Origin of the sequence: Carnobacterium sp. 1290_CSPC, assembly GCF_001053265.1 — a bacterium.
GTDB lineage: Bacteria > Bacillota > Bacilli > Lactobacillales > Aerococcaceae > Aerococcus > Aerococcus urinaeequi.
This window is the reverse complement of record NZ_JVVG01000002.1, coordinates 1-53,884: the sequence shown is the minus strand read 5'-3', so window position 1 is coordinate 53,884 and position 53,884 is coordinate 1. Positions and strand designations below refer to the sequence as shown.

General features: G+C 40.9%; 54 protein-coding genes and 2 riboswitches. Of the genes, 14 read left to right on the top strand and 40 right to left on the bottom strand.

Going from position 1 to position 53,884, the window contains the following annotated elements:
- Nucleotides 1–1,148 (top strand): IS256 family transposase (locus AC973_RS00270; RefSeq protein WP_048725696.1); only part of this gene is annotated, 1,148 nt, incomplete at its 5' end.
- Nucleotides 1,149–1,505: 357 nt separating this feature from the next.
- Here AC973_RS00270 and AC973_RS00265 read toward each other — a convergent pair.
- Nucleotides 1,506–1,970 (bottom strand): glutathione peroxidase, encoded by a 465-nt coding sequence (locus AC973_RS00265; protein ID WP_048725692.1) that lies wholly within the window; start codon nt 1,968–1,970, stop codon nt 1,506–1,508.
- A 598-nt stretch (nt 1,971–2,568) separates the two neighbouring features.
- On the opposite strand from AC973_RS00265, the gene AC973_RS00260 reads away from it, so the two are divergent.
- Nucleotides 2,569–3,291 (top strand): GntR family transcriptional regulator, encoded by a 723-nt coding sequence (locus tag AC973_RS00260; protein ID WP_048725688.1) that lies wholly within the window; start codon nt 2,569–2,571, stop codon nt 3,289–3,291.
- Here the strand turns inward: AC973_RS00260 and AC973_RS00255 are convergent.
- The 9 genes from AC973_RS00255 to AC973_RS00215 form a co-directional block, all read right to left on the bottom strand.
- Nucleotides 3,288–3,482 (bottom strand): hypothetical protein, encoded by a 195-nt coding sequence (locus AC973_RS00255; RefSeq protein WP_048725685.1) that lies wholly within the window; start codon nt 3,480–3,482, stop codon nt 3,288–3,290. The genes AC973_RS00260 and AC973_RS00255 overlap by 4 nt on opposite strands.
- 489 nt (nt 3,483–3,971) lie before the next feature.
- On the bottom strand, nt 3,972–4,610 hold the full coding sequence (gene hisIE, locus AC973_RS00250) for a bifunctional phosphoribosyl-AMP cyclohydrolase/phosphoribosyl-ATP diphosphatase HisIE (protein WP_048725679.1): 639 nt from the start codon (nt 4,608–4,610) through the stop codon (nt 3,972–3,974).
- A 3-nt stretch (nt 4,611–4,613) separates the two neighbouring features.
- On the bottom strand, nt 4,614–5,360 hold the full coding sequence (gene hisF / locus AC973_RS00245; RefSeq protein WP_048725676.1) for an imidazole glycerol phosphate synthase subunit HisF: 747 nt from the start codon (nt 5,358–5,360) through the stop codon (nt 4,614–4,616).
- 3 nt (nt 5,361–5,363) lie between these two features.
- Entirely contained in the window at nt 5,364–6,062 is a 699-nt protein-coding gene (locus AC973_RS00240; protein ID WP_048725673.1) for a HisA/HisF-related TIM barrel protein, read from the bottom strand.
- Between the two features lie 163 nt (nt 6,063–6,225).
- The gene (hisB, locus tag AC973_RS00235; protein WP_048725669.1) at nt 6,226–6,804 is read right to left on the bottom strand and encodes an imidazoleglycerol-phosphate dehydratase HisB; all 579 of its coding nucleotides are present in this window, start codon (nt 6,802–6,804) and stop codon (nt 6,226–6,228) included.
- Nucleotides 6,794–7,834: a pyridoxal phosphate-dependent aminotransferase gene (locus AC973_RS00230; protein WP_048725665.1), complete on the bottom strand. Its 1,041-nt coding sequence runs from the start codon at nt 7,832–7,834 to the stop codon at nt 6,794–6,796. The genes hisB and AC973_RS00230 overlap by 11 nt, the downstream gene beginning before the upstream one ends.
- 3 nt (nt 7,835–7,837) lie before the next feature.
- A complete protein-coding gene (hisD, locus tag AC973_RS00225) occupies nt 7,838–9,088 on the bottom strand; it encodes a histidinol dehydrogenase (RefSeq protein ID WP_048725662.1) in 1,251 nt (416 codons plus the stop codon).
- Nucleotides 9,089–9,697: an ATP phosphoribosyltransferase gene (gene hisG / locus AC973_RS00220; RefSeq protein WP_048725658.1), complete on the bottom strand. Its 609-nt coding sequence runs from the start codon at nt 9,695–9,697 to the stop codon at nt 9,089–9,091.
- Nucleotides 9,694–10,500, bottom strand: coding sequence for an ATP phosphoribosyltransferase regulatory subunit (locus tag AC973_RS00215; RefSeq protein ID WP_016896651.1), 807 nt, complete (start codon nt 10,498–10,500; stop codon nt 9,694–9,696). Before AC973_RS00215 ends, hisG begins: the two co-directional genes overlap by 4 nt.
- A gap of 849 nt (nt 10,501–11,349) precedes the next feature.
- Here AC973_RS00215 and AC973_RS00210 point away from each other — a divergent pair.
- The 4 genes from AC973_RS00210 to AC973_RS00195 are packed head-to-tail and all read left to right on the top strand — an operon-like array spanning nt 11,350 to nt 14,431.
- Nucleotides 11,350–11,727: a GntR family transcriptional regulator gene (locus tag AC973_RS00210; RefSeq protein ID WP_048725651.1), complete on the top strand. Its 378-nt coding sequence runs from the start codon at nt 11,350–11,352 to the stop codon at nt 11,725–11,727.
- Nucleotides 11,720–12,406, top strand: a complete 687-nt coding sequence (locus tag AC973_RS00205; protein ID WP_048725648.1) for an ATP-binding cassette domain-containing protein — start codon at nt 11,720–11,722, stop codon at nt 12,404–12,406. The genes AC973_RS00210 and AC973_RS00205 overlap by 8 nt, the downstream gene beginning before the upstream one ends.
- Nucleotides 12,406–13,221, top strand: coding sequence for a hypothetical protein (locus AC973_RS00200; RefSeq protein WP_048725644.1), 816 nt, complete (start codon nt 12,406–12,408; stop codon nt 13,219–13,221). The genes AC973_RS00205 and AC973_RS00200 overlap by 1 nt, the downstream gene beginning before the upstream one ends.
- 13 nt (nt 13,222–13,234) lie before the next feature.
- The gene (locus AC973_RS00195) at nt 13,235–14,431 is read left to right on the top strand and encodes a hypothetical protein (protein WP_149315270.1); all 1,197 of its coding nucleotides are present in this window, start codon (nt 13,235–13,237) and stop codon (nt 14,429–14,431) included.
- Nucleotides 14,432–14,507: 76 nt separating this feature from the next.
- On the opposite strand, the gene AC973_RS00190 is transcribed toward AC973_RS00195, so the two are convergent.
- From AC973_RS00190 to AC973_RS00140, 11 genes are all read right to left on the bottom strand, one after another.
- Complete coding sequence (locus AC973_RS00190) at nt 14,508–15,455, bottom strand: ABC transporter ATP-binding protein (protein ID WP_048725639.1); 948 nt, start codon at nt 15,453–15,455, stop codon at nt 14,508–14,510.
- 11 nt (nt 15,456–15,466) lie between these two features.
- Nucleotides 15,467–16,651 carry an ABC transporter ATP-binding protein gene (locus AC973_RS00185; protein WP_048725636.1) on the bottom strand — a complete coding sequence of 395 codons (1,185 nt, stop codon included), beginning with the start codon at nt 16,649–16,651 and terminating at the stop codon, nt 15,467–15,469.
- A gap of 23 nt (nt 16,652–16,674) precedes the next feature.
- Nucleotides 16,675–18,303: an ABC transporter substrate-binding protein gene (locus AC973_RS00180; RefSeq protein WP_048725633.1), complete on the bottom strand. Its 1,629-nt coding sequence runs from the start codon at nt 18,301–18,303 to the stop codon at nt 16,675–16,677.
- A gap of 21 nt (nt 18,304–18,324) precedes the next feature.
- On the bottom strand, nt 18,325–19,269 hold the full coding sequence (locus AC973_RS00175; protein WP_048725631.1) for an ABC transporter permease: 945 nt from the start codon (nt 19,267–19,269) through the stop codon (nt 18,325–18,327).
- Between the two features lie 211 nt (nt 19,270–19,480).
- The gene (locus tag AC973_RS00170; RefSeq protein WP_048725628.1) at nt 19,481–20,431 is read right to left on the bottom strand and encodes an ABC transporter permease; all 951 of its coding nucleotides are present in this window, start codon (nt 20,429–20,431) and stop codon (nt 19,481–19,483) included.
- Nucleotides 20,424–21,710, bottom strand: coding sequence for a M20 metallopeptidase family protein (locus tag AC973_RS00165; protein WP_048725624.1), 1,287 nt, complete (start codon nt 21,708–21,710; stop codon nt 20,424–20,426). Before AC973_RS00165 ends, AC973_RS00170 begins: the two co-directional genes overlap by 8 nt.
- On the bottom strand, nt 21,682–22,908 hold the full coding sequence (locus AC973_RS00160; RefSeq protein WP_048725621.1) for a M20 metallopeptidase family protein: 1,227 nt from the start codon (nt 22,906–22,908) through the stop codon (nt 21,682–21,684). The genes AC973_RS00165 and AC973_RS00160 overlap by 29 nt, the downstream gene beginning before the upstream one ends.
- Before the next feature lie 442 nt (nt 22,909–23,350).
- Nucleotides 23,351–24,508, bottom strand: coding sequence for an N-acetylglucosamine-6-phosphate deacetylase (gene nagA, locus AC973_RS00155; protein WP_048725619.1), 1,158 nt, complete (start codon nt 24,506–24,508; stop codon nt 23,351–23,353).
- Between the two features lie 261 nt (nt 24,509–24,769).
- The gene (locus AC973_RS00150) at nt 24,770–25,948 is read right to left on the bottom strand and encodes an ABC transporter substrate-binding protein (RefSeq protein ID WP_048725616.1); all 1,179 of its coding nucleotides are present in this window, start codon (nt 25,946–25,948) and stop codon (nt 24,770–24,772) included.
- A gap of 338 nt (nt 25,949–26,286) precedes the next feature.
- Nucleotides 26,287–27,384, bottom strand: coding sequence for an SLC13 family permease (locus AC973_RS00145; RefSeq protein WP_065419831.1), 1,098 nt, complete (start codon nt 27,382–27,384; stop codon nt 26,287–26,289).
- Between the two features lie 151 nt (nt 27,385–27,535).
- A complete protein-coding gene (locus AC973_RS00140) occupies nt 27,536–28,672 on the bottom strand; it encodes a glycerate kinase (protein WP_048725612.1) in 1,137 nt (378 codons plus the stop codon).
- Between the two features lie 472 nt (nt 28,673–29,144).
- Between AC973_RS00140 and relB the strand changes: the two genes are divergently transcribed.
- The gene (gene relB, locus AC973_RS09915; RefSeq protein ID WP_353616941.1) at nt 29,145–29,321 is read left to right on the top strand and encodes a type II toxin-antitoxin system RelB family antitoxin; all 177 of its coding nucleotides are present in this window, start codon (nt 29,145–29,147) and stop codon (nt 29,319–29,321) included.
- Nucleotides 29,322–29,414: 93 nt separating this feature from the next.
- On the opposite strand, the gene thiD is transcribed toward relB, so the two are convergent.
- Genes thiD through AC973_RS00125 form a run of 3 tightly spaced genes read right to left on the bottom strand, consistent with a single transcriptional unit; the run spans nt 29,415 to nt 31,705 of the window.
- Nucleotides 29,415–30,239 carry a bifunctional hydroxymethylpyrimidine kinase/phosphomethylpyrimidine kinase gene (thiD, locus tag AC973_RS00135; RefSeq protein ID WP_048725608.1) on the bottom strand — a complete coding sequence of 275 codons (825 nt, stop codon included), beginning with the start codon at nt 30,237–30,239 and terminating at the stop codon, nt 29,415–29,417.
- Nucleotides 30,240–30,866 carry a thiamine phosphate synthase gene (gene thiE, locus AC973_RS00130; RefSeq protein WP_048725604.1) on the bottom strand — a complete coding sequence of 209 codons (627 nt, stop codon included), beginning with the start codon at nt 30,864–30,866 and terminating at the stop codon, nt 30,240–30,242.
- A complete protein-coding gene (locus AC973_RS00125) occupies nt 30,866–31,705 on the bottom strand; it encodes a hydroxyethylthiazole kinase (protein ID WP_048725601.1) in 840 nt (279 codons plus the stop codon). Before AC973_RS00125 ends, thiE begins: the two co-directional genes overlap by 1 nt.
- A 181-nt stretch (nt 31,706–31,886) precedes the next feature.
- A riboswitch (TPP riboswitch) is annotated at nt 31,887–31,977 on the bottom strand.
- Between the two features lie 232 nt (nt 31,978–32,209).
- Here AC973_RS00125 and AC973_RS00120 point away from each other — a divergent pair.
- Together AC973_RS00120 and AC973_RS00115 are read left to right on the top strand one after the other, a co-directional pair.
- Nucleotides 32,210–32,707, top strand: a complete 498-nt coding sequence (locus tag AC973_RS00120) for a GNAT family N-acetyltransferase (protein WP_048725597.1) — start codon at nt 32,210–32,212, stop codon at nt 32,705–32,707.
- Between the two features lie 74 nt (nt 32,708–32,781).
- Complete coding sequence (locus AC973_RS00115; protein WP_225968889.1) at nt 32,782–33,069, top strand: YkvA family protein; 288 nt, start codon at nt 32,782–32,784, stop codon at nt 33,067–33,069.
- 284 nt (nt 33,070–33,353) lie between these two features.
- On the opposite strand, the gene AC973_RS00110 is transcribed toward AC973_RS00115, so the two are convergent.
- On the bottom strand, nt 33,354–33,923 hold the full coding sequence (locus AC973_RS00110; protein WP_048725590.1) for an NADPH-dependent F420 reductase: 570 nt from the start codon (nt 33,921–33,923) through the stop codon (nt 33,354–33,356).
- Nucleotides 33,924–34,080: 157 nt separating this feature from the next.
- Entirely contained in the window at nt 34,081–34,434 is a 354-nt protein-coding gene (locus tag AC973_RS00105; RefSeq protein ID WP_048725587.1) for a winged helix-turn-helix transcriptional regulator, read from the bottom strand.
- Between the two features lie 229 nt (nt 34,435–34,663).
- Between AC973_RS00105 and AC973_RS09450 the strand changes: the two genes are divergently transcribed.
- Both AC973_RS09450 and AC973_RS00095 read left to right on the top strand, forming a co-directional pair.
- Complete coding sequence (locus tag AC973_RS09450) at nt 34,664–36,025, top strand: DNA/RNA non-specific endonuclease (RefSeq protein ID WP_053083807.1); 1,362 nt, start codon at nt 34,664–34,666, stop codon at nt 36,023–36,025.
- 111 nt (nt 36,026–36,136) lie between these two features.
- Nucleotides 36,137–36,658, top strand: coding sequence for an alpha/beta hydrolase (locus AC973_RS00095; RefSeq protein WP_225968888.1), 522 nt, complete (start codon nt 36,137–36,139; stop codon nt 36,656–36,658).
- Nucleotides 36,659–36,780: 122 nt separating this feature from the next.
- On the opposite strand, the gene AC973_RS00090 is transcribed toward AC973_RS00095, so the two are convergent.
- Complete coding sequence (locus tag AC973_RS00090) at nt 36,781–37,365, bottom strand: TetR/AcrR family transcriptional regulator (RefSeq protein ID WP_048725585.1); 585 nt, start codon at nt 37,363–37,365, stop codon at nt 36,781–36,783.
- 179 nt (nt 37,366–37,544) lie between these two features.
- Here AC973_RS00090 and AC973_RS00085 point away from each other — a divergent pair, with 179 nt between their 5' ends.
- Both AC973_RS00085 and AC973_RS00080 read left to right on the top strand, forming a co-directional pair.
- Nucleotides 37,545–38,246 carry an ABC transporter ATP-binding protein gene (locus AC973_RS00085; protein ID WP_048725582.1) on the top strand — a complete coding sequence of 234 codons (702 nt, stop codon included), beginning with the start codon at nt 37,545–37,547 and terminating at the stop codon, nt 38,244–38,246.
- 13 nt (nt 38,247–38,259) lie between these two features.
- Nucleotides 38,260–42,213: an FtsX-like permease family protein gene (locus tag AC973_RS00080; protein ID WP_048725578.1), complete on the top strand. Its 3,954-nt coding sequence runs from the start codon at nt 38,260–38,262 to the stop codon at nt 42,211–42,213.
- Nucleotides 42,214–42,371: 158 nt separating this feature from the next.
- On the opposite strand, the gene AC973_RS00075 is transcribed toward AC973_RS00080, so the two are convergent.
- The 10 genes from AC973_RS00075 to AC973_RS00030 form a co-directional block, all read right to left on the bottom strand.
- Nucleotides 42,372–43,214, bottom strand: coding sequence for a glycosyltransferase family 8 protein (locus AC973_RS00075; protein WP_082148198.1), 843 nt, complete (start codon nt 43,212–43,214; stop codon nt 42,372–42,374).
- Between the two features lie 137 nt (nt 43,215–43,351).
- On the bottom strand, nt 43,352–44,731 hold the full coding sequence (locus AC973_RS00070) for a M24 family metallopeptidase (RefSeq protein WP_048725573.1): 1,380 nt from the start codon (nt 44,729–44,731) through the stop codon (nt 43,352–43,354).
- Between the two features lie 145 nt (nt 44,732–44,876).
- Nucleotides 44,877–45,350 (bottom strand): 6,7-dimethyl-8-ribityllumazine synthase, encoded by a 474-nt coding sequence (ribE, locus tag AC973_RS00065; protein ID WP_048725568.1) that lies wholly within the window; start codon nt 45,348–45,350, stop codon nt 44,877–44,879.
- A gap of 18 nt (nt 45,351–45,368) precedes the next feature.
- Nucleotides 45,369–46,565: a bifunctional 3,4-dihydroxy-2-butanone-4-phosphate synthase/GTP cyclohydrolase II gene (locus AC973_RS00060; RefSeq protein ID WP_048725565.1), complete on the bottom strand. Its 1,197-nt coding sequence runs from the start codon at nt 46,563–46,565 to the stop codon at nt 45,369–45,371.
- Nucleotides 46,566–47,168, bottom strand: a complete 603-nt coding sequence (locus AC973_RS00055) for a riboflavin synthase (RefSeq protein WP_048725562.1) — start codon at nt 47,166–47,168, stop codon at nt 46,566–46,568.
- Nucleotides 47,169–48,263, bottom strand: a complete 1,095-nt coding sequence (ribD, locus tag AC973_RS00050) for a bifunctional diaminohydroxyphosphoribosylaminopyrimidine deaminase/5-amino-6-(5-phosphoribosylamino)uracil reductase RibD (RefSeq protein WP_048725558.1) — start codon at nt 48,261–48,263, stop codon at nt 47,169–47,171.
- Nucleotides 48,264–48,383: 120 nt separating this feature from the next.
- Nucleotides 48,384–48,505, bottom strand: a riboswitch (FMN riboswitch).
- A gap of 94 nt (nt 48,506–48,599) precedes the next feature.
- Nucleotides 48,600–49,238, bottom strand: a complete 639-nt coding sequence (locus AC973_RS00045) for an endonuclease III domain-containing protein (RefSeq protein ID WP_048725555.1) — start codon at nt 49,236–49,238, stop codon at nt 48,600–48,602.
- An 84-nt stretch (nt 49,239–49,322) separates the two neighbouring features.
- Nucleotides 49,323–49,850, bottom strand: a complete 528-nt coding sequence (locus tag AC973_RS00040; RefSeq protein ID WP_048725552.1) for a methylated-DNA--[protein]-cysteine S-methyltransferase — start codon at nt 49,848–49,850, stop codon at nt 49,323–49,325.
- Nucleotides 49,851–49,949: 99 nt separating this feature from the next.
- The gene (locus AC973_RS00035; protein ID WP_048725549.1) at nt 49,950–50,333 is read right to left on the bottom strand and encodes a tautomerase family protein; all 384 of its coding nucleotides are present in this window, start codon (nt 50,331–50,333) and stop codon (nt 49,950–49,952) included.
- Nucleotides 50,334–50,576: 243 nt separating this feature from the next.
- Nucleotides 50,577–51,011 carry a cupin domain-containing protein gene (locus AC973_RS00030; RefSeq protein ID WP_048725547.1) on the bottom strand — a complete coding sequence of 145 codons (435 nt, stop codon included), beginning with the start codon at nt 51,009–51,011 and terminating at the stop codon, nt 50,577–50,579.
- A gap of 421 nt (nt 51,012–51,432) precedes the next feature.
- On the opposite strand from AC973_RS00030, the gene AC973_RS00025 reads away from it, so the two are divergent.
- On the top strand, nt 51,433–51,747 hold the full coding sequence (locus tag AC973_RS00025; protein ID WP_225968887.1) for a DUF4298 domain-containing protein: 315 nt from the start codon (nt 51,433–51,435) through the stop codon (nt 51,745–51,747).
- A gap of 302 nt (nt 51,748–52,049) precedes the next feature.
- Here AC973_RS00025 and rpsI read toward each other — a convergent pair whose 3' ends face one another.
- From rpsI to AC973_RS00010, 3 genes are all read right to left on the bottom strand, one after another.
- Nucleotides 52,050–52,442 (bottom strand): 30S ribosomal protein S9, encoded by a 393-nt coding sequence (gene rpsI, locus AC973_RS00020; RefSeq protein ID WP_004262670.1) that lies wholly within the window; start codon nt 52,440–52,442, stop codon nt 52,050–52,052.
- 14 nt (nt 52,443–52,456) lie between these two features.
- Nucleotides 52,457–52,900, bottom strand: coding sequence for a 50S ribosomal protein L13 (gene rplM / locus AC973_RS00015; RefSeq protein WP_004262667.1), 444 nt, complete (start codon nt 52,898–52,900; stop codon nt 52,457–52,459).
- Between the two features lie 152 nt (nt 52,901–53,052).
- On the bottom strand, nt 53,053–53,884 hold an 832-nt coding region (locus AC973_RS00010; RefSeq protein ID WP_048725539.1), incomplete at its 5' end, for a LysR family transcriptional regulator.

The following is a 53,884-nucleotide window of genomic DNA, read 5'->3' as shown; positions in this document are numbered from 1 at the left end:
ACAACGAAGAGGTTCAAAGTATTATTGAACATTCGGTAAAAGATGAAGTTTCTAAAAAAATTTTGACCACTGTTTTCAACCAATTGATGGAAAATCAACGAACAGAATATATTCAAGCCGATGACTATGAACGTTCAGAAAGTCGTCAGAGTCAAAGAAATGGCTATTATGAGCGAGACTTTACGACTCGTGTGGGCACACTCGAATTAAAAGTGCCTAGAACACGTGATGGTGAATTTTCACCGACGGTGTTTGAGCGTTATCAGCGAAATGAAAAGGCACTGCTCGTTTCAATGCTTGAGATGTATGTTTCAGGCGTTTCGACACGTAAAGTTTCAAAGATTGTTGAAGAGCTATGTGGAAAATCGGTATCGAAATCTTTTGTTTCTAGCCTGACTGAGCAGTTAGACCCGATGGTCAACGAATGGCAGAACCGTTTACTCTCAGGTACGAGTTATCCTTATCTGATGACTGATGTTCTCTACATAAAAGTCCGTGAGGACCATCGAGTGCTTTCTAAAAGCTGCCATATTGCGATCGGGATAACAGAAGGTGGTGATCGTGAAATCATTGGCTTCATGATCCAAAATGAAGAAAGTGATGACACATGGTCCATCTTCTTTGAATACTTAAAAGAACGCGGTCTACAGGGGACAGAACTCATCATTTCTGATGCCCATAAAGGCCTAGTGTCTACAATTCGTAAGTCATTTACCAACGCAAGTTGGCAGAGATGCCAGGTCCATTTTTTAAGAAACATCTTCAGTTCCATTCCAAAAAAGAATTCAAAACCGTTTAGAGAAGCAGTAAAAGCGATGTTTAAGTTTACGGATATTGAACTCGCTCGAACAGCTAAGAATGCCTTAGTCGGTGAATATATCGACCAGTCTAAATATACAAAAGCTTGCGAAACATTGGATAATGGCTTCGAAGATGCCTTTCAATACACGGTTATCGGAAATGGTCACAATCGGCTAAAAAGCACCAACCTTCTTGAACGACTGAACCAGGAAGTCCGCAGAAGAGAAAAGATTATTCGGATTTTTCCCAACCGAACGTCTGCCAATCGATTAATCGGAGCTGTCCTTATGGACCTCCATGACGAATGGCTCAGTTCTACAATAAAATATATTAAGTTTGATCAATGAGTGACCGGTAAAACATTGTATAGTATTTTACACAGGATTATGGACTTGACTACAAGAAAGAAATGATGGCTCACTAACCTAGAATATAATGATTCATATTTACAGATAAACAAAATACCTAGTGTTTTTCTAAACTCCCAGGAGTGCTAGCCAATTAAAAGCCACTGGACCGCAAAAGGTGAGACAAAAATCGTTCAGGCTCGCAGTACTGGCGTAAATAGTTGTAGTGATGGCAGATCACGAAACCTATTTGCGAAGTGGTTTCTAAACTATATTGACTTGTTTTACCCATACATACACAAAAAGGAAGATCTACTTTTGACAGGTCTTCCTTTTTGATTTGTAGACGCTTATTCTCTACAGGTTATCTTGGATATCTGCTTCAATATCTGCGGGTTTTGTTGTTGGGGCATACCGTTTAATAAAGTTGCCTTGTCGGTCTACTAAAAATTTAGTGTAATTCCATTTTACTAGACCATTACCAGATGCTTTTTTCAGATACGAAAATAATGGTATTGTTTTAGGTCCGTTTACGGATACCTTATCGAACATAGGAAATGAGGTGCCAAATTTTAGTGCGCATGCTTCTGCAGCCCCTTTACCATCCTCAGGTTCTCGCATGAATGAATTAGAAGGGAATCCAAGTACCTTAAAGCCCTCACGTTGATATTTTTGGTGCAAGTCTTCAAGTCCTTCTAATTGAGACGCTAGTCCACATTTAGTTGCTGTATTTACAATCAACAACAAGTCCCCTTGATAATCCGCTAGGTTTTTATCTTGCCCATTAGCATCTTTTACAGTGTAATCATAGATAGTCATCATATTTCTCCTTTTTATAGTAGAAACGCTTCAAAGCCTTCTGTATCTTAGGCTAAATGATACGCCTTTTTACCTGTGAAAGCGAACAATCACGTTTATATATTGATTATTTATCATCAATGTGCAATGTGCTTTCGCTAGTTCTTGAGTTTTGCATCAATAATATTTGCTTGTACTAGTAACCACGTTACTAAAATTTATTAGCTTCTATCGTTAACTTACGTTATTAAGCCAAAGTCTGGAGCTTTCCTAGCATACCTTAGCAGTGAAAAAGGATGGTCTGACTATTCATTCTTTGGACTTCGGCCCTTATAGATTAAATAGTCAGCCAAGCCATTAGACCTTGGCTGATGAGTTTCCCACTGCTTTTGAGGAATGATAGGAAAAGTGTAATCCGAAGGCTTATATATGCAAAGTAACAAATACTAACACAAAGTTTAAGTCAATGGCTACCTGTTATCTTTTTATTATATAAATGATAAAGGAAAATTGAGAAACTTGGATTATATGGTGGTATCCATTTTTATACCCTAACTTTTTGCATATGTAAGAGCTTTCATGATATAATATATCAAATTCCTAAGAGAGAGGTTCTTTATATATGGCTAAATACGAAGAGGTAGCTGGCGCGTTGGTCCGCTACATCAATGAAAATGCATTAAATGCAGATGATAAGTTACCCAGTATCCAAGAAATGGTGGACTACTACCAAGTGAGTAAGAATACGGTATTATCTGCCTTAAATGACTTAGAGAAACAAGGGTTAATCTACCAAGTACGTGGTTCTGGCGTTTATGTCCGTGGTAATCAACGTAAGGGTTATATCAACCTATTAAACCTAGGTGGGTTTAATTCAACCTTGAGCCAATTTAAAATCGATTCTAAAGTTTTATCCCTTGAGTTAATTGCCCCAACTGATGAAGCGGTAGAAAATTTAAAAATTGACGACCCAGCAAAAACAAAGGTCTACCATGTTACGCGCATCCGCTATATCGAAGGTCGCCCCTTCTGTGTGGAAGAGTCTCATTTTGACAAGGATATTATCCCTTACTTAAGCGAAGAAATTGCATCGAATTCCATCTTCGACTATATTACAGAAGATCTGGAAATGCCAATTGGCTATGGTGACCACTTCTTGCGGGTTGGGAAATTGAAGGCTGAGCATGCTAACCATTTAAATTTAAGTGAAGGCGATCCTTGTTTAAAAACAGAGTCGATCTTCCATTTAAATAACGGGAAACCATTCGACTATTCAAAAATCACTTACCACTTTGAAGAAACACAATTCTTTATTCAAGGTGCCAGCACTCAATACCGTTATTAATTGAAATTGACCAAAGACAAAGGACGCGATTGGCTCACGTCCTTTTCTTTGTGCTTAAATGCTGTGGTTAATTGACCAGATAGGAAAATGGCTGGTGCCTTGCTGTTGGCTAACATTTGAAAAGTATGGCCGTCACCACAAGCGGGAATGATCGCTGTGGGAGCTTGTTTTAAATCTGCTAATAATGTCATTGAAAATCCTCCTAATCACTACTACAAGTCTGTTATATGGCTTACTAGTGACAATTTGATTCGTCTTATCTTTATTGCTCCTAGTTTTTACATATATTTTTAAGTTTTTAGTAAATAAAAAAAGCGCCCTTTGACTGGTTAAGTCAAAGGGCGCTTTCTGCACGGTACCACCTTTAATTTTTCTAATAGTTGGTTAGACTATTAGACTCACGTTGACGGGACATTCATCCGATCAACTGGCATTTTAACGGCAGCACCCGGTAAACACTCAACCACCCTTTAGGTGGATCGCATCTACAGCTCAAAGTCTACTTTTCAATTAGGGCTTGTCATACCTTCTCAACAATCGGTACTTTCTGTGCACAAGCGTCTAACTTACTTCTACTTCTCAACGCATCAACTTGTTTTATTTACTGACATCAGTATATTAAAATTTATGATAAGTGTCAACAACAATTTTAATACAATTCTAATATAATTCATTCTATCTTAATAATCTTCGATTTCTTTACGGACAGAATAGGTATGATATTGGCCGTGGCGGGTATTTAAGGCTGCTTCAATATCTGTTAATGACAGGCCTCTTTCAACCAATAAAACTAGCAGGTGGTAAAGTAAGTCACTGGTTTCAGATACCAATTCATCATTTCCTTGACCGGCCTGGGCATTTTTCGCGGCAATCACGACTTCCGTCATTTCCTCCCCGCATTTTTTAAGAATCTTATCCAAACCCTGTTCCATCAAGTAAGACGTATACGATCCTTCTTTAGGATTGCCCACTTTGTCGACCACCGTTTTTTCAAGGATATTCAAGTTGAAGAAATCATCCCCAAAACATGACTGGCTACCCGTATGGCAAGTTGGGCCAGTTGGGCGTACCTGTACCAATAGGGTATCTTGGTCACAGTCCACCTCAATTTTTACCACTTCTTGCAAGTTGCCTGAAGTTTCGCCCTTTTTCCAAAGACGTCCTTTAGAACGTGAATAAAACCAAGCTACGCCTTCACTTACTGTTAATTCGTAAGCTTCTTCATTCATGTAACCCAACATTAAGACTTGATTTGTCCGGTAATCTTGCAAGATAGCTGGGACAAGCCCACCGTTTTTGCCAAAATCAATTGCTGTCATTTACTAGTCAATCCCTTCTGCGATAAGTGCTGCTTTTAAATCTTCGATCGCTACTTCTCCCTTGTGGAAAATAGATGCCGCAAGTCCTGCCTCTAGGTTTGTTTGTTGGAACAAGTCAATGAAGTCTTGGATACCGCTCGCACCACCTGAAGCGATAATTGGAATCGAAACGGTCTCAGAAGCCAATTTCAAGAATGGCATATCAAAACCTGTGTAGGCACCGTCAGTATCAATTGAAGTGATTAGTAAGGCGCCAGCACCGCGTTCTTCACACTCTTTACACCATTCAAGGGCGTTAATGTCGATTTGCGTTTGACCTGCGTTAGTGTACACATAGTAGTCACCTTTCGCTTCATCATAAGCCATATCTACGGCAATCGTTACCGCATCAAAACCGAATTTGGCTACCGCTTCATTAATGAAGTCAGGATTTTTTACAGCCGCTGAGTTAATACCGACTTTGCTGGCACCTGCATCAAGAGCGTCTTGAATATCTTGAACGGAGGCAATTCCCCCACCAACAGTCAATGGAATATCAATAGCGTTGGCTACATCCGCAATCATTTGCGTACGTAATTGGTGACCGTCAGTCGTTTTCGTAATATCTAGGATGACTAATTCATCAGCACCTGCGTCTGAATATTTTTTGGCAAAATCAACGGGGTCCCCTAACTCTTTTACATCTACAAAGTGAACACCTTTGACTAATTTACCGTCGCGCGTATCTAAACATGGAATAATTTTTTTCATTTTTTACAGTCCTTCCCAAAAACTTGGATTCTGTGCAGCTTTCCCGACAATTGCTTGGTTTACGCCTTGTGCTTGGAGGGCATCTAAATCATGCCGGCTCCTCACACCGCCAGAAGCAACAACCTGATGTTTGGTGATACGTTGGATTTGACCCGTCTTCTCTACATTAGGCCCGGCTTCCATGCCATCTTTATAAATATCAGTATAGATAATTCCGGCAATATCTAAGTCGGCAATTTCATCAAGGTATTCTTGGATGTAGCGGCCGGATGCCTCTTTCCAACCATTGATATAAATCGCTTCATCTTTACAATCTAGACCAACATAGATACGGCCAGGATACTTAGCGACAGCTTCTTTTAACCAAGGCACATCCATGATGGCTCTTGTACCTAGAATGAAGTAGTCGATGCCTAATTTATCGTATAAATCGATAGTTTCTAAGTCGCGGATACCGCCACCGATTTCTAAAGGAATATCAGTTAGAGATTTTAAAACTTCAACAGTGTCACCTTCAACAGCCGCTTGTTTAGTAGCGCCAATCAAGTCTACCACATGAATTCTCGTCACCTGTGGGAATTGGCTATAGTAGGTCACCGCTTCGGCTGCTGACATTGGCATGACGACTTGTTTGTCATAGTCACCTTGTTGTAAGCGAACGCTTTTGCCATCAATCAGGTCAATGGCGGGGATAATTTCCATGGATAATTGCCTCCTTTTTTGTAAAAGTGATTTTATTTTACTTATGAAGCCAACGGCTTCTTTTTAAGCCTGTGTAGTAATCATTTATAGATCGTGTATTGAATATATATATATCAATCAATATCCAACGACATGCCACTTATTCTTGATCAAACACCCTGACTTATTGAATCAATCCTTTTGAGGATGGGACGCCGCCGTCTGTTTCTGTCAAAGCGATTTTTAGGGCGCGGGCAAATGCTTTAAAAATGCCTTCGATTTCATGGTGGGTGTTGCCGTTTTTCAATAGGTCAATATGTAGTGTCATGCGAGCGTTCATAGCTACGGCGTAGAAGAATTCTTTGACAAGTTCGGTATCAAAGGCCCCCACTTTTTCAGCTGAAAAGTTGGCGTCATAAACTAAGACTGGTCGGCCTGATAGGTCTAATACGACACGGGCTAAGGTCTCGTCCATGGGCAAAAAATATGATCCGTACCGTTCGTATGAAGGTTGGGCTTGGTAAAGGCCCCGAATAGCTTCACCCAGTAAAATCCCGATATCTTCAGTGACATGGTGGTCATCAACCCAAGTGTCCCCCTTGGCTTCAACATATAAATCAAGGCCCGAATGGAAGGTAAATAGGGTTAACATGTGGTCAAGGAAACCCACGCCAGTATTGATGGATGTTTGTTCAGACCCATCCGCCTTAGCCAAGCCCAGCTTGATTTGCGTTTCTAAGGTATTCCGCTCTTTAATCTTCAATTTGTTCCCTCCATGCTTTGATTGTTGCCTTTAACTTGGGATACTCAGCTGAATCGATTACCGAATATCGCGCCGCATTTGCCATTTTCCCATCTGCATACTTACGGCCAACGAAACCATTGTCCGCTAAATACTGGTCTAAATCTGGGACCAAATCGCCAAAGATAAACACAAAATTCGTTACGGACGGAATCACAGTGACTAGATCAGCAACCTGGTCAAAAGCTTCCTGCAATTCCTGCTTGATATCGCGTTGGTAATCCACCCACTCATCCAGTCGCTTGGTATCCTCAAACAGCTTGCTGGCAAGGTTTAGTGACACACTATTCATAGGATAAGGGTGGTTAATCTCCTTCAATTTGTCGAAACGAGGTCCCTGCCCAAAGGCGATACCAATCCGTAAACCTGCTACCCCATAAATCTTAGATAGGGTCCGAATAAATAAGACGTTGTCATTATCTGGCCGTTGATAGTCCTGGCCGAATTCAATATAAGCTTCATCGATCACAAAAGTCATATCCCGACCTGCCGTTTCATCCGCCAATCTTTGTAAAAATCCCTCAGAAAACTGCTGGCCCGTAGGATTTTGCGGGTTAGACAAGAAGAATAAAGACGGCTTAAATTCATCTAAAGCGCTGATAATTGAGTCTAAAGTAAAAGTGAAGTCCTTTTCACTCTCTACCTGGAAAAAGGGGAAGCCCAACTGGTTGGTATAATCCTGATACATAAAGAAATCAGGATCAACTGCCAAGACACCCCCGCGGCCAAACTGGATAATCAATTTCTGAATCCACTCATCTGACCCGTTACCAACAGCCACATTCTTTGGATCAAGACCGGCGTAATTTGCATACGCCGCGATGAAATTAGCTTCTTCGTCTTCAGGATACTGGTTAAAAGGGGTGGCCAAGACCGCATCCACAATATCTTGATCTGATAAGGGACGAATTGGAGAGGTGTTGCGGTTCATGATTACCGTGTCACCTTCTTGATTCACTTCAATCGTTTTTAAATAATCCTCGGTTTTCATAGCTTACCCTTCCTTTCGAATGGCAATTGACTGAGCATGGCAATCCAGACCTTCAGCCTCAGCAATCGCTTGACCAGCTGGCCCAATAGCTTCATAGCTGGCTTTTGATGTATTAATAATGGCATGTGAAGTCCGGAAATCATTGGCGGTTAAACCATGCGAGAACCGGGCAGTCCGCCCAGTTGGTAAGACATGCGATGGCCCTGCCACATAGTCACCAATAGCTTCCATGGCGTAGTAGCCTTTGAAAACAGCACCCGCGTATTTGATTTGTTCAACAATCTCATCTTGAGCTGTATGTTGAATGGACACGTGCTCTGGTGCAATGTCATTCAATACGGCGATCAATTGCTCTCTCGTATCACAGATTGCATAATGATTGTTTTTAACTGAAGCTTCAATAATGTCCGCTCTTTTTTGGCTCGGCAACAAAACTTGCATGCGGTCGGCTATTTTGCCAAGAAAATCTTCTGACTCACATAAGAGGAAAGTCCGAGCGTCTTGGTCATGTTCCGCCTGGGCGAAAATATCGTAAACAATGGCATCAACCGGAATCGTTTCGTCCACATATAAGAGGATTTCACTCGGCCCAGCAATAGCATCAATCGATACATCCCCGTTGACCAACCGTTTGGCAGTCGCCACATAGGCATTCCCTGGACCACAAATCTTGTCTACTCTAGGAATCGTTTCCGTCCCGTAAGTCATAGCAGCAACGGCTTGTGCCCCGCCAATCGCATACACATTGTCTCGGATCCCACATAAGTATAAGGCTGCGAAAGTCACTGATTCTTCCGTGAAAACAGGCGTTGTCACTACCAAGTTTTCGACCCCCGCAACAAGGGCTGGCACAACCGTCATCAAAACTGTTGACGGGTACAAGGCCTTCCCACCAGGAATATAAAATCCTGCACTATCTAAAGCGTTGTAAACATAGGAAACTTCTTCCCCTGGTCGGTCCGGATGTAAACCACCGCGCTCATAAGTCTCAATCCGGTCTTTAGCCGTTTCTAACGCCCTTTGTAAGGCTGAGTCTAAGTTGTCCCAAGACGCCTTCAACCGCTCAGCTGACACTTTGAAATCTGCCGCATTTTGGTAAACCTGCTCATCAAATTTGTTGGTATAGTCAATGACTGCCTGGTCTCCACTAGCCTGAACCGCTTGAATCATCTCTTGCACAGCCACCAACCGGTTTAGGTCTACTGTCTCTTGATTTTTTGTGCTAAATGCCGTTTGAAATGCTGCTACATCCACTTATACCACCTCAATTTCTTGCATAAACTTGTAGATTTCCTTCTCTTTCGTATAGAATGACTGCTTGTTGGCAATCAGTCGTGCTTGTACCGGCAAAATAGTTTTGTACTCCTCTAGGTCATTTTCTTTTAACGTTGTCCCTGTTTGGACAATATCCACAATCGCATCAGCTAAGCCTAGAATCGGTGCCAATTCAACCGAACCGTTTAAAAAGATTAACGATACATCTTGCTTTTGTTGGTTAAAGTACTTGCGGGTAATATTTGGAAATGATGTTGCCACCACTTTGATATCTGATTCATCCAAGTTAGTAGGCCCGGCAATCGCTAGTCGACATTGACCAAATGGCAATTCAGACACATTCAAGACATTGAACAACTTTTCGGCAATCGTGTCAGAACCTACAACACCAAGGTCCGCAACCCCCTGCTCCACATAAGTAGGGACATCTTTTCCTTTTGCGAAAATGAATTTAACCCCGCCAACCTCACGGAAGAGATCACGACCACTATCTGTCAAGGCCTCCGCATAGTCATATAAATCCTTATCTGCTAAAAATTTATTGAAAGCCTTGTAAACACGACCCTTGGATAAAGCCACAGTAATCATAGAAATCCTCCTTTAGATAAATTCAATCCAATACCAAACCAGCCGTTAGCGTACTGTCCACCTGAGAAGATAGGTTTAGAATTCCCTTGTAAAAATGCTTGGAAATAAAAGCCGTTGTAGTATTTTTGCGGCGACCGGAATGATAAATCAAGCACCATTTTTGTGTTGCGTCTTTCAAGTGTCTCTTTCAACAAATGAATCACGGCCATCTCGTCCGTATCACCAAAGTCCTTCTTCACTAGGTCAAACTGCTCTGAAACTGGTTTAGCCATTAACTGGTAGAAATAATGGTCTTTACCAATGGTGTTACCTAGAGCCGACAAGTTCTTTTCAATTACATAGCCCTTAATTTCAGGACCAAAAGCAAATTTTTCAATGTATTTATCTAAAATTTCTTCGTTGTTTACAACAATCATATTGAAAGACGCTTGGCTCATCTGTTCAACGAAATCTAAATGCAGTTCAATGGTATTAGCCATTTGACTAGCACTTGGTTCCACTAATTCAACACCTGCTTGGTAAGTTGATTGGTGGTCTCTCACCATTGGACCATAGTATGCGAAGTTATCTTGTTTAAGATCGTAAGTCTTCATGTAATTTAAAATGGACCGAGTCCAGTCACTACGAATGGCATATAATTGCCCTTCCTTTTCAAATACAATGTTGCTTGGGTATTCGGCTTTGCCGTCCCCATCGAATGGTTCCACCATATTCAAATCAATTAATTGGAAACCAGCATTCGATACTGTTTCAAGATAATCTCTCGCTAATGAAATTCGTTGTAATACGTAAGATGTTGCCATGTTGTCCCTCCTTCAAAATATAAAATGTTATAAAAAAAACGCCCTCAATCCATCACTGGATCAAGGACGCCGAAACGTGTTCCCACCTTAATTCGTTATAAGTTCACACTTATAACCTCATTGACTAGTCTTTATCCGCTAGTCTGGCTATAACGGTGCCACCGGACTAAGTATCATTTAAGCAAAGGCGTGTCTTCATAGGGGACATTGTCTGTTCACAGCAACCACAGACTTTCTGGAAATGTTGATCCTATCTCTTAATCTTTACTGTCTCTCACTTGATTATACTCATAATAAAATGTCCAAATTAAAAAGTCAAGTGGTTTCTAATAATATTCTAATTTTAGAGCGAATAATTCTAAACCCTACGGCTTGCCTTTAAAATTTAGCCGTAGCCTCTAATAAAGATGAAGTGACTTTTTTATAATTTGCATTGAATAATTCTTTTTAATTTGCTGATTTTGGTTAAGTGTAAGTATTATTCTAGTAAAAATTAACAATGCTTATCAACCATTTCCTTAAGTATGTTTTCTTTTCCCCGTGGACAGATGTCGTCGATGCTTTGTCAAAAAACTACTGCAATAGAACGTACGAGAATAATCTGTGTTAGTTGAATTTTTATACACGACTGCTCTCTTAAGTAGCGAATTGATTTGTATAGCAACAACCCTCCCTCAATATACATACGCTTGTCAACCTATCCTCTTTTTGCCAATAAAAATCATTAAATAATTTTTATAGAACCCTGCTATTGACACTTGAAGTGTATTAACCATATAATACAGATAAGAAAAGTGTATTAATTGAATAACACACTTTCGATAAAGCATTTTTGAAAGGAGGGTCTTCATGGTTGTGTTTGATAAGCAGGCGCCAATTTATGTGCAATTAGCCGACCATTATAAGGGGGAGATTGTTGCTAGCCGATTGATGGCTGGGGATAAGTTGCCCTCTCGTCGTGATATCGCCAAAACGTTCAAGATTAACCCTAATACGGTTCAGCGGGCGTTTAAATCATTAGAGGAAGAAGGGATTATTGTGTCAGAAGCCAATGTGCCAAGTCGAGTGACGGAAAACCAAATGATTATTCAACAATTAAAGCGTGATGCTTTGGAGCAGGCCATGGCGGTCTTCTATGATACGACCCAGGTCTTGAATATGGACCCGCATGAGATTACCACTTACATGACAGAATATTTCCAAAAACGAGGTGAACAAGATGATTGAGATTGAAAAGGTGAATAAATTTTACGGGGCGAAGAAAATTCTCGAGGATGTATCTTTCTCTATTAAACCAGGAGAAATTACGGCTTTAATTGGGGAGAATGGGTCTGGAAAAACGAGTTTGATGAATGGTTTGATGAAGTTAACCCCAGTCGCTTCTGGTCAGTTTTTAATTGATGGTAAACCGATCGATTTTAATGATTTTAATCGGATTTCTTACATTCCTGACACCATCATCGTGGTGAAAGAGATGACTATTCAAGAAGCTTTGGATTATATGGCCACATACTATGGTACTTATGATCCAGTCTTAGCTAAAGACTTGGTAACTTTCTTCAATTTAAATCCTGGTGAAAAGATTTCACACTTGTCTAAGGGGAATACGGCTAAGGTGAATTTACTGCTAGGTCTAACTTTAAACTCGGATTATCTCATCATGGATGAACCTTTCTCTGGGGTTGATATCTTTACTAGGGAAGAGATTGCCAATGTTTTCACCAGTAAGTTGATGGCTGGGCGTGGCGTCTTGATTTCAACCCATGAAATCAATGAGATTGAAACTTTGGTGGACCGGGTAGTCATGCTAAAAGACCGCCGGATTATTCAAGATTTCTATACGGAAGATTTACGTTTAGAAGAAGGCAAGTCGATTACCGATAAGATGTGGGAGGTGTATCGCTAATGACAAAATTACTGAATTTAATAACGGATGAATTAAAACGGGCGAAAGTGTTCTATTCCCTGCTGATTGCTTTTGTATTAGTGACTGAAGGAATCATGGTTTTTGGAAACGTCAGGACAAGCTATATGGCGATTGCATCCGGAAATACCTCGGATTACCCCTTCCCTATTACCAATTTAGCCTCTGCTTTTGATGATAGCATGGCCTTTACCATGATTATTGGGGCCACTGGTTTTGCATTACTCGCTTATTCGGTCTTTTCCTGGATTCGTGACTGGCACTTTCAAGGAAACTTTATTTACCGATTGTTAACCCTACCTGGAAACCGGGCACCGATTGCCTACGCCAAGTTAATCTCTACTTTGATCATGATGGCTGGGATTTTGATTTTACAATTGGTCGTATTCTATGTTGCAAACGCCGCTTTTTCTATCATGTTTGCTGAAATCTACACCACGACACCAGTTTTGATTCAACTTGCAACCCAAATGCAAACGAGTTTAGTCTTGTTCCCGCCTCTCCCAGGACAAACCTTCCTAACTTATGGTGGTGGCCTATGGTTCTTATTCACCTTAATGAATAGCATGATCATTTTACTTAGTGCGAAAGGTTACACTTGGACGCGGACTTTATTAACAATCGTCATTTACTGGGTAGTATCCATTGTCCTTGTCTACCTGATGGGCTTTTCAACACTCACTATGCCACTTACTGCGACAGAAGGGACTATTATCGTCTTAGTCTTCATTTATGCCGCAAATATGATCAACGGTTACATGATGTCATGGTTGATGAACCATTATGTCAGTATTTAAGAAAGGAGGTATCATGATGAAAATGCGTAAACAAAACTGGCTGACACTTATTTTCCTAGTGGTAATTGTTGGCGTGTCCTTATTCGTCTGGCTTGGGGTCGGCACCTTTAAACCTGTTAAGGTGACCAGTGTAAACCCTGGAGTTAGCGGGCAAGAAACCCAACCATCGAGCCTTTATATAACAAGTGAAGATGATCATAATTCAATTCACTGGATTCCTCTATCAAGACGAGGTGACGCGCTAAATCCTACGATCAACGCTAGTTACGGTATGTTTAGTAGCCAAGTTCAAGATGCAGTCTACAAAAAATTCTCCTTGTTCGACCGGCCAAACTTGTCCAATGCCCGATTGATTTTGGAGAATGATGACCTACAATTATGGCAGGCTGATACCCCCCTAGGCGATAACAAAGCCCAGTTAGACTTGACGCTGATTCAAAAAAATGATGAGGGCAACTGGACCTATTCCAAACCATCTTATCAGTTAGACCAAGCGGACCGGACTGGTAACAGCCTGATGTCAATCGCTGAAGATGACACGACCATTTACTTGGTATACGCTTTCCTAAAAGACTACGACCAAGCCGATTATTTAAAAACTTTTGAATTAAACAAGGAAAATGGTGAAATCACGGAATCCACTACCATGGACAATTCGGTTTATGAATTGTACTCAGACAGTGTTGATGGCCTAAACCGGAATCCTAAGTACCACTTGTTGCCAATAGCAGCAACAAATAATGAAAACAGTGAAGACTATATCTCTCCAACTACTTATGAGATTATCAATCCAACAAATGGTAACAAACAAACCATGGACACGTCATCATTAGTAAGTGCTTTAGAAGAACTATCTGGTGAAACCGACATTATGCCGGTGATTATTGAAGATAAAATCTTTGTCTTAACCAATAATTATGTGGAGAATGACTACGGTAGCTATCCTAGTCAATTAAGTATTTACGCTTACGACATGGAGATTCAAAACTTTGACCAAGTATGGCAGTCAGACCTTGCACAGAACCCTGACTACTACATTGATAATGGCTATATCTTCCAAACCCTTGCAGATGGCAAAACAGGCCAATTGCAACGAGTGGATGTTGCCACTGGTGAAACGACCACTGTAGAAGAATATACTATAGAAGAAAACAGTCCATATTCTTTCGCAAAAATCACCAGTGTTGAAGAACAACAATTCCTTCAATAAGAAAATAATGTCGTGAAAAATATTAAAAAGGTGGCCTGGAAAAATTCCAGACCACCTTTTTCGTATGCGCCTATATTTATACCAATGCCAAAGCTGGTTTCACCTGGTCTTTGTAGCCAGCTACTTCACTTGGATGACAGTAGACAAAGTGGTCAGGGGCCACTTCAACTAGGCTGCAATCCGTCCATTGATTCTCACTATAAGCTAAGCCGTCAAAGTGAAGGCGTTGACGAACTTTTTCTGACTCTGGGTCAGCTGTTGGAATCGCCGATAACAAGGACTTGGTATAGTCATGCAAGGGGTTGTTATAGATTTCATCAGCTGTACCGATTTCAACCAACCGCCCTTGGCACATGACACCAATCCGATCAGAAATATATTTGACCATAGACAAATCATGGGTAATGAATAAATAGGTTAAATCATTGGCGATTTTCAATTCCTTCAACAAGTTAACGATTTGGGCTTGAATGGACACATCAAGGGCTGAAATAGCTTCATCCGCAATAATTAACTTTGGTCTTAGGGCTAGCGCTCTAGCAATCCCAACCCGCTGACATTGACCCCCTGAAAACTCCCGTGGGTACCGATTAGCATAAAGTGGGTCTAAGCCAACTTGAGCCATTAATTCGGCCACAGCAGCTTCTTGTTCTTGTTTTGTTTTGACCAAACCATGGATCCGCATTGGCCCACCAATAATTTCTCCCACTGTCATCCGAGGATTTAAAGAGGCAAAGGGATCTTGGAAGATCATTTGGATGTCTTTTCTAAAGGCCAATAGGTCACGGCGTCCTTTAATTTGGGCAATATCTTGACCTAAAAAATTGATTTCACCATCACTCAGGTCTTCTAATTTCATCAAGAGTTTCCCTGTTGTTGACTTACCGGACCCTGATTCTCCTACCAATCCAAAGGTTTCCCCTGCCTTAATGGTAAAGGTCACGTCATTTACGGCGATTACTTCTTCCGCCCGACCTTCAGCATAGACCTTTTTCACATGGTTAACTGACACAATATCTGGCATCAAATCCCCTCCTAACTTTCATAAACTGGTACATTTTCGGCTAATTCTTCATATAAATATGGTCCGTAAGTTGAGTCGGCATTTTCAAAGGCTGCAAGTCCGTAAGCTGAACTAGTAGCCTCTTGGTCCGCTTGCGTTTTTTCAGCAGCAGCCCGATCTAAAATACTTTGGTAGACCACATAACGCGCTTGAATATCTACTGGTAGCGTCACTTTAGGTGCTCGCTCATCTAACAACCATGTTGCAGCCTGATGCGTTTCTGAGACCTTAAACATGGGTGGATCTTTTACAAAATCTATATCCAGTGCGTAAGGGTTCCGTGGGGCAAAAGGGTCACCCGCCGCCAACTTGGCCATATTGGGTGGGTTACCTGGAATGGTATACAAGTTGTCGTCTTCTGTCGACAAGGTTGGGGTCGCTTCTAGTAAGCCCCAGGTATAAGGATGTTGCGGATGGTAGAAGATTTCATTAGTAGTCCCTGTTTCAACAACTCGGCCGGCATACATGACAGCTACTCTGTCGGACACATTGGCCACGACGCCCAAATCATGGGTAATAAAGATAACTGAGGTGTCGAATTCATCTTTTAATTGGTTGATCAATTCAATAATACGGGCTTGAACAGACACATCTAGTGCTGTCGTTGGTTCATCCGCGATTAAGATTTTTGGTTTACAAGCAAGGGCCATGGCAATCATGATCCGTTGGCGCATCCCGCCTGAAAATTGGTGGGGATAATGGTAGGCCTTTGTTTCTGGGTCTTTAATTTCTACCTTTCCCATAAGGTCAATAGCTCGGCGCATGGCCGTTGCCTTATTGACTTTGGTATGAGCCATTACGGCTTCAGCAATTTGCATGCCCACTGTCATTACTGGGTTCAGCGAGGTCATTGGGTCTTGGAAAATCATGGCAATTTCAGACCCTCTAATCTTGGTTAAGTCGGACTTACTGGCTTTTAAAAGGTCTTGGCCTTTAAAAAGGATTTCGCCACCTTCAATATTGGTCACGTTCTTAGCCAACAAACCGGTAATGGCTTTGGTAGATACAGACTTGCCTGATCCAGACTCACCAACAATCGCCAGTGTCTCCCCTTTTTTCAAGGAGAAGGATACGTCGCGGATAGCTGGTAGAACACCGTTTAGGGTTTTAAAGGAAATTTTGAGGTTTTTAACTTCGAGTATCTTATCGTTGTACATGTGGATCAAATCCTTTCTGTGGCCTAGTTGAAGGTCCATTCTTGAATATCTGTTAGGGATCCAAACCAGAATGGCTGGATACCACCATTCAGGTCGGTGGTTTGAATGGTGAATTGGTAATCAGAATACAGTGGCACTAGGTAAGCTTGTTCTTGGAAACGGGCTTGGATGGCCTTGTAAGTTTCGTAACGGTCTTCAAAGCTGGTTTGTGATGCCCCTTTGTTGATTAATTGATCAAGCTCTGGGTCGTTGATGTTGACTTGATTTGATCCTGATGATGACCAATAAGAGCCTTGGTCTGGGTCAACGTTTAGGGCTAACCCCATCATAGCTAGGTCGTAGTCGCCTGCTGATACATTGGCCGCATGGGTGGTAAAGTCGGCTGATGTTTGCACGACATCTAATCCAATAGCTTCTAAGTCTTGCTCAATCAAGTTGGCGGCATTCATCCGGGTAACATTTCCTGTTGGAACGGCCAATTTAATGGTCTGACTAGTATCAAACCCTGATTCTGCTAGCAATTCTTTAGCACGATCTGGGTCATAGGCCACTGGGTCTAAGTCCGGGTCTTTATAGGCTGAAATTGAGGTATAGGTAGTTGGAATAACTTCCCCTTCCCCCTGCAATAAGCCGTCTGCCATCCGGTCACGGTCAATGGCTGCTAAAAGCGCCTGTCTAAAAGTGACGTTATCGAATTTTTCATTGTTGATATACATAAACTGAACTGAAGTCCCGTAGTTAGATTCGACATAGATGTCCTCATTCTGTTCAAGGAATTTGATATCTGAAATTGGAATCAAAGCAATCCCACCACCAGCAGTCATGTCTAATTCACCTGCTTGAAGGGCAATCACCATACCGGTTGAATCCATAATATGAACGATGGCATTTTCAATAGTTGGCTTGCCTTTATGGTAGCTTTCATTGGCCACCATCTTGACGTAAGACCCTGATTCATATTTCACGAATTTATAAGGACCAGCAAAAACAGTCGGATTTGTGGCAAATTCAGAAGAACCCAGGTTATAGATATCTTCTTTTTCTACAACATGCTTAGGGGCAATCATAATCTTAAAGCCAATGTTTTCATAAACGTAAGCTGGGTCAGTGGGTGTTTTCAAGGTAATGGTTAAGGTCTTGTCATCAATTACTTGAACACCGGAAATGGTTTCAGTCCCTTCCGCTAATTTACCAGCATCATCCACCCCTTCGATAGACTTCAGGTTGGCTGAGTTTGAGGTTTCAACATCTGGATTAGCGATGATATTGAAATTATAGGCCACATCATCCGCTGTAAAAGGGGTCCCGTCTGACCAGACGACATCATCTTTAATGGTGATGGTATAAACTAAGTTGTCTTCTGTTGTCATTGAAGCGACATTGGGTTCAAACACGCCTGCTTCAGGTTGGTCTAGTAATGATGGGTACATGAACCGTTGAATCCATTGGCCGGCAACGTCTGTGGTGTTAAAAACGTTAAAGCCGGAAATGGTGTTAGTTGTCCCAATATCCAGTGTATTGTCAGTAGTGCTTGTTTCTTGGGCTTGGATTTCAGTCGTTAGACCCACTGAACTATCATTGGATGTACCGCAGGCCGCAAGTACTAAGGTAGCCGCTGTTGCGATAACTAGCGATAATCGTTTTGCTTTCATGGTTTTTCCCTCCTCCCAGTCTTATATCTCACCTTCAACTGCGCTACGTAAGCCTTCACCAATAAAGTTGATGGATAAAACGGCTAAGAATACGGCCAATCCAACTGGTATCCACCGCCAAGATTGCATGGTTAATACCGATAGGGACTGAGCTGCAGTCAACAAATTCCCCCATGAGGCAGTAGGTGGTACAACCCCTACACCTAGGAAAGAAAGCGAAGCTTCTGTGATAATAGAAGTTGAAATCCCAAAAGTCATATTGACTAAAATTGGTGACAACATATTTGGAACGATTTGCTTAAAGACAATGTTGCTTGTTGAATAACCAGAAGCAACGGCTGCTTGAATATAATCAGCACCTTTTAGTTTCATCACTTCTGCCCGGACTATCCGACAAAGCGGTGCCCAAGCAAATAAACCAATCACAATCGTTACATTCCAAATAGATGGTCCAAGAATCCCAACTGCAACTAGGACTACTAGGAAATAAGGGAAGGACATGATCACTTCCGTTAAACGCATGATCACAAAGTCCCATACACCACCTAGGAATCCAGCTAGTAAACCTAAACTGGTCCCAATGGCTGCATAAATCAATACCGATACAATCCCTACAAACATAGAGACTTGGCCCCCGTATAGTAAACGAGAGAATACATCCCGGCCAATTTCATCTGTCCCTAACCAGTGGGTAGCAGTTGGCGCTTCTAGAAACCCACCTACTATTTCATCTGGATTATAAGGGGCAATTACCCCCGCAAATACTGTTGCGGCTAATAAAATCATAAAACAAATTAGGCCAAATACAGCCGCCTTGTTGCGGGCAAACCGCTGCCAAATAATAGTCCAGTAGCCCGTTTGCTTGATGCTTGTATCTGTTTTTTGTGTCTCACGGGCAAGCATATGTTGATCCATAAAATCTTTTGGACTCGCATAAGTCGCTTTAAATAAGTGGTCTTCAGCCATCTCTTTCCCCTCCTAAATTCCTGTTAAGGTGTAAGAGCCGACGCAAAGAGAAGAACGTTGGAAGATTAGGGCAGTGGCTGACAAAGTCAGCAACAACCTAATCTGAAACACAGTTCTCTTTGGAGGCTCGAATCCGATTTTAATCCCTTTTCAATGTACAAAGCCGACGCAAAGAAAGGAATCATCTTGGCATCTTCTCGCACTGTCATGTTTATTCGTAGCGAATCCGCGGATCTACATACGCATAAGATACATCTACCAATAAGTTACATGCCAATACAGCAAAGGCTGATATCAAGGTAATGGTCATAATGACTGGATAGTCCCGTGCATTAATAGACGCCATCATCAATGACCCAATCCCTGGCCAGCGGAATACTTGTTCAGTTACGACTGCCCCACCGATTAAACGGGGAATATCAGACCCCATAACGGTTAAAATCGGCACTAAAGCATTTGGCAAGGTATGACGCTTAATCATATCCTCTTCTTTTAACCCTTTAGCAACTGCTGTTCGCATATAGTTTTGTTCGTTAATGCCAATGACGGTTGACCGGACATAACGGGTCATGTTGGCACAGTAAGAAGCCCCCAATACTAGAGTAGGCAATACATAGTAGGAAATACCCTGCCAGAAGGTCATATCTCCTGATAAGTTTTCCCGACCCCCAATTGGTAACCAGCCCAATTCAACTGAGAAGAAATAAATCAATAGCATCCCTAAGAAGAAGTTAGGCATAGATACACCGGCAAAAGAAAAAGTCGTCAGCAAATGATCAACCCAGGTGTTTTTATGGTTAGCTGCATAAATTCCTAGTGGAATAGCCACAATATAGGCAACAATCAAGGTCCCAAACATCAACTGTAAAGTTGGTAAGAGAGCTTCGCCGATTAAACCTGTAACAGCCGTTCTCGTTCTAAAGGAGAAACCTAAGTCGCCTGTAAATAAGTTGGTCAACCACCGCCAATATTGAACTACAATTGAATCATTTAAACCCAAGTTTTCCCGAATCATTTCTATTTGTTCAGGAGTGGCATCCGGTGATTGGTATAAATCGGCAATATCACCTGGCGCCATTTGAATCATGGCGAAGGCTAAGATAGAGATAATCAACAAAACTGGCACAATTAGTAATAATCGTTTGCTGAGGTATTTAATCATGAGGCACCACCTTTAAATATTGACTTAAAGTCACCAGAAATAGTGACATAGCGTTTAGAATACAAGCTTCATTGGCGACGAATCTACTATTATGCAAAGGGTAGCTAGCTTGACCTTGCTTGTCCTTTTCCAGGAAGTCACAACCGATAGTGAAGAAGGCACCTGGTGTGTCTTCAAGGTAGTAGGCAAAGTCTTCGCCGTTCATCATTGCGCCTGTTGCGGCGGTGTTTTCGATAACATCTGTGAAAACGGCTGAGTAGTCGATGGCGGCCACTAGGTCAGTCACGATGCTTGCGGTGTTTTGAATGGCTGGGTAGCCCTCTTCATAATCCACACTAGCTGATCCACCATGCATAGCTGCTGTCATCTCAGCGATTTGAATGAATTGGTTCTTGATTGTGACCCGACCTTCTGGCGATGAGGACCGTACTGTGCCAACAAGGGTTGCTGTATCGGCAATAATATTTGGCGCGCCCATACCAGCGTCTACCCCCGCAACAGTCACCACTAACGGTTCAATGGGGTTGGACACCCGGGATACTAAAGTTTGTAGGTTGGCGATCGTTTCAGCAGCAATGACCACAGAATCGATGGCTGTATGTGGAGATGATGCGTGACCGCCACGACCTTGAATTTTGATTTCAAAGGCGTCTGAAGCAGCTGACCCATAACCCAGCGAATATCCAACAGTGCCGGCCTCTTTTGAAGGGTCAATATGGAGACCAAATACTGCATCCACACCCGCCAAGTAACCAGCATCTACAATGGCTTTAGCCCCGCCAGGTTTCTTCTCTTCAGCGTGTTGGAAGATGAAGACGACCGTGCCCGCAAATTCATCGCGGTGGGCTTGGATGACTTGAGCCACTCCTAAAAGTGTTGCGGTATGAATATCATGTCCGCAAGCATGCATGGCACCTGTATTTTCCGATGCAAAGGGTAAATCTGTTTCTTCCGTAATGGGTAAGGCGTCCATGTCTGCCCTTAAGGCAATGGTTGGACCCGGTTTAGACCCATGGACCCGAGCGACAATTCCATAACCATCCCCCACATTCCGGTCGATATCAAAGATTTTGGCTGACAACAATTCCATATAAACGAAATTGGCTGTTGCTACCTCCTCAAAAGACAATTCAGGATTTTTGTGTAGGTGGCGCCGGACTTGGACAACATCTGATTCAATAGACGCTGCATGTTTTAACCATTTGGCCAAAAGGGCTGCCGTGGCTTGGCTGACTTCACTTTCGATTCGACTAGTACTCGCTATATCTGCTTTCAACATAGGCTTCAACCTCACTTTCGATAACATAATGATTGACGATGGTTAAGATGGTTTCTAGTCCCAACATGAGACATCTTTGGTCAATTTCAAATTTTGGATGGTGATGGGGGTAATTCTCGCCGTCTGGATGGGCACCCGCTGGAATAAAATAGAAAAGTCCCGGGATTTTTTGGACGTAGTAGGCGAAATCTTCCCCACCCATACTAGCTGGCTTTTCATTGACCATGTCTTGGCCAAATCTTTCTTTAAAGATATCAACTACTGTTTGCGTTTCCGTTGGATGGTTGTAGAGGGCTGGATAGCCATCAATGAAATCTATCTTAACTGAAGCACCATGGGCTGCCGCAATATCTTCAGATAGGGAGAATAAATCTTTTTTTGCAAGGGCACGTAAGTCAGGATTATAAGTCCGAATCGTCCCATTTAAGCTAGCAACGTTGGCCATGACATTGGCCACCCCGTTCCCAGCATGGAAGTTCCCAATTGTAACAACACCAGGATCCATAGGGTTTTTATGGCGCGAGATAATGGACTGTAATTGCTGGATCAGGTAGGCTGCTGTCAAGGTTACATCCACATTTTGGTGGGGAGTAGCTGCGTGACCACCTTTCCCGTGGACCTCGATGGCGAAGGTATCTGAATTGGCGGTCGCAAACCCTTCGTGGTAAGAGATGGTGCCATCAAAGGCTTTTTCGCCTGACACATGAAGGCCGAAGATTTTATCCACATCGTCTAGGGCGCCGGATGCCATAATGGACTTGGCACCACCTGGTTTCACTTCTTCCGCATGTTGGAAAAGGAATACCAATGTCCCAGCGATCTCTTCTTTCAAATGGATCAAGTATTTCGCTGCCGTTAATAAAATTGTCGTATGGGCGTCATGACCACAAGCGTGCATCACCCCGTCAACTGCCGACTTATAAGTTAAGTCTGTCTCTTCCTGAATTTGTAGCGCGTCCATGTCGGCCCGAAAGGCAATTGTCGGACCCGGCTTGTCACCTTTAAGTCTGGTGATCACCCCTCCGCCACCAACATCTGTTTCAATATCGGTGTAGCCAAAATTTTCTAGTTCTTGGCGTATAAGCTTTCTGGTCTGGTATTCATGAAAAGATATTTCTGGATGACGGTGTAAATGTTCGAATGTTTCACTGGCATACGCTTGATAATTCAAAGCGTGATGATTGGCGTCTTGGTTCATGTTCTCCACCCCTAATTTTCTTATCTGATTATCTATACTGATATAACGCTTTGTGTTACATTTTATAACATACAAGGTTACTCATGTAACGTTTTTTAATCGATGTTTAAATTATAGATTGAAAAATAATTATATGCAAGTACATTTTTATCAGTGAAATCTCATTTTCATTCGTTTTCACGATAAAACCAAGCTTTTGAAAGGTTAAAAAATTTTACCAATTGATCTAGTCAAAAGGCGAATTTGCTCACAATTGTGACAATTTATGTCATAAAACATTACATGTCATTAAGAGTTGACTAGATAGGTTTGTAAGAATTTTGCCTTTTTACAAACAAAAAAAGCACCAAACCAGTCGACTCATGTCAACTAGCTTGGTGCTTAAAATTGGAGGTGCGCAGAAAGTCGCTCCACTGCACAAATTCATTTTTATATCTATTGGTTACGCTTGAAATACTGAAACACCATTTAGGTAAGTTTCTTTTAGGTTCATATCAGCATCAACCACAATGAAGTCCGCTGCACGGCCTGGTGCAATCACACCAACTTGGTCTTCTAAACCAACAGAGGCTGCTGGCACTTGCGACGCCATGCGCAAGGCATGCTCACTGTCAACAACGCCCCACTCAACCACATTCTTAACCGCTTGAATCAAGGTCAAGACTGACCCAGCTAAATTACCTGACTCAAGTCGCGCTTCACCTTCTTTTACAATAACCAGAAATTCGCCTAATTGGTAGTGGCCATCAGGCATACCTGCCGCTGACATGGCATCTGTAATCAAGACTGTTTTGTCCCATCCTTTGGCTTTCACCAAGGCTTTGGTTGCACCTGGATGGACATGTTTTCCATCACAAATTACTTCCGCATAGGTATCATCCGTTGCCATCGCTGCCCCAACCATTCCTGGATTGCGGTGGTGTAAACCAGACATGCCGTTATAAGTATGGATGAAAATGTTGGCACCCGCATCAACCGCTGCAGTCGCTTCTTCATAGGTCGCAGATGAGTGAGCTAGGGCTACTCGTACCCCTTCTTTCGTGATAGTTTCTGTGAAAGCTTTAGCCGTCTTCCGCTCTGGCGCTAGGGCAATTTTATTGATCAAACCTTTGGCCGCTGACTGCCAGATTTCAAATTGACCCAAGTCAGGATCACCCATATAGGCTGGGTTTTGCGCCCCCTTGTGTTCTTCCGTGAACCATGGTCCCTCGAAGAAGATACCTAAAATTTTCGCCCCCTCAGCTTCCTCGTAGTGGTCACCGATTTTTCCAGCAACAGAAGTCAACAAGTCAGCAGAAGAAGTTAAGGTTGTTGGCAAAAAGGCTGTCACACCTGTCGATGGCAAGCCTTTAGACATAGTCTGAACCGCTTCAAAATCATCATCCATCACATCTGCCCCGTGGAAACCATGGATGTGGGTATCCACTAAACCAGCCGCCACTGTACAACCCGTGTAATCTTTAACCTCACCTTTTAAGGGTTTCTCTATCGTTGCATAACCAAATTGACCATCTTTGACTTCTAAATAAGCCTTTTCTACAACTTCGTCCGCTAAGATAATCCGGTCCGCATAGATATAATATTTATTTTCTTCTAGCATATGTCCCACACTTTCTTTCTATATATAAATATATTTTCAATGTGATTTGTTGATCCATAATGTATTATACGCTACTTGATCGAATCATCCTATGACTAACAATCGATTTTCGCATACCGTGAAAATGTCTCAGAAGCTATGTGTAGAATTAACTTGAAATATTAGCTGTACTCAAAAAAGAGTCACGACATGAACATCGCGACTCTTCTACTAATATTGGCCCAACTTAGTCTTGTTATCCTTTTTTCAAAAAAGTAGGTCTTATTCAGCTGTTACGGCTTCTACTGATGAGATTTCGCCTTCTGTGTAGCCTACTACGAATGAGTTCATTACTGGGTTGTGGTCTTCATCGAATGAGATGTTTCCTGTTACCCCTTCAAAGTCTTGGGTTTCTTCTAGGGCGTTGCGGATGGCTTGTGGGTCTGTTGAACCGGCACGGTCGATGGCGTCAGCTGCTAAGCGGGCTGCGTCGTAACCACCTGCTGAGAACAAGTCTGGCTCTGTGTCAAATTCCGCACGGTATTTCTCTGCGAATTCGTTGGCTGCGTCTGAACCATATTCTCCTGTCACGAAGATGGTTGCGTAGTAGAAGTCAGTTACGTTTTCTGCACCCGCTAGGTTGATGAATTCGTCGTTACCTAATCCGTTTGGACCTAAGATAGCGGCATCGATACCCATTTCACGGGCTTGTTTCACGATGGCTCCACCTTCTGGGTAGTAACCGGCGATGAATAATACGTCTGGATCTTGGGCTTTAACGTTGTTTAGGATTGAGCTGAAGTCAGTGTCTCCTGATAAGAATGACTCTTTGATGACAACGTCACCTGAGTAGTCTTCCTCAAATTGAGAAGCTAAGTTTTGACCATAATCCGATGAGTTATCTTGTAAAACGGCAGCCGTGCTCCAACCTTTCTCGTCCGCAAAACGGCCAAGTGCTTCTGTTTGGTTAGAGATTTGGAAGGCAATTTGGAAGACATAGTCAAATACATTTCCTTGTGAATCCAATGTTAAATCATCAACCGTTGCTGAAGGGATGATCATTGGAACTTCCGCGTTTTCAGCTGGTTGAATCGCTGCTTCTGTTGACGCTGCGATATCTGACGCTAATAATACAGACAAGTTTTCTTCTGCTAACAGACGTGTGGCTTCATTGGCAGACTCTTGAACGTTAGATTTGTTATCTGTTGCGATGTAGTTGATTTGCTTACCATCGATACCACCCGATTCGTTGAGTTCATTGAAGGCTAAAGTCGCACCGTCATTGATGTAAGAACCGTAAGCAGATGCTGATCCCGTTAAACCAAAGTCCCCGCCGATGTTAATCGTATCAGAATCTTCTGATCCCGCAGAAGAAGAGCTGTTGGATGTTTGTGTCACTGAACCACAGGCAGCTAAAGTAGCTGCAGATAATAATGTTAAACCAAATTTCTTCAAATTCATATTTTCCTCCTAAATCAAACCCTACCAATAAATACCAACAATACAAACCTTTATCAAGTAGACTAAAAATTTGCTTATACCAATAAAAAAAGCCTCCCTAAATGGGAAGCTTAGGTCCCATCTAGTGTTTCAACACAAATAGGACATATGAAATTGGCTGCTGCCGAATTCCCTAAGTCCTAGAATCAATAATAATAATGACAATATGCTTATTATTTTGCGTTGTGCTTAACATAATGAGATGCCTCTTTCGTTTTCTAATATAATTTTAATTTATACTAAAAGGGTCAAGAATGCAATACTTAATTAAAGGATAATGATAAAAAAGTGAGAAAAAACTACCACGGGAAGAAAAGGAGGCCTAAAATCAGGACAAAAATCACATTTATGATGGTGAAAATCTTGAAATAAGCCCTAGAATCCATGGACATAGCGTTTCGAATAATGGTAAAACCGATTAAATTGGCTAATGAAGCGACCATGGTTCCTAAGCCCCCAATGTTAACCCCCATCAACAAGCTATGAGCCTGGTCTGTAAAGGGTGAAACCAGAATAGTGGTCGGAACATTTGAAAAGACTTGTGAAGCCAAGAGTCCTGTTAGGTAAGCCATGGCCTTGCTTGAAATATTAGCTGCCAACCAAGTTTGGACAAGTGTTAAGTCAGTAATGTTTCCGACTAATACAAAAAATGACGCAAAAGTCAGTAGCAATAAGTAATCCACTTGCAGTAAATACCGCCAGTTAGTCAGGAGGACATAGGCCACAATAAAGGCCACGGTCCAAAAAATATTAAATAAGCCAAAGATAGCAGTGACCATAAGCACCATGCCAATACTCGCTTGAATAACAATCGACCTATCTACTGCATTGCCCTCAACTTGTGTGTGTGCTGCCCTTTTCTCTACGAAGAAAGTTGCGACCATAACAAGGATAAAGCCGGCGACCATCAGGGGTAGGGTCCACCACATGAAGCTGACGAAATCGACTGGATAGGTTGAATAGATGATGAGGTTTTGTGGGTTGGAGAAGGGGAAGAAGACCCCGCCTAAGTTTGCGGCTACGACTATTAGGGCTGCCCCGAGCACCCGGCCTTTGAAGGCTGGTAGGTGACGCAGGATGTTCAAGTAAATCGGTAGTAGGGTCAGGACGGCGATGTCGTTGGACAATAGGAATGATCCAAAGAATGAGGTCAGGACCATGGATTGGACAATGACGCGGCTATTTCCGGACCAGTCGATCAATTTTATCGAAGCCCACCGTAATAAGCCTGACGTCTGGAAAAAGGCTAGGACAATCATCAAGCCGAATAAACTGACTAAGACGTCATATTTGATATAGGTCGGGTCAAATTGGCCGAAAATCACAGCGATTGTGGCCAAGCTTGCGGCAATCACAAAGAGCATATTCTGCCGTACCCAAATGTTCATTTTATGCATAAGTAAATCCCCTCAAATTTGTATTCCCATAAAAAAGCCACCAGCCAAGAAATCGGCGGTGACTCCATTAATTGCTACATTATTCTACCAAAAGAAAGTGGGATTAACTATGTAAAATTGCCTTGATTAGCAAATCCGAGAGGGCTTTTGACTATGAATAAATAGCGCGAATAACATTCTCTGTAGTAGACGCTAAATTATCTTTCGCATTGGCAATCAGTTCATCCAAGCTAGCAGCACCTTGGGCAATGCCAAAGACTGCGTCAATGCCTTCAGTATAGAGCGCATCAATTCCCTTTCCGACATGGCCTGCTAAGGCGATGACCTTTCTATCTGGATTGACCGACTTGAAGGCCTGGGCAACACCATATGGAGTTTTCCCGAATTTCGTTTGGAAGTCAATACCGCCTTCACCCGTCAAACATAAGTCACAGCCTACTGCCGCTTCCTGAAGTTTGGTATAGGCCAAAACGATTTCAATCCCCTTGTTCATCTCTGCTTGAGTAAAGGCTAGGAATCCACCACCAAGACCACCCGCTGCTCCAGCACCTGGTGTATCCGCGATTGATTTACCTAAGTCTTTTTGGATAATGTCCGCAAATGCTTGTAAATTATGGTCTAAACTAGCGACCATTTCTTGATCCGCCCCTTTTTGTGGGCCAAAAACAGCTGAAGCCCCTTCTGGACCAACTAGGGGGTTGTTGACGTCAGAAGCGATGATAAAGTGGGTAGTTTTTAAACGTTTGTCTACTTGGTCAACTTTAATGGTTGCTAAGTCAGCCAAGGCGCCACCACCGTAGCCAATTTCATTGCCGGCTTTATCTATCAGTTGGTAGCCTAGTGCTTGGGCCATTCCAGCACCCCCATCATTGGTTGCAGAACCGCCAAGGCCAATAATAATCTCTTGAATACCTTGGTCAAGACAAGCCAAAATCAATTGACCAGTTCCGTATGTTGTCGTCACCATTGGATCCTTTGTTTTCTCGGTGACGTAGCCTAAGCCAGATGCCTCAGCCATTTCAATGATGGCCGTTTTGCCATTACCTAAAAGCCCATATTTAGCCGTTACTGGATCACCTAAGGGACCAACCACTTCCGCTTCAATGACTTTCCCATCCGTTGCGTCAACTAGGGATTGGACAGTGCCTTCACCACCATCCGCCATGGGAATCTCCACAATTTCCGCATCCGGCAGAGCTCGGCGAATGCCTATCGCCATTGCCTTGCAAGCCTCCAAAGCTGTCAAGGACCCCTTGAAGGAATCCGGTGCCACTAAAATTTTATGCATATACTTGTCACTCCCGTCTTGAATGTCTTTGTTTCATTCTACCAAAAAAGCGATTACAAAACCTAGATTGAAGGTTTCCCTTAACTTGAAAGTGATAATCTTGTGTGGTATTATAACGCTAATATTAGCGGTAAAGATTTTTTGTAGGCATTCTTTAAAGGATGCCTTGATGGAAGTGCTAGATAAATTCTAAAATATTCAGCGTTTCGTGTATTGAAGAGGTGATCATTTTGCTAGGCATGTCTAAAACAAGATTTTTTATTAGTTTTTGCTTATCCCTATTTCTACTTTATGGCATGGTATCACAAAGTAGTCAAATGATGAATATCGGTAGTCTCGCAACACTTATCTATCTCGTAATCCTAACCATCTATGATTTTGTGGTTAAACGACGTCAGAAATAATAGTCATCATATGAGGCTATAATATGCATACATCTTCCTTTGGCGTTACGGATTAAGAATACTTATTTATTCAATATATGGCTAAATTGAATAACTTGAGTGTTTCAGAATTAGTGAGAACAAGTCTTCTGACAGACCTAGAAAAGCAAATAGATATAACCTTGTACGAGAAAGCAATGGCACAACATCAATCTAAAGATGAAAGCATATCTCACCAAGAGATGCTAGAAGAGTTGGGCTTTTAGGCTGTAATAAATTTTAAACATATAAAATAAGGACCAAGATTTGGGATTATGCGCTTGCACTTTTTCCCTAGTCTAGGTCCTTTTTGCTATGTTTTACTCACTTTCAACAACTATATCATCTGACAAATCCGCCCAGTGGTTGGTTGGTCCGTGTCCATGGCCGACGTCGATTCCGTCTGCGATAGCACCCTGGATAAACTGCTTGCCGATAATGATGGCATCCTTCAAGTCAGTTCCTTTAGCCAATTCGGCTGCGATTGCGGCAGACAAGGTATCCCCTGTCCCGTGTGTGTTTTCTGTATTGACCCGTGGACTAGACAGCCATAATTGTTCCCGGTTTTCAAAGAGAACTAAGTCTCTGGCCCGTTCTGCTTTTGAATGGCCCCCTTTGACAATCACGTTTTTAGCCCCATATCCTTGTATCTTCAATCCCGCCGCCAACATATCCGCTTCTGATTCAATGGTCATGTCAGCGATGATTTCTGCTTCTGGAATATTTGGTGTGACTAAGGTCGCAAGAGGGAGTAATTTGTTTTGAATGGCGTCGACGGCGTCTTGGTCCAACAATTGATGCCCGCCCTTAGCCACCATGACTGGGTCAACGATTAAAGGTCCAAAGTCTACCTCTTTCAGATTTTTAACCACATTCTCTACATATGCCCCGTTAAATAACATGCCTGTTTTGACAGCGCCGATTTTGAAGTCCGCTTTCAATGAGGTAAATTGTGCATCGATAAAGTCCAGGGGTACTGGTAAGGCCGATTGGACGCCTAAAGTATTCTGGGCAGTCAAGGCGACCACAATAGACATACCAAAGGCTTTGCGAGCTTGGAAAGTTTTCAAGTCAGCTTGAATCCCTGCACCCCCACCTGAGTCAGACCCAGCGATTGTCACTACTTGTGGTGTTGAATTTACCATTTAGTCCACCTCCAAAATATCCGCTACTTCAGCTTTTAAATCTCTTACGCGTTGTGTCACCGAATCTGCCAACATAATTTCAGAAACTACTGAAATCCCCGCAATCCCACTACCGGCTAATGTTTTGATATTATCCAGTTGAATGCCGCCAATTGCGACAACGGGGATGGCTACTTGGCTGCTGATCGTCTGTAAAGTTTCTACTGTTACTAGGCTGGAATCCTTGGTAGTTGTTGGGAAGATGGCCCCAACACCCAAATAGTCCGCCCCTTGTTGGTAGGCTTCTTCTGCCCGCGCTAGGGTTTTTGTTGAGACCCCTAAAATCTTGTCTGGCCCGATGAGTTTCCGAACCACGTCAACCGGCAATTCGTCGTCGCCAATATGGACACCCGCTGCGTCCACCGCTAGCGCTAAGTCCACCCGGTCGTTGATAATCAATGGCACATCATATCGGTCGGTGATGGCTTTCAACTTTTGAGCTAAGGCGTAAGCATCGCGGCTGGTTGCCGTTTTGTCCCGGAATTGAACCAACGTAACCCCCGCCTTGACTGCGTCTTCAACCACATGTAAAAAGGCGTCTTCTTGGTAATCAAAACCTGCTGTGACTAGATATAAACTGTAATCCATTATAGTTGACCTCCCTTGATACCTGTTACCCATTCATCGTCTTCTAACAATAGGGATAGGTTGTTCAATGTTGCTTGTCTAAAATCGGCTAGACCATGTGTTGTTGCGTCCGCTTTTTCACCACATAAATTGAAGTAAGATACCGCTAAAATCACAGCCTCTAGGGCTGGTTGACCAACTCCTAATAAGGCTGTAATCAAGGCGCCGACAATGTCTCCAGTCCCAGTAAAGCGACCAAGATTGTCTACCCCATTTTTCAAGTAGTAAATGCCTGACGCATCAGCGACCACGTCTACTGGTCCTGTTGCTAATAGAGTTATACCGGCATGGTCTGACACCCATTCTTGCATGGCTTGGCCCAATTCCACTAAGGCCGCCTCACTTTGGTCATCGGCCCCAGCATCAACACCTCGTCCCGTCGACCCTAGACCACAGAATGTCCGCATTTCAGACAAGTTACCCTTGATGACATCTGGTGTAGATGCGCTGATTTCTTGTGCTAGGTCATTACGCAAGGGACTAGCTGAAACCCCTACTAAATCCAGCACGAAAGGCGTGTCTGTTTCGTCAGCTGTTCTAGCAGCCAATACAATGTTGCGGATTTTCTCAGGCGACAAACTCCCAATATTGATCAAGGCCCCATCATTTTGATTGAAGAAAATCTCCATCTCAGCTGCCTGGTCTGCCATGACTGGGGCCGCCCCCACATATAATAAGGCGTTGGCCACTGATTCCACCGTCACGGTATTGGTTAAGCACTGGATTAGCGGACTTTTAGCTAATGGGAAGGGGTTGTCGTAAGTTGGTAAGGCTTTTAATGTATATAAATCGATTGTCATCTTTTAAATCCTTTCAATATCGCATCTTTTAAATCATTATGGTGAAGTATCGTCGTTGTTCAATTATCTAGATATCTTTGGAAAAAAAAAGCCCCCTTTCCTGTCAGTATTCGACAAAAGGGGGAAATAGTCGTCCAAATGAATGATAGCAAGGCAAAAAGCCAAACGAATCATATTTTTGACAATATTTACTGCATTTTCCTTCGCCAGCATTAACTGTATCAGGTTCCATGGGTATAATCTCAGCTGTCACAGCACCCCAAATGTCTCTATGAATTAATTCTATTCAAACAATCTTTTAAAGGAATGTCAACCCTTTCAATTTGAGGTACTTTTGAACGATAGTTAAAAAAGTAAAGCCTTAGGTCTTATGCTTTACCTACCATAACCATAGATGGCATATCTTCCTTCTAAAGAATGCTCTTGTTTACGCACTATTGTAAGCATGTGATTGGTATGGGTATAATAAGGGAATTCGACACAACTTTATAGGAGGTCTAAAGTATGAAAAATTTTGAACATTACAGCCAAGTCGACACGGAAGTCCTTAGAGAAATATGGAACGATATTTTGGTGGACGGTGTCGCCTTCCCTGGTTTAGACCTCTATTCAAGTGCCGCATTTGAGAAGAAACTGGCTGCTTATAATCAAGTTGACGTCTTGCAGGTGGATGATCAGATTGCTGGCTACTACCTAATTAAAGCAAATAACGAAGGTCGGGCAAGTCACATAGCCAACGGGACTTACGCAGTGAATAAAGCCTTCCGGGGTCAAGGTTTGATCAATGACTTGGTAGCAAAATCCATTGAAACGACTAAAATGAACGGTTTTAGAGGGATTCAATTTAACGCGGTTGTGGCCGAAAATAAGGCTGCTATCCATACTTACGAGAAATTTGGCTTTGAAATTGTGGGAACTATTCCAGGCGGTTTCCAAGTGAAAGACGGTCGTTATGTGGATATGCATATCATGTATCTAGATTTAACGAAGACAAATCCCTAAATTAGGTCTTAGGACGGATACATCAAATCCCTTTTCCATTTAATATATAGACATGAGAAAGGATGATGTACGCAATGAAACAAACATCAAAAATGACCTTGGGCAAGTTCGCCAAAGCCTTATTTAATAAGGAAACACCTACCTACATCAAGGCGATTACTGGATTAGCACTCGCTTATACCGTCTTCCCAGCTGATGTCTTACCAGATATCTTCGGTCCCTTGGGATTTGTGGATGACGCAGCGGTAATTGGTGTCTTGACGACGATTGCCATGTCCTTATTAGATCATTACAATGAAAAACAAGCTACGCAAACAGCCAATACCCACACCGACTTTGATCCAAATAAAGTGATCAACTAGATGAAAATACCTACCCCTAAAAGCCGTGAAACCCACTACCCCGGGTGTTACGGCTTATTTTTTGTGGTTATGGCAAAATAAAAACCACCAACATGCTAGTATGAACTAAGTCGTTGGTGGTTGTGTTAAATCTATAATATTTTTATAACTAATTCTAGTCTAAATATCGGGCTTGAAAAGTCAAACTCTTCCAATGCTTCCCAAAATACGCCAATTACTTGACAGTAATTGTTCGGCTTTTGGTCCAGCCCATCGAGTCTAAACGACTTTTCTCACAACTCGCCTTATTTAACTACTGCAAATCCTGCTGTCCACGCGATTTCTTCGCGGGCTGCTAATGTGATTTGTAGGAAGCCGATTGCTTCTAATTCACGAGCACGTGATAATTCACCTGCGTCTACAAAGTTCAAGCCACTACCTTCTAATGCATCTTTGAAGGTTGCTTTAGCGTCTGCTTCACCAGCTGCTAAAACTGTTGTCGTATTGTCGCCAACTTGTTTAGAAGCTAATGTAGTCCCAAAGTTTGTGTTGAAAGCTTTGATAACTTTCGCACCACTTACTTTTGCTTGGATTTCTTGGGCTGCTGAGGAGTCAGCTGGCACAACTAAACCATCGAAAGTGTCGAAATTTACTGGGTTAGTGATATCAACGATGATTTTGCCTGCTAATTCGTCAACGTAGTTAGAGATGATGCCATCTACTGCTGCGTAAGGCACTGCCAATACAACAATGTCGCCTAATGCTTGTTTACCGTCTTGAGAACCGATGTAAGCGACGTCGTTTCCTGCTTCTTGGAATAAGCCACCGATTGCTGAACCCATGTTACCTTTACCGAATACTGTAATATTTGCCATGTTTATATACCTCTTTCATTTGTAAGTTTATTGGTTACTTGTTGATAGGTATATTTAACCATGAAAATCCACTTACTAAAAGTAGGCACTTTTTCCTTAGCTACTTACTTATTGGTAAGTAATGGCGGATACCAAGGCTTTGCCAGCAAAAAAGTTTTTAATTTTTTTCTGTATTTTCAATTCCAGGCAGGTTACCGTTCAAATAATCGTTCCCCCAAGCCCGCATCACTTCAATAATAGGTCTTAAAGTATCCCCCAATTCACTCAAGGAATACTCCACTCTTGGCGGCACTTCTGCATAGACGGTCCGCTGGATAATCCCGTCTGACTCCAACTTACGCAGGTTTTCCGTCAAGACTTTCTGACTGATCCCTTCGATAGACCGGTGCAGTTCATTGAAACGGTAAGTTCCCTTCAATAATTCTCGAATAATTAAAACCTTCCATTTATTCCCAATTAGATCGACCGTTGTCGCTACTGGACATACCGGTAATTCTTCTTTCGCTAACATGATTTCACCTCAATCGACTTTCTATTACAAGTATCATACCAGAAATTTGCCTGATGATTATTGTGAAAAGACTACAGACATTGATTTTGTGAACCCTTGACGAGAAATAATTTTATCTATTTTACATTTTGTAAATAAAAGAACGATAATCATTGCAGTTTAGAATGACGGCCGATATAATGTTAGGCAATATGGGAAAGAATAGATACTTTTGGGAGAAATATGAATAATGAAGAAAAAGAATATTAACTGGTTACGTTTGTTGGCTTACTTGGCTCTATTGATAATATTTATCGTGTTATCACCATTCATTTTAGTGGTTGCACCTATTCTGGCCTTGTTTTTCTACAAGTTTAAACCAAATAATCAATGGTTCAAAAACAGCTTGATTGCCTTTGCGGGTGCATTAATCGCAACGATTGTCATCTTTTCAATAGATACAGGTGACACTGAAGCCAATCAAACCGCCCTACAATCACAAGCACAAGTCATATCCTCAGATCAAGCTTCTGATAAGGATTCCGATGAGGCTTCTGAATCAGCAGCCGAAGAAGCGGCTGCTAACTCCGCTAAAGATGCGTCACGCAAATCCTCCAAGGAATCTTATGACAAAAAATTAGCCGCTGAATCAAGTGCACGCCAAGCCTCTTCTATGAAACGTGCTGAATCAGAGTCTAAAGAAAAAGCAGCAGCTGAATCTAAAGTAAAAGCCGAAAGTGAAATTGCCAGCCAAGCAAGCGCTGAATTCACAAAAGTACGTACAGTACCTGCTGGGCAAACTTATATAGAAATTAACAATAATATCCCTTACTTTACAGATGCGGATATTACATCGACTGAAGCCTACGAATCATACGGTGAACTGGATAGTTTAGGTCGGGTAACCGCCGCAAACGCTGTCCTCGGCGTCGAACTGATGCCTACTACAGAACGTGGTGATATTTCAGATATTAAGCCCACTGGCTGGCAGCAAGCCAAGTATGCCAATGTTTCTGGTGGTTGGTTGTATAACCGGTCTCACTTGATTGGCCACCAACTAACTGGTGAAGATGCCAATGCCCGCAACTTGATGACTGGGACTAGATGGTTTAATACTGAAGGGATGTTGCCATTTGAAAACTTTGTGGCTAACTATATTGAAGAAACAGAAAACCATGTCCGCTACCGCGTTACACCAGCATTCGAAGGGGATAACCTACTGGCATCCGGTGTATACATGGAAGGTTTCTCTATTGAAGATAACGGGGCAACTATCCAATTCAATATCTATGTACCAAACATCCAGCCAGACGTTGAAATCAATTATGCAGACGGCTCATCAGTAGGTCCTGAAGGCCCAACACAAGATGAATCATTACCAAACTTAAACCAATCTTCAACCGTTTCTGAAACTGCCCCTGCAGCCGAAAGTGCACCCGCTACTACAGCACCTGCATCTGGTGGTGATGTCAGTTCGGTTGATGCCAATGGCAACGGACAGGTAACCATTAAAGAAGCCAAAGCAGCAGGATTTTCAATGCCTATTTATTCAGACCATTGGTTGTATCCATATATGGACGACCGTGACGGCGATGGTATGGTTGGTGAGTAATCCGCCCTACAAGTTGTATATACGCCAAAAAAGACGAAATGCGCTTCAAGAAAAGTGCATTTCGTCTTTTATTATTGTAATGATTAAGCTAAGTCTTCGCTGTCTGAATGGATGACTGCAAATAACGAAGAATACTACATCGATTTAGATAATTTATTTTTATTGGGCGATTCTGCAGGTGGTCAACTCACTCAACAGTACGCTACAATTGCTTCAAATCCTAATTATCAAAATTTATTTGACTTTCAAGTACCTAACATCCAATTTAACGCTGTTGGTTTAAATTGTGGTGCCTATTACATCGGCAATAATATCGGTTCCGCTGATGATTTTCCTTATTACCTCGATGGAAAAATGACTGATCAACTAAAAGCTCAGTTACCCGTTGAACAATACATCACTACCAACTTTCCCCCTGCTTTTGTCATGACATCAAGCCATGATTTCCTAAAAGAAACTGCTATCCAATTTGGCCAATTTTTAATTTCTAAAGGGAATGAAGTCTACTTTAAAATCTATAGAAACACTGATGGTTCTGAACTAAATCATGTATTTCACATTGATCAAAAATCCGGTGTTGCAAAATACTGTAACCTAGATCAAATTGGTTTCTTTAGAAAACATATGTGTTAGAAAAATGATATAAAGTTAGTAATCATGTTCATCATGGTTTACTGGCTTTATTTTTTTATATCATCGAAAAAGGATAGATATCCATTAAAAATGACGATCAGTCCTTTATCCTGTATATTTTTCTACATTAGCAGTTCATATGGCGACAATAGTTTTGCTTTGGTAATCATGTGCGCAATTTCTTCCGGTGACTCTTTTCCATCTTTTTTAATCCACAACGTCATAATCCCCACAATAGATGATAGTAAGATTTCAATCGCATAGTCTTCAGGCAGGTCTAGTTTCTCAAACTTTACGCGATTAGACTGCTTCACCTTTATATCAATAAGTTGGCCAATAATAGACTTTAAGGTTTGCATGAAATTGGGATCCCCACCTGGGCTTGCAATAGCTTTTACAAAGTCAAATTCACCTTTAACATAGACTAAGGCTTCTAAAATTTCATCATATGGAATCAATTCTAAAGATTCCTTGGCTTCTTTATGATCCGAATCCTTTAAAATAATCGCCTCTAAGTCAAACATCACTTCTTCTTCTAACTTATTCATTAAGTCATACTTGTCTACATAATGTAGATAAAAGGTTCCGCGATTGATGTCACATCTTCTGGCGATATCACTCACAGTCATCGCCTCAAATCCCTTTTCATGTACTAAATCAATAAAGGCTGCTTTAATTTTTTCTTTTGTTTCCATCTTCCGGCTCATTGATTATCCTACTTTCTTTGAATAGATTAATTGACAAATATTGTTATAAAATCAACACTTTTTTGTATTTTGTTTATTGAATCTCTTGCACAATCATTATATACTCTCTAAGTAAATAAATCAACACGTTGTTCATTTACTTGGGCAATCATTTTATATTTATAAGGAAGGAAATGAAAATGAGTTACATAGAGGTTATTAATAGTTCTAAACATTATAAAATGGGTGAGAATGTCATCACCGCGAATAATGATGTGAATTTTTCAATTGAAAAAGGTGAATTAGCCATTATTTTAGGGTCATCCGGTGCCGGAAAATCTACCATGCTAAATATCCTGGGAGGCATGGATTCGAATGATGAAGGACAAGTCATCATTGATGGCAATGACATTGCTACTTATAACAAAAAGCAATTAACCAAATACCGCCGAGAGGATGTCGGCTTCGTATTTCAATTTTATAATTTAGTGCCTAACTTGACTTCTAAGGAGAATGTAGAGTTGGCTTCTGAAATAGTTAAAGATGCGAGTGATCCTATCGAGGTATTAGAGGGTGTAGGTTTAGGTGAGAGGATCGACAACTTCCCTGCACAATTATCCGGTGGTGAGCAACAACGCGTTTCTATTGCAAGAGCGGTTGCTAAAAAACCAAAAATCTTACTATGTGATGAGCCAACAGGTGCTTTAGACTTTGAGACAGGTAAACAAGTCCTACAAATCTTACAAGATATGAGTCGCAAGAATGGTGCCACTGTAGTTATCGTGACACATAATGCAGCCATAGCACCTATTGCTGATAGAGTTATTCACATGCGTAATGCTACAGTGGAATCTATTGAAGTAAATGATTCACCTGAAAATATCTCAGATATCGAATGGTAGGTGACAAATAGACATGAAAAAGAAAATGTTATGGAAGGATATTCGAAAATCAATCACTAAATCAAAAGGTAGATTTTTCTCTATCATGGGGTTAATGTTGATAGGTTCTTTTGCCTTAATTGGTTTAAAAGTGACTGGGCCAGATATGCGAGCAACTGGTGAACATTATTTTGACGAGTTAAACGTTTCTGATATCACTGTGATTGGTTCAATGGGTATTGATGATGATGATGTTGAAATCTTGGATAAAACCTCGGGCTTGGCAGATATTGAATATGGCTATTTAAAGGATGTCACTATTGATGATAGCCATACAGCTATTCGTGTATTCTCAATGGGAGAAGATATCTCTGATTATGAATTAGTGGAAGGTCAATTACCTAAAGCAAGTAATGAAATAGCGATAGATGCAAGCTTTGATGATCAATATCAAGTAGGTGATAAAATTGACCTGTCAGAACAGGCAGATGCCTCTGGTGATACCGTACTAAAAGAAGACACCTATGAAATTGTTGGTTTTATTTATTCTGGTGAAATTTTATCCAATCTAAACCAAGGTGCTTCTACAGCCGGAACTGGCGCCTTAAAGGGTTACGCGATTGTACCTGAATCTGCGTTTGATTCAGATGTCTACATGCTAGCTCGATTAAGATTCGATGATTTAATCGATATCGATCCTTATTCCGATACTTATACTGACCGTCTTCAAGACCATAAAGATGATTTAGATGATGCCTTAGCAAACCAACCAGAAAATCGTCTTGAAACAATTAAAAATGATTATCAATCGGAAATTGATGATGGCCAAAAACAAATTGATGATGCCAAGAAGAAATTGGCAGATGGACAAGCACAACTAGATGATGCCAAACAACAATTAATTGATGGTCAAGCTGAAATTGAAGATGCACAAAATCAATTAGACACTAAAGTAGCTGACGCCACTACACAAATTAATGATGGTGCCAATCAAATTGCGAATGCCCATACTACAATTGATGATAGTCAAGCACAATTAGATGCTGCTAAAACGCAGTTAGCTAATGGGCAAGCTACATTGGACGAAAAGTGGCACCAACTCCAAGATGGTAAAGCTAAATTAAACCAAGCAAAGAAACAGTTAAATGATAGTCAAAATCAGTTAACTACCGCAAGAAGCCAATTAGACCAAGGTCAAACGGCGATTGCTAATGGTTATAGTCAATTAGCTGAAAAGAAAGCCCAAATAAATAGCGCTGAGGCAAAAATCGCCGAAGCAAACGCAACACTTGAAAGCAAACAAGCTGAGTATGATAACAAATACAGTGAATATACTCAAAACTTAAATGCTTTTGAGGAAAAACAAGCTGACTACGAAGCAAAAGCCAGTCAAGTAGAAGGCGCACAAAATCAACTTGATCAAAACAATCAAGAATTGGCAAATGGAAAAGCAAATTATGAAAAGGGTATCCAAGCTTTAACAGAACAAATCACTAGCCTACAAAATAAATTAGATGCAGGTGATTTAAATGAAGCTGATACTGCTGATTTACAAGCACAAATTGCTGACCTACAAGAAGAATTAGATGCTAGCCAAAGTGAATATGAATCCTTCATGAATTCAACATACACTCCTGGAATGGCAAAAATAGAGGCTAGTCAAGCTGAGTTAGACCAACAAAAATCAGCATTAGAAAGTGCTAAAAGTCAACTAGATGCTGGCCAAGAACAATTAAACAGTGCTAAAGCACAATTAGATACTGCTAACAAACAATTAAGTGATGGTAATGCTGCATTATCTAGCAATCAAGCCAAAATTGATGATGGTAAAGCTCAAATTGAAGCAGCAACTGCTAGCTTAAGCGAGAATGAAGCCCTCTTACAAGAAAAAGAAGCGGCATACCAAGATGGCTTATCCAAATACAATGCCGGTATCCAATCTTATAATGACGGTTTAAATACTTACTATGAGGGTCTAGCACAATGGACTGCTGGTGTAGAGACATTAGATAAGAAATCAGCGGAATACCAAGCGAATGTAGATAAGTTAGCCGCAGCAAAAGCGGAATTAGCTGATAAAGAAGCGGAATTAGCCCAAGCAGAAGACCAATTAGCAACTGAATCTGCGGATGCTGAAGCCCAAATTGCAGATGCCAAAGAAAGTCTTGCGGAGGGTCAGGCAGAATACGAAGATAAAGCCGCTGAATTCGCTAAAACCAAAGCGGATGCTGAAGATGAGATAGCAGACAAAGAAGATGAACTAGCCGAAGCACAAGAAATGGTGGATAATTTATCCCTACCAACTTATTCCGTAAATAGTCGTCGGGAGATTCCAGGTAGCGATGGGTATAAAATCTATAGTACCATTTCAAATATTGTAGATTCCCTAGCAAATATCTTCCCAATCTTCTTATACTTCGTTGCTGCACTAGTTACCTTTACTACCATGACACGCTTTGTAGACGAAGAACGGACTAAATCAGGTACCTTGAAAGCCCTAGGTTATGATGACCAAGACGTTATTAAGAAATTTACTTTCTACGGTTTAACCGCCAGCTTATCTGGTACTATTTTAGGGATTATCTTAGGACACACCCTACTCCCTTATATTGTTTACAATGCTTATAGTGCAAGCTATACCTTGCCAGCCATTGAATTACACTTCCACTGGGCAATTTCCTTGGTTGCCATTCTTTTAGCCTTATTAGCAGCTGTTTTACCAGCCTACTTAGTAGCGAAGAGAGAATTACAAGAACAACCTGCGCAACTGCTTTTACCAAAAGCACCTAGCGCTGGATCTAAGATTTTATTAGAACGGATTACACCAATTTGGAACCGGATGTCCTTCACCCACAAAGTAACAGCAAGAAACATCTTCCGTTATAAACAACGGATGCTAATGACAATCTTTGGTGTTGCCGGTGCTACTGCCTTATTATTCTCAGGGCTTAGCGTACAAACATCTATTGGCGAAATTAACCAACGTCAATTTGGTGAATTAATCCATTACGATATGATTGTAGCGGAAAATGATTATGTCTCTGATCAACAAAATGGTGAGATTAAGGATACTTTATCTTCTCAAGACATTGATCAATTCGGTGAAGTAGAATATCAAGAGCTAACAACTGTCGGTGGAAAACAAAACGATACACAAGATATTACTTTAATTTCCCCAGAAAATATAGATGAATTTTCAGACTATATTCAATTAACTGAACGTGGTTCTGATGAAACGCTAAACTTACCAGATGATGGCGTAGTCATTTCTGAACGACTAGCCAGCCTATTAGATGCTGAAGTGGGTGATACAATTACACTTCAAGATACGAACGGTAAAGACCGTGAAATGAAAGTATCAGGAATTACAGAAATGTATATTGGTCACTTTGTCTTCGCTAGTCCACAAGTTTATGAAACAATTTACGGTGAGGATTACCAATCTAATGCTTATCTAGTCAACTTAAAAGATGATTCAATTAACAACACAGAAAATCAAGCTGCAAAATTCATTGAATTAGACGGTGTTGCCGGTGTAGTACAAAACACTACCCTAATGAATCAAATCGATACAATTGTTCATTCATTGGATAAAATCATGACTGTTCTAATTGTTGTTGCTGGTTTACTAGGTATCGTTATCCTATATAACCTAACGAATATTAATGTTTCTGAACGGATGCGTGAATTATCTACTATCAAAGTACTTGGTTTCTTTGATAATGAAGTTACCTTATATATTTACCGTGAAACAATCGTTTTAACTGCCCTAGGTATACTAGTAGGTTTCGGTATTGGTGAAATGCTCCATCAATATATTATTCGAATCGTTCCACCTGCTGATGTAATGTTTAACCCTGCACTAGCAGCGACAAGCTTTATTGTTCCAGCTGTTATTATCGGATCAATTACAGCCGTTCTAGCCTATATCATTTATAAACGCCTACAACACGTCGATATGCTAGAAGCATTAAAATCAGTCGATTAATTGGATTATTTATCCTATAAAAAAAGAATCCCCAGAAGTACGCAGACATACGCTTACTTCTGGGGATTTTTTATTGGATACCAAAGTGTATAAGCCTGATTTGACGATAATAAATAAGAATTTAACCACCATAGGTAATGAAAATTACTTATTTTAAATTACTTAATCACCGATTCGATACGCTTCAATTGGTTTTGATAGTTAAGGTAAAGACTGGTAAACCGATTGTCATGTTTATCGTCCCATGGTTTTGGTCCGCCACAGAAATGAAGGATAGAGGTATTGGCCATAACCCAGTGAATATCGTGTTGGGTAAGACTTTTGGTAAAATAGCGCATATATTTACGGGTATCATAATTCCAAATTTCTTCGGGTATTTCCTTCGTATATTTACCATACAAATGGTTTAGAATATCTTGGTCAGGTAAGAAGAGTAACAGATTATATTTTTCAATCATTCGCGCAATATCTGACCATTTGACAATTTCTCTAGCTTTATCTAAATCAATCACCATCACACCAGAATTATAGTATGCATGGTCAACGTCAAGTCGCATTTGGTTTACTCGAGTAGAAACGTCCGTCAACCCAACATGTGTAGCGGCTGCTAGCATATGACCTTCTAAATCTGTTTGCCACAGCTCTAATAAAGGGTTAACCACCAAAATATCTGGATCTAAATAAATCACACGTTTCATTTCTTTAGGTAATATTTCACCCGCAAGCAAGCGGAAGTACATCTCTTTTGGGTACCTATCTTCAGTTTTAGCGCTATTCCATCGACTGCCATCAATTTCAATCGCTTCAAAACCAAACTGTAAATAATCCGTTAACTTCTGCAATTCGCGAATAGTTTGCATTGCAATTGATTCATGAATCAGCCAAATACGGATGGCTTGGCCTGGATTATTTTGGCGAATCGATGTTAATGCCACTTTTAAGGGATTTAAATAGCCTTCATCGATGGTAAATAATAATTCAATCTGTTCGTCCAAGAGCATAACCCTCCAATTTATTTATAATATTATACATATATTAACATCTTTATGGCAATTCAGTATGGATAGTCCGTCATTATTCACTTAAAAAATAGACAAAAATCCCTCAAGTTTGGCAACCAATCTTGAGGGGAATTTTTTTATCCAAAGTAGATAGCAGTTTTTTTGTCTAATAAGAATGGTCTATAGTAGGCAAAAGTACTCGCTAATGGTAATAAATGTTCTGGTAACGCTAAACCTAATGCTTCTTTTAGATAATCCTTCCGCTTAGAGATTCTTGACCAAAGTTCTGGTTGTTTAATCTTAATCTCTTCACGTAGTGCCGCGTCCGCAACCGCAATCGTCGATTCAGCTGAAACACCATTATGGTTCGCTTGTGAAGGTATAAAGTCTAGTTGGAAGATGTAGCCACTTTGAATTGTTGCATCAGAGTCTTTATAAAATGGTGAGCTTAGCCATTCTTCGTCAGCTACTAAATGCCCCGGGCACAAGTTCCAGCCATAAGTAGCTTGCGGATAAAACTCACTGAACGCTTGGTAGAAGTCGCCACCCTTTTTCCCGATAGTTAAATTATCTAACCACCATTTATAAGCTTGGAAATAGGGGTAAACGACTTCTTCTAAGTATCCTGGATCACGTTCAGCGAGCTGACTTTCATCTTTCACTGCATAGCCAGAACGGCTAGACAAGCCACCTTTATAGGCTACAGTTAATGCAACTTTATCGCCATCATTTAACGTGTTATCAGTTGGATAAATATTAGCGTCTTTAAAACGATCACCGAAGGCTGCAATGGTCACAACAGAAGGATATTGACCATCGCGATTTAAGTGATTACCTGCTTCTAACTCACTTTGGTCAACGGCTAGCTGGTTCATTGCTTCAAGGACAGCATCAGATGCAAGGGAAGCTCCGTATTCATAACGAGCGATTTCCTCTGCGTTGTTTGTTACACGAGCACCTTCTTTTGGATGCATGTATAGTTGGGTTGCATTCACTACCTTGTCAGAACCGAAAACTTCTTGTATACCATCCACAATAAATGCTGGTATTGAATGATGGTTGTGGAAGTTAGTCATATCATTAGATAAAAGCTTCCAGTCTACTAATCCAATTCGTTTAGAATCATCTACTTTAATATCTTTTAAATAGTCAGCGAAAGTTTTAGTGAAATCCATAGGTTGGTTTGGTAAAGAGAAGAATGGACAAAGAACGCCTTCGCTTTGTGTACGTGCCATACTAGTCTTATTGAAATTCTCATTACCTAAAATCAATGTCGACGTCCCGTCTTGGTTTATTACTTGGATAGCTTCCTCAAATCGTGGAATAAAGCCAGTTAAATATTCAAAATTACTACCGTGTTCCTTGTCTGCGTAAATCATCAATGATGAGAAGTCATATTTTCGCATTAACTGAAGGACTTTCTCCTTGCGTTGAGCGAAGGTAGCGTCACTTAAAATGATAGGTTTTCCAGAATTATCCTTGGTTGGCGCTAATGTTTGTTTAAATTGAATCGTCATATGAAGTCTCCTTAAGCTTTTTACGCAAATCATCAGAAAGATATGATAATTGAATGCGCTTTATTGTTCCAACATCCATCTTACCATGATTTAAAATTAAAGCTAGTCTTGTACTGTTAGAGATATTTTCATATGGATTGATGACCTATTGTTGTTTAATTTCCTTGAATAAATTAATCATTTCAATAGCATTCGTTGCATAAGTAAACCCAAGGTTACCAGCTTTAGTACCAGAGCGTTCAATAGCTTGTTCGATGTTTTCAACGGTTAAGACACCAAAAATGACCGGTAATTTATGGGTTAAACCTACTTGAGATACCCCGCTTGATGTTTGATTAACTACCACATCAAAGTGACTTGTAGCCCCTCTAATCACAGCACCCAGTGTAATGATTGCATCATATTTACCTGTTTCAGCCATCGTTGCGGCTGTAAGCGGGATTTCATAGGCCCCCGGCACCCAAGCAACGTCGATATTTTCTGTCAAAACGCCTGAACGCGTAAGGCCATCTTCACAACCACTTAGTAAGCTTTTAGTTAAAAAATCATTGAATCGTGCAATGACAATCCCAATTTTAACATCTTCTCCGTTGTACAATTTTCCTTGAATAATATTCATGCTATTTTCCTCCATATTTTATAAGTCTAATAAATGACCCATTTTTACTTTTTTAGTGATTAAGTAGTTTTCATCATCCGGATTAGCAGCCATTTCAATACTCACACGGTTGGCTACTTGGATACCAGATTCTTCTAATTGTGCGATTTTATCTGGGTTGTTGGTCATCAGGTCAATGGACGTCACACCCAGTTCCTCCAACATTTGTGCAGCCGTATGGTATTCCCTTAAATCATCTGGGAATCCTAGGGCATGGTTCGCTTCTACAGTATCCAGTCCTTCTTCTTGTAACTGGTAGGCTTTTATTTTATTGATTAAGCCAATACCGCGACCTTCCTGTCTTAAATATAAGAGAACACCCTGGCCAGCTTCATTGATTTTCCGCAGGGCTTCATGTAATTGCTCTCCGCAGTCACACCGGTTTGATCCCAGTACATCTCCCGTTAAACATTCAGAATGCAAACGCGTTAGGACCTGTCCCTTACCTGAAACATCCCCTTTTACCAAAGCCACATGTTCTTGATTATCTACATCGTTGATAAAAGTATGGATAGTAAATTCACCAAATTTTGTCGGCATCTTAGCTTGTGATACATGGCGGGTATGACGCTCAGTTTTTAACCGGTAGTCTTGTAAGCCTTTAATAGTGATGACTGGCATCTGCCATTTCTCTGCTTGCTCAAGCAATTCGGCTTGGCGCATCATCGTACCGTCTTCGCGCATAATTTCTACACAAACACCCACTGGATTCAGTCCAGCTAATTTCATCAAATCAACCGTTGCTTCTGTATGACCATTTCGCTCCAAGACACCATTTTCTTTCGCCACCAATGGGAAAACATGTCCCGGACGGTTAAAGTCGCTGGGTTGGCTATTTGGATTTGCTGCTTCACGCATGGTTAACCCACGTTCAACTGCGGATACACCTGTACTTGTCTCTTTATGGTCAATGGATACCGTAAATGCGGTTGTATGTGGGTCTGTATTATTATCCACCATCGGCGACAAATTCAACCGACTAGCTACTGCTTGACTCATTGGCTGACAAATCAACCCTTTAGCATGAGTTGCCATAAAATTAATATTAGCTGTTGTTGCAAACTCAGCTGCACAAATTAAGTCTCCTTCATTTTCTCTATTCTCATCATCCAAAACCATAATGATTTGGCCTGCTTGTAATGCTGCTAATGCGTCTTCGATTGTTGAAAAATCCATCTATACCCGCTCCTTCACTGTAAATTGCTCAATATACTTACCAACAATATCATTTTCTAAATTCACGATAGTGCCTACTTGATAGGTTGAAAAAATTGTTTGTTCACTGGTGTGAGGAATGATTGATACTTTAAATGTATCTCCTTCAACGCCAGCAACTGTTAAACTTGTGCCATCGATAGCAATAGACCCCTTCATGATGATATAGCGCATTAATGGTTTACTTGTTTGAACCGTGTACCAATTAGCGATACCATCCTCCTCAATTGCGGTGATTTTACCAATACCATCAATATGGCCACTTACAATATGACCACCGAATCTTGCATTTGCCTTCATCGCCCGTTCCAGATTCACGCGGCTATTGTTAGCAATTCCTTCTAAAGACGTTTTCGCAATCGTTTCTGGCATCACTTCAACTTGGAAATTCGTATCAGCGTAATTCGTCACGGTAAGACAAATGCCGTTCACACTAATCGAGTCACCTAGATTGACATCGGATACTATTTTTCTTGAGGCAATGGTTAAAAGAAGTCCTGCATGATTGTTGATGGCCTCGATACTTTCAATACGGCCAATATCTTCGATAATTCCTGTAAACATTTAATCCACCCTACTTTCTATCAAAAGGTCTTTACCTAATGACGTGATTGCCTGAACATTACTTGTAAGTGCTTGGTCCATCTGCGGAAAACCAAAACCACTGATAGGACTATACTGGTCAAAACCACCAATTACTTTGGGCCCAATATAAGTGTGAATTTCCTGGATTAAACCAGCTTCAAGTAACGAAGCATTTAGTTTTGATCCACCTTCAACATAAATACTTTGAATACCTTGTTGGCCCAGTTGTGTGATTAAATCAAGTAAATCTACTTTGTTATCCTTTTCCTTCACAACCAATAGCTGACAACCGGCTGCTTGATAGGCTTGGTGATCTTCTGGGTTCTGATTAATTGTCGCAATAATTGTGGGCGTTTCCTTCGCTGTCGCCACTAATTGGCTGTTTAAGGGGAGCTTCAAGCTAGTATCACAAACAATACGGATAGGATTAATCCCCTCAAAATCGTCAATTCGAACAGTTAACGATGGATTATCAGCAAGCGCAGTCCCTATGCCAACCATAATGGCTTGGTTACTGTGGCGTTGGTAATGCACATGCTCTCGTGCAATTTTGTCCGTTATCCACTGGGAATCCCCAGTGTAGGCAGCCGTCCGCCCATCTAGGGTCATGGCGTATTTCATGGTGACATAGGGGCGTTGATGAGTCATAAAGTAATTGAATTTACGGTTAAGATCTTCACTCTCTTTGGCTAATAGACCCGTTTCTACTTCAATATGGTGGTTTCTTAGTTCCTGGATGCCTTTTCCAGCAACCAATGGATTCGGATCAATTGCAGCAACTATCACTTTTTCAATACCCGCTTCGATAATAGCTTGCGTACAAGGCGGCGTTTTACCAAAATGACAGCAGGGTTCCAGCGTGACGTACATAGTTGCCCCTTTTACATCATGCCCTTGTTCGCTGGCATCCTTTAAGGCTTCTCTTTCCGCATGCAAACCACCATACTGCTGATGATAGCCTCGACCGATGATTTGGCTATTCTTTACGATAACTGCACCAACCATAGGATTAGACCTTGTCCAACCCTGTCCTAATTTGGCTAGGTCAAGTGCTTCTTGCATATAGTCTTTCATTCACTCATCCTTTCTCTAAACAACAAATAATCCAGTCAGAGTGACGAAAAAAAGCCCTAGAAATAAGATTCCTAGGGCACACAAATAAACTATAGACTTATAGTATTCGTTTATTTTAATTCTACTCTTCTTCCATCCAGACTCTACTGTCGGTCTCGGAATTACACCGAGTCAACCCCTAATTAAAGGGGGTCGCGGACTTTACCGCCGGTCGGGAATTACACCCTGCCCTGAAGATTTTATTTGAATGTTTATGGTGATATCATACGGTATTAAAAAGAAAATGTAAACCCAAATGTATTTTTTAAATTAAAAATATATACTATAGAGTATTTATCATGGGTGATTGGATAAAAAATTTCCCTTCACTTGGCCATTTTTACCCAAGTATAGTTTGCCAAACTCATCAATTAAGCCATGGAATTCCTGGGCTTCTTCATAAGTGAAGTCATCCGGTAGGTTAATCTCTTGGTAAAGGCTTTGATAGGTTGTGTACGAATTGCCTGTCAACCAACTGAATAACCGCCTAGCGTAGGCATCAGCGATAAACGCTGGTTGGTCAAATATAAAAACGCGAAATACGTCAGCTGTTTCAAACCCTACCCCCTGTAATTTCAAGATTTCACTTCGCAACTGTTTTCCGTATTCATACTCCATGGCTTGATAATCCCATTTGTGGTTATCAAACCATTGGAAACTGGCTTGAATTGCTCGCGCCTTGTTGCGGTAGAATCCACTTGGTCGAATCAACGTTTCTAATTCTTCCAGTTGGAGTTTTAAAATTTCTTCTGGCAAAAAGTCAGTAGCTGCGTTCAAGTTATTTAGGGACTTTTCAACGTTACGCCAGTTGGTATTTTGAACAAGGATAGCCCCCAAGATAATTTCTACCTTAGATTCAGCAGGCCACCATCCTTGTGGCCCCATTTCTTTCAGTAAAGTATCATATAATTTTCTAATAGCTAATTTATCCATCATCTCACCCTAAATTATTTTGCCGTTATGTGGTATTTTTCTTTGCATCTTCATGTAAAAATTAATGGGTTCCTATGAGCGTCACACCTATACTTGGTGGTTATCTAGCTTGGATTGGTCAAAGCCTTCTAAAGCCAGCAAGGCAATTTTGCGGTCGATACCACCTGCATAACCAGTTAATGCACCGTTAGTGGCTACAACCCGGTGACATGGAATTAGAATCGAAATGGGATTGTGGCCAACAGCACCGCCAGCTGCACGAGCTGAGCCTCTTTTCCCAAGAGTGTTTAAAGCAACTTTATCAGCTAATTCCTTATAGCTAGTCGTTTGGCCGTAAGGGAGATTAATCAGTGCGTTCAGGATTTGCTTACGGTAAGACGTTACTTCTGGGGCCAAAATGTTTGGGTCAAGAGTTGGGTTCTCACCAGCAAAATAAGCGTCTAACCAATTTTTGACTTGCTTTGTCACTGGCGTTTCTCCTTCTATCATAGTCTGTAAATCGTATTTACCACCAAAGTATCTTTGATCACTAAACCACAATCCTTTAATCGCATGTTCATCATTCACGATAGTCATTTGACCAAGTGGTGAGGTGTAAGATGATTTGTAATACATGGTAATCCCTCCTGGGTTAAGATGACAGATACCCTAGCTATCTCAAAAAAAGATGGGGATAGCTAGGGTATGGCTATTATATACTTGTAGTAATGCTACTTATTCTGCGTACTGTGCAATACCATTACCAAAGGACCAGTTCTCTTTATTTACTTCTACTAAGTTGATAAAGACATCTTCTTTGCGAATATCTAATTGGCTATTTAATTTATCAGCAACTGTCTTGTATAAAGCTTTTTTCACCTCAGTTGTACGCCCTTCATTCATCGTGATTTGAATGATCACGATACCATCTGTACGGTCAATACCTAGGTAGTTGGTAGAAAATATCAGTTCTTCAGCTTTTAAATCATTAACAACCACAAACTTATCCTCTTCAGGAATGCCAACTGTTTCAAGCATAGATTCGTAAACTAACTCACCTAGTTGTGATTTAAATTCTGCAGTCCTACCTTCTAAAAGATCGATTCTAACTAATGGCATGTAGCACACTCCTTATCTTTTTGCATAATATTATTATATATGAAAATTTAATTAAATTGCTAGTTTCACCCTACAACAATTTTTTAGAAGTACCGTACTATACATTGATTGATATATGTAAAGGAATATCTTTTTATAGGTACTTGTTGATTTCTAGCATAAAAAAAACCGATAACGCCTTTAAAGTCATCGGTTTTCTTGGTTTAACTATTGTTTGTACTTTTGATGCATTTCATGTTTGTTTTATTCATTTGGATCGCTTTCAGCATCTTCTTGAGTGCCATGAACAGTACCAGGTATGTGGTCAGGGCTAGCATAAATGGTGTACAGTTTTAACGGTACACTCCCCCGATTGGTGATATTATGCCATAAACCTAGTGGCACAAAGACTGCTTCATCTTCTCCAATTTTTTGTTCAAAGGATAAATCGTCCTCAGCAGGACCCATCTGGCAAAGACCCTCACCTTGCTCGATACGGATAAATTGATCACTTTCATGATGTACTTCTAAACCAATATCACCGCCTACAGGAATTTCCATAACAGTCAACTGCAACTTGTTACCTGTCCAAATCGTCGTACGAAAATTTGTATTCTCTAACGTTTCTTTTTCAACATCTATAATATACGGCTTTTTGTCGTTATCTACATTACCAGTCAGAAATTTATTATCAGTCATCATAATCCCTCCTTATCTATAATTTTACTCCTTATATATTTAAATGCAAATATATTGTGAATCAGTGATCATAAATAATTTTGTTGCTTGCTGTATATTTTTAGTTTATGCTTTTTTTAGTTATGCATTCATATTTAGAAAGGCGTTTTATCATGAGATCACTTATCCAATTTTGGCAACAAACATTTAATTTTAAACAGAAAATAGGCTGGCGCCTAGCATTATCTAGGATTTTAACAAATCTTATTTTTATTATTATACTCTACTTTATTGCTTTAATTGCACCTCCTTCATGGGAGGAACCTATTGCTTATTTTGTCCAAGTTTATACGATCATTTCAATCGTACCAACAATTACCACTATCATTAGCGCAATAAAATAATCATCAAATGTATATCATTAAAGAAAGGTGGGGGTAACGTGAAGAACACTGATAATTTTTATGAGATGGAAGAAAATTTTTTGAATATTTCTAAAGAAATTGAGGCCATGTCTGATTCCCTGGAAAATTTTGAAAGATACCTACCAAATATCAAACTATTCCTTAACTACTATGGCAGTGAGACTTGGTTTAAACACTTAAAGATGGAAGAACAAGGCTTATTTGAAGATGCTAGTACAACAGCTGTACTAGGAGAAGACTACAGTTATGACCTTGTTATAGATATTATGGATTTAGCCAATAAACTAAAAAGTGTTGGTGAAAGCTTATTGGAAGACAGCTCAAATTCCTAATCCATCCATAACAAAAATTTAGTTATTTACTGCTAATTAAATCGAATTTTAAGTGGTAAATAGCTATCCTTTATTCTATTTAGCTTAATTTGGCGCATCTATCAAAAGTAGAAGTTTAGGATAAGCTAATCCAGCTATTTTATTGATATTAGGCTATTTATCACAAAAAAACAAAAAAAGACATTCCCCACATAAGTGAGAAATGTCTTTTTGATTTGTATATGGATTCGTACTCGACTTCTTTGGAAATCTCCGTCCCATACTGTATCCATAAACGAATAAATTCGTAATAGCGCCAAAAATTAACGTTTTGAGAATTGAGGTGCTTTACGGGCTTTTTTAAGACCTGGTTTCTTACGTTCTTTCATACGTGGGTCACGTGTTAAAAGACCAGCATCTTTAAGTGGTTTACGGAAGTCAGGATCTACTTCTAATAACGCACGAGAGATACCGTGACGAGCTGCACCTGATTGACCAGCATATCCACCACCGTTAACGTTGATGAAGATGTCATATTGGCCTTCAGTTTGTGTAACTGCTAAAGGTTGTTTAACGATTACGAATAATGATTCGTATGGTAGGTATTCTGCCATTTCTTTACCGTTAAAAACGATTTTACCTGTACCAGGTACTAAGCGTACACGGGCTGTTGAGTTTTTACGACGGCCTGTTGCGATGTATTGAGCTTGTGCCATTTGCTTTTCCCTCCTTAGATTAATTCGTTAATGTCTAATTGTTTAGGTTGTTGCGCTGCATGTGGGTGTTCCGCACCAGCGTATACGTGTAGGTGTGTAAATTGAGCACGACCTAAACGGTTTTTTGGTAACATACCTTTAACTGAAGTTTCGATTAAACGTGCTGGTTTTTCATCACGTAATGTACCTGCAGTTGTTTCATAGATACCACCTGGGTAACCTGAGTGACGGTAGTATTTTTTATCTGTTGCTTTTTTACCAGTTAATTTCACTTTTTCAGCGTTGATGATGATAACTTGATCACCTGTATCAACGTTTGGTGTGAATGTTGGTTTATTTTTACCACGTAACATGCTTGCCACAACTGTTGATAGACGTCCCAATGGAACATCTGTTGCGTCTAGGACAACCCAGTTACGTTCAACTTCATTTGCTTTCGCCATATATGTTGTACGCATTATATTTCCTCCGTTTATCTTGTCTGATTGTTCGATTCATAATTGGTTTCCGGGGCCTATCATGGGGCAAACAATACCGTCTTATATTGTACCACTTTGAAATTCATTACGTCAATCTTTTTCAACGAAAAAAATCACTTATCATAGATTTCTTATTTAGCATATTGTTGGATTGATTCCTCGAGTAAGCCTAAGTAGCGTTTGGCAATTGAAGACAGCTGGTGACGGTTAGCAGTTAGGTAACCTAGTTCAATCACCTCGTCTGACTCAAGAGGAATTGCTAATATATCCGGACTGTTCAAGTCATCATTGATTATCCCTGAAGAAATCGTATAGCCATCTAGACCGATGAGTAAATTAAATAAAGTTGCCCGGTCAGATACAATAATCCGTTTTGGGACAGGAATATCCGCTAAAATCTCTTCCCAATAGTAGAAAGAATTGTGGGTACCTTGTTCATATGATAAACGAGGATAAGCGGTTAAGTCATCTAAACTAATCGTCGCTTGTTTCGCTAAAGGGTGCCCTTTATCAATAAACACATGTGGTGCAGTTTTAAACAATGGCGTAAAAGTCAGTTGCTTCTCTTGAAAAGCCCCTTCCAATACTTTCTGATTATAATTAGACCGGTAAATAACACCTACCTCAGAGGTAAAATTAGCAACGTCATCCAAGACCTCAAATGTTCGCTCTTCTTTTAATGTCGCCTCATACTGGTCTGCAGCCATCTCTCTTAGTAACTTCACAAAAGCATCCACTACAAAGGCATAATGCTGGCCGGATACTGAAAATATCCGGTTGGCCTGACTTCCCTCCTTATAGCGGTGGTTCATCAAGTCAATCTGCTCCAAGACTTGCCGGGCATACTGGAGAAATTCCTCCCCTTGCACCGTCAGAACCGTCCCCTTAGCCGTCCGCTGAAATAAAGTTACCCCCATCTCAGACTCCAAATTGGCCATGGCTTTCGACAAAGACGGCTGGGCA

What these genes read in the sequence shown, in the direction of transcription:
- AC973_RS00265 (WP_048725692.1), bottom strand. Translation starts at nt 1,970, where the DNA reads ATGATGACTATCTATGATTACACTGTAAAAGATGCTAATGGGCAAGAT.
- AC973_RS00260 (WP_048725688.1), top strand. Translation starts at nt 2,569, where the DNA reads ATGGCTAAATACGAAGAGGTAGCTGGCGCGTTGGTCCGCTACATCAAT.
- AC973_RS00255 (WP_048725685.1), bottom strand. Translation starts at nt 3,482, where the DNA reads ATGACATTATTAGCAGATTTAAAACAAGCTCCCACAGCGATCATTCCC.
- hisIE (WP_048725679.1), bottom strand. Translation starts at nt 4,610, where the DNA reads ATGACAGCAATTGATTTTGGCAAAAACGGTGGGCTTGTCCCAGCTATC.
- hisF (WP_048725676.1), bottom strand. Translation starts at nt 5,360, where the DNA reads ATGAAAAAAATTATTCCATGTTTAGATACGCGCGACGGTAAATTAGTC.
- AC973_RS00240 (WP_048725673.1), bottom strand. Translation starts at nt 6,062, where the DNA reads ATGGAAATTATCCCCGCCATTGACCTGATTGATGGCAAAAGCGTTCGC.
- AC973_RS00230 (WP_048725665.1), bottom strand. Translation starts at nt 7,834, where the DNA reads ATGAAAACCGAGGATTATTTAAAAACGATTGAAGTGAATCAAGAAGGT.
- hisG (WP_048725658.1), bottom strand. Translation starts at nt 9,697, where the DNA reads ATGATTACTGTGGCTTTATCCAAGGGTCGTGTTTACAAGGCTTTCAAT.
- AC973_RS00215 (WP_016896651.1), bottom strand. Translation starts at nt 10,500, where the DNA reads ATGGCAACATCTTACGTATTACAACGAATTTCATTAGCGAGAGATTAT.
- AC973_RS00210 (WP_048725651.1), top strand. Translation starts at nt 11,350, where the DNA reads ATGGTTGTGTTTGATAAGCAGGCGCCAATTTATGTGCAATTAGCCGAC.
- AC973_RS00205 (WP_048725648.1), top strand. Translation starts at nt 11,720, where the DNA reads ATGATTGAGATTGAAAAGGTGAATAAATTTTACGGGGCGAAGAAAATT.
- AC973_RS00200 (WP_048725644.1), top strand. Translation starts at nt 12,406, where the DNA reads ATGACAAAATTACTGAATTTAATAACGGATGAATTAAAACGGGCGAAA.
- AC973_RS00195 (WP_149315270.1), top strand. Translation starts at nt 13,235, where the DNA reads ATGATGAAAATGCGTAAACAAAACTGGCTGACACTTATTTTCCTAGTG.
- AC973_RS00190 (WP_048725639.1), bottom strand. Translation starts at nt 15,455, where the DNA reads ATGCCAGATATTGTGTCAGTTAACCATGTGAAAAAGGTCTATGCTGAA.
- AC973_RS00185 (WP_048725636.1), bottom strand. Translation starts at nt 16,651, where the DNA reads ATGTACAACGATAAGATACTCGAAGTTAAAAACCTCAAAATTTCCTTT.
- AC973_RS00180 (WP_048725633.1), bottom strand. Translation starts at nt 18,303, where the DNA reads ATGAAAGCAAAACGATTATCGCTAGTTATCGCAACAGCGGCTACCTTA.
- AC973_RS00175 (WP_048725631.1), bottom strand. Translation starts at nt 19,269, where the DNA reads ATGGCTGAAGACCACTTATTTAAAGCGACTTATGCGAGTCCAAAAGAT.
- AC973_RS00170 (WP_048725628.1), bottom strand. Translation starts at nt 20,431, where the DNA reads ATGATTAAATACCTCAGCAAACGATTATTACTAATTGTGCCAGTTTTG.
- AC973_RS00165 (WP_048725624.1), bottom strand. Translation starts at nt 21,710, where the DNA reads ATGTTGAAAGCAGATATAGCGAGTACTAGTCGAATCGAAAGTGAAGTC.
- AC973_RS00160 (WP_048725621.1), bottom strand. Translation starts at nt 22,908, where the DNA reads ATGAACCAAGACGCCAATCATCACGCTTTGAATTATCAAGCGTATGCC.
- nagA (WP_048725619.1), bottom strand. Translation starts at nt 24,508, where the DNA reads ATGCTAGAAGAAAATAAATATTATATCTATGCGGACCGGATTATCTTA.
- AC973_RS00150 (WP_048725616.1), bottom strand. Translation starts at nt 25,948, where the DNA reads ATGAATTTGAAGAAATTTGGTTTAACATTATTATCTGCAGCTACTTTA.
- AC973_RS00145 (WP_065419831.1), bottom strand. Translation starts at nt 27,384, where the DNA reads ATGCATAAAATGAACATTTGGGTACGGCAGAATATGCTCTTTGTGATT.
- AC973_RS00140 (WP_048725612.1), bottom strand. Translation starts at nt 28,672, where the DNA reads ATGCATAAAATTTTAGTGGCACCGGATTCCTTCAAGGGGTCCTTGACA.
- thiD (WP_048725608.1), bottom strand. Translation starts at nt 30,239, where the DNA reads ATGGTAAATTCAACACCACAAGTAGTGACAATCGCTGGGTCTGACTCA.
- thiE (WP_048725604.1), bottom strand. Translation starts at nt 30,866, where the DNA reads ATGGATTACAGTTTATATCTAGTCACAGCAGGTTTTGATTACCAAGAA.
- AC973_RS00125 (WP_048725601.1), bottom strand. Translation starts at nt 31,705, where the DNA reads ATGACAATCGATTTATATACATTAAAAGCCTTACCAACTTACGACAAC.
- AC973_RS00120 (WP_048725597.1), top strand. Translation starts at nt 32,210, where the DNA reads ATGAAAAATTTTGAACATTACAGCCAAGTCGACACGGAAGTCCTTAGA.
- AC973_RS00115 (WP_225968889.1), top strand. Translation starts at nt 32,782, where the DNA reads ATGAAACAAACATCAAAAATGACCTTGGGCAAGTTCGCCAAAGCCTTA.
- AC973_RS00110 (WP_048725590.1), bottom strand. Translation starts at nt 33,923, where the DNA reads ATGGCAAATATTACAGTATTCGGTAAAGGTAACATGGGTTCAGCAATC.
- AC973_RS00105 (WP_048725587.1), bottom strand. Translation starts at nt 34,434, where the DNA reads ATGTTAGCGAAAGAAGAATTACCGGTATGTCCAGTAGCGACAACGGTC.
- AC973_RS09450 (WP_053083807.1), top strand. Translation starts at nt 34,664, where the DNA reads ATGAAGAAAAAGAATATTAACTGGTTACGTTTGTTGGCTTACTTGGCT.
- AC973_RS00095 (WP_225968888.1), top strand. Translation starts at nt 36,137, where the DNA reads ATGACTGCAAATAACGAAGAATACTACATCGATTTAGATAATTTATTT.
- AC973_RS00090 (WP_048725585.1), bottom strand. Translation starts at nt 37,365, where the DNA reads ATGAGCCGGAAGATGGAAACAAAAGAAAAAATTAAAGCAGCCTTTATT.
- AC973_RS00085 (WP_048725582.1), top strand. Translation starts at nt 37,545, where the DNA reads ATGAGTTACATAGAGGTTATTAATAGTTCTAAACATTATAAAATGGGT.
- AC973_RS00080 (WP_048725578.1), top strand. Translation starts at nt 38,260, where the DNA reads ATGAAAAAGAAAATGTTATGGAAGGATATTCGAAAATCAATCACTAAA.
- AC973_RS00075 (WP_082148198.1), bottom strand. Translation starts at nt 43,214, where the DNA reads ATGCTCTTGGACGAACAGATTGAATTATTATTTACCATCGATGAAGGC.
- AC973_RS00070 (WP_048725573.1), bottom strand. Translation starts at nt 44,731, where the DNA reads ATGACGATTCAATTTAAACAAACATTAGCGCCAACCAAGGATAATTCT.
- ribE (WP_048725568.1), bottom strand. Translation starts at nt 45,350, where the DNA reads ATGAATATTATTCAAGGAAAATTGTACAACGGAGAAGATGTTAAAATT.
- AC973_RS00060 (WP_048725565.1), bottom strand. Translation starts at nt 46,565, where the DNA reads ATGGATTTTTCAACAATCGAAGACGCATTAGCAGCATTACAAGCAGGC.
- AC973_RS00055 (WP_048725562.1), bottom strand. Translation starts at nt 47,168, where the DNA reads ATGTTTACAGGAATTATCGAAGATATTGGCCGTATTGAAAGTATCGAG.
- ribD (WP_048725558.1), bottom strand. Translation starts at nt 48,263, where the DNA reads ATGAAAGACTATATGCAAGAAGCACTTGACCTAGCCAAATTAGGACAG.
- AC973_RS00045 (WP_048725555.1), bottom strand. Translation starts at nt 49,238, where the DNA reads ATGATGGATAAATTAGCTATTAGAAAATTATATGATACTTTACTGAAA.
- AC973_RS00040 (WP_048725552.1), bottom strand. Translation starts at nt 49,850, where the DNA reads ATGTATTACAAATCATCTTACACCTCACCACTTGGTCAAATGACTATC.
- AC973_RS00035 (WP_048725549.1), bottom strand. Translation starts at nt 50,333, where the DNA reads ATGCCATTAGTTAGAATCGATCTTTTAGAAGGTAGGACTGCAGAATTT.
- AC973_RS00030 (WP_048725547.1), bottom strand. Translation starts at nt 51,011, where the DNA reads ATGACTGATAATAAATTTCTGACTGGTAATGTAGATAACGACAAAAAG.
- rpsI (WP_004262670.1), bottom strand. Translation starts at nt 52,442, where the DNA reads ATGGCACAAGCTCAATACATCGCAACAGGCCGTCGTAAAAACTCAACA.
- rplM (WP_004262667.1), bottom strand. Translation starts at nt 52,900, where the DNA reads ATGCGTACAACATATATGGCGAAAGCAAATGAAGTTGAACGTAACTGG.